General features: G+C 68.6%; 41 protein-coding genes and 6 pseudogenes (1 of these 47 running past the window's edge). 24 read left to right on the top strand and 23 right to left on the bottom strand.

The window, feature by feature from the left end; translation table 11 throughout:
* The coding region (locus ABZ919_RS26905) for a choice-of-anchor D domain-containing protein (RefSeq protein WP_361252585.1) at nucleotides 1-2,976 on the bottom strand (2,976 nt) is incomplete at its 3' end.
* A gap of 572 nt (nucleotides 2,977-3,548) precedes the next feature.
* On the opposite strand from ABZ919_RS26905, the pseudogene ABZ919_RS26900 reads away from it, so the two are divergent.
* From ABZ919_RS26900 to ABZ919_RS26885, 4 genes and pseudogenes are all read left to right on the top strand, one after another.
* A pseudogene (locus ABZ919_RS26900) lies at nucleotides 3,549-3,784 on the top strand (dihydrofolate reductase family protein); the annotation flags it as partial.
* A gap of 54 nt (nucleotides 3,785-3,838) precedes the next feature.
* Nucleotides 3,839-4,060, top strand: coding sequence for a hypothetical protein (locus tag ABZ919_RS26895; RefSeq protein ID WP_361252583.1), 222 nt, complete (start codon nucleotides 3,839-3,841; stop codon nucleotides 4,058-4,060).
* A gap of 670 nt (nucleotides 4,061-4,730) precedes the next feature.
* Nucleotides 4,731-6,647, top strand: a complete 1,917-nt coding sequence (locus tag ABZ919_RS26890; protein ID WP_361252582.1) for a hypothetical protein — start codon at nucleotides 4,731-4,733, stop codon at nucleotides 6,645-6,647.
* 155 nt (nucleotides 6,648-6,802) lie between these two features.
* Complete coding sequence (locus ABZ919_RS26885; protein WP_361252580.1) at nucleotides 6,803-7,306, top strand: YbhB/YbcL family Raf kinase inhibitor-like protein; 504 nt, start codon at nucleotides 6,803-6,805, stop codon at nucleotides 7,304-7,306.
* Between the two features lie 556 nt (nucleotides 7,307-7,862).
* On the opposite strand, the gene ABZ919_RS26880 is transcribed toward ABZ919_RS26885, so the two are convergent.
* On the bottom strand, nucleotides 7,863-8,450 hold the full coding sequence (locus tag ABZ919_RS26880) for a DUF4240 domain-containing protein (protein WP_361252578.1): 588 nt from the start codon (nucleotides 8,448-8,450) through the stop codon (nucleotides 7,863-7,865).
* A gap of 118 nt (nucleotides 8,451-8,568) precedes the next feature.
* Here ABZ919_RS26880 and ABZ919_RS26875 point away from each other — a divergent pair, with 118 nt between their 5' ends.
* A complete protein-coding gene (locus tag ABZ919_RS26875; RefSeq protein ID WP_361252576.1) occupies nucleotides 8,569-9,024 on the top strand; it encodes a hypothetical protein in 456 nt (151 codons plus the stop codon).
* A gap of 289 nt (nucleotides 9,025-9,313) precedes the next feature.
* Nucleotides 9,314-9,465: pseudogene (locus ABZ919_RS26870) on the top strand (sterol-binding protein); the annotation flags it as partial.
* Between the two features lie 61 nt (nucleotides 9,466-9,526).
* Here ABZ919_RS26870 and ABZ919_RS26865 read toward each other — a convergent pair.
* Nucleotides 9,527-10,063 carry a hypothetical protein gene (locus tag ABZ919_RS26865; protein ID WP_020937384.1) on the bottom strand — a complete coding sequence of 179 codons (537 nt, stop codon included), beginning with the start codon at nucleotides 10,061-10,063 and terminating at the stop codon, nucleotides 9,527-9,529.
* Between ABZ919_RS26865 and ABZ919_RS26860 the strand changes: the two genes are divergently transcribed.
* Entirely contained in the window at nucleotides 10,038-10,877 is an 840-nt protein-coding gene (locus tag ABZ919_RS26860; RefSeq protein ID WP_361252574.1) for a hypothetical protein, read from the top strand. The two genes, ABZ919_RS26865 and ABZ919_RS26860, sit on opposite strands and share 26 nt — an antisense overlap.
* A gap of 436 nt (nucleotides 10,878-11,313) precedes the next feature.
* Here ABZ919_RS26860 and fxsT read toward each other — a convergent pair whose 3' ends face one another.
* A complete protein-coding gene (gene fxsT, locus ABZ919_RS26855; protein WP_361252572.1) occupies nucleotides 11,314-14,421 on the bottom strand; it encodes an FxSxx-COOH system tetratricopeptide repeat protein in 3,108 nt (1,035 codons plus the stop codon).
* An 81-nt stretch (nucleotides 14,422-14,502) separates the two neighbouring features.
* On the opposite strand from fxsT, the gene ABZ919_RS26850 reads away from it, so the two are divergent.
* The 4 genes and pseudogenes from ABZ919_RS26850 to ABZ919_RS26835 all read left to right on the top strand — a co-directional run.
* The gene (locus tag ABZ919_RS26850) at nucleotides 14,503-14,703 is read left to right on the top strand and encodes a hypothetical protein (RefSeq protein ID WP_361252570.1); all 201 of its coding nucleotides are present in this window, start codon (nucleotides 14,503-14,505) and stop codon (nucleotides 14,701-14,703) included.
* A 153-nt stretch (nucleotides 14,704-14,856) separates the two neighbouring features.
* Complete coding sequence (locus ABZ919_RS26845) at nucleotides 14,857-15,132, top strand: hypothetical protein (RefSeq protein WP_201843983.1); 276 nt, start codon at nucleotides 14,857-14,859, stop codon at nucleotides 15,130-15,132.
* Nucleotides 15,132-15,530: a hypothetical protein gene (locus ABZ919_RS26840; RefSeq protein ID WP_361252567.1), complete on the top strand. Its 399-nt coding sequence runs from the start codon at nucleotides 15,132-15,134 to the stop codon at nucleotides 15,528-15,530. The genes ABZ919_RS26845 and ABZ919_RS26840 overlap by 1 nt, the downstream gene beginning before the upstream one ends.
* A gap of 41 nt (nucleotides 15,531-15,571) precedes the next feature.
* Nucleotides 15,572-16,170: pseudogene (locus ABZ919_RS26835) on the top strand (ATP/GTP-binding protein); the annotation flags it as partial.
* A 268-nt stretch (nucleotides 16,171-16,438) separates the two neighbouring features.
* Here ABZ919_RS26835 and ABZ919_RS26830 read toward each other — a convergent pair.
* The 6 genes from ABZ919_RS26830 to ABZ919_RS26805 form a co-directional block, all read right to left on the bottom strand.
* A complete protein-coding gene (locus ABZ919_RS26830; protein WP_361252565.1) occupies nucleotides 16,439-16,690 on the bottom strand; it encodes a hypothetical protein in 252 nt (83 codons plus the stop codon).
* Between the two features lie 563 nt (nucleotides 16,691-17,253).
* Nucleotides 17,254-17,862: an alkaline shock response membrane anchor protein AmaP gene (locus ABZ919_RS26825; RefSeq protein ID WP_361252563.1), complete on the bottom strand. Its 609-nt coding sequence runs from the start codon at nucleotides 17,860-17,862 to the stop codon at nucleotides 17,254-17,256.
* A 28-nt stretch (nucleotides 17,863-17,890) separates the two neighbouring features.
* Entirely contained in the window at nucleotides 17,891-18,577 is a 687-nt protein-coding gene (locus tag ABZ919_RS26820) for a DUF6286 domain-containing protein (RefSeq protein ID WP_361252561.1), read from the bottom strand.
* A 52-nt stretch (nucleotides 18,578-18,629) separates the two neighbouring features.
* A complete protein-coding gene (locus ABZ919_RS26815) occupies nucleotides 18,630-19,034 on the bottom strand; it encodes an Asp23/Gls24 family envelope stress response protein (protein ID WP_361252560.1) in 405 nt (134 codons plus the stop codon).
* Nucleotides 19,031-19,201: a hypothetical protein gene (locus ABZ919_RS26810; protein WP_361252619.1), complete on the bottom strand. Its 171-nt coding sequence runs from the start codon at nucleotides 19,199-19,201 to the stop codon at nucleotides 19,031-19,033. The genes ABZ919_RS26815 and ABZ919_RS26810 overlap by 4 nt, the downstream gene beginning before the upstream one ends.
* Nucleotides 19,202-19,274: 73 nt before the next feature.
* Nucleotides 19,275-19,757, bottom strand: a complete 483-nt coding sequence (locus ABZ919_RS26805; protein WP_361252607.1) for an Asp23/Gls24 family envelope stress response protein — start codon at nucleotides 19,755-19,757, stop codon at nucleotides 19,275-19,277.
* A 155-nt stretch (nucleotides 19,758-19,912) separates the two neighbouring features.
* Here ABZ919_RS26805 and ABZ919_RS26800 point away from each other — a divergent pair, with 155 nt between their 5' ends.
* From ABZ919_RS26800 to ABZ919_RS26785, 4 genes are all read left to right on the top strand, one after another.
* On the top strand, nucleotides 19,913-20,503 hold the full coding sequence (locus ABZ919_RS26800) for a sigma-70 family RNA polymerase sigma factor (RefSeq protein WP_361252558.1): 591 nt from the start codon (nucleotides 19,913-19,915) through the stop codon (nucleotides 20,501-20,503).
* A gap of 86 nt (nucleotides 20,504-20,589) precedes the next feature.
* Entirely contained in the window at nucleotides 20,590-21,159 is a 570-nt protein-coding gene (locus tag ABZ919_RS26795) for a hypothetical protein (RefSeq protein WP_361252556.1), read from the top strand.
* Nucleotides 21,156-21,527 (top strand): hypothetical protein, encoded by a 372-nt coding sequence (locus ABZ919_RS26790; RefSeq protein WP_361252554.1) that lies wholly within the window; start codon nucleotides 21,156-21,158, stop codon nucleotides 21,525-21,527. The genes ABZ919_RS26795 and ABZ919_RS26790 overlap by 4 nt, the downstream gene beginning before the upstream one ends.
* Nucleotides 21,528-21,993: 466 nt before the next feature.
* Complete coding sequence (locus ABZ919_RS26785; RefSeq protein WP_361252617.1) at nucleotides 21,994-22,698, top strand: hypothetical protein; 705 nt, start codon at nucleotides 21,994-21,996, stop codon at nucleotides 22,696-22,698.
* Nucleotides 22,699-23,161: 463 nt separating this feature from the next.
* Here the strand turns inward: ABZ919_RS26785 and ABZ919_RS26780 are convergent.
* From ABZ919_RS26780 to ABZ919_RS26765, 4 genes and pseudogenes are all read right to left on the bottom strand, one after another.
* Nucleotides 23,162-23,879 (bottom strand): annotated as a pseudogene (locus tag ABZ919_RS26780) (ATP-dependent DNA helicase); the annotation flags it as partial.
* Nucleotides 23,880-24,060: 181 nt separating this feature from the next.
* Nucleotides 24,061-24,810, bottom strand: coding sequence for a hypothetical protein (locus ABZ919_RS26775; protein WP_361252553.1), 750 nt, complete (start codon nucleotides 24,808-24,810; stop codon nucleotides 24,061-24,063).
* Nucleotides 24,811-25,021: 211 nt separating this feature from the next.
* On the bottom strand, nucleotides 25,022-25,612 hold the full coding sequence (locus ABZ919_RS26770; RefSeq protein WP_361252551.1) for a hypothetical protein: 591 nt from the start codon (nucleotides 25,610-25,612) through the stop codon (nucleotides 25,022-25,024).
* Between the two features lie 997 nt (nucleotides 25,613-26,609).
* Entirely contained in the window at nucleotides 26,610-30,437 is a 3,828-nt protein-coding gene (locus tag ABZ919_RS26765) for a helix-turn-helix domain-containing protein (protein WP_361252549.1), read from the bottom strand.
* Nucleotides 30,438-30,941: 504 nt separating this feature from the next.
* Between ABZ919_RS26765 and ABZ919_RS26760 the strand changes: the two genes are divergently transcribed.
* Nucleotides 30,942-31,454: an SUKH-4 family immunity protein gene (locus ABZ919_RS26760; RefSeq protein WP_361252547.1), complete on the top strand. Its 513-nt coding sequence runs from the start codon at nucleotides 30,942-30,944 to the stop codon at nucleotides 31,452-31,454.
* A 6-nt stretch (nucleotides 31,455-31,460) separates the two neighbouring features.
* Here ABZ919_RS26760 and ABZ919_RS26755 read toward each other — a convergent pair whose 3' ends face one another.
* Nucleotides 31,461-31,988 carry a transposase gene (locus tag ABZ919_RS26755; RefSeq protein ID WP_361252545.1) on the bottom strand — a complete coding sequence of 176 codons (528 nt, stop codon included), beginning with the start codon at nucleotides 31,986-31,988 and terminating at the stop codon, nucleotides 31,461-31,463.
* 131 nt (nucleotides 31,989-32,119) lie between these two features.
* Between ABZ919_RS26755 and ABZ919_RS26750 the strand changes: the two are divergent.
* Nucleotides 32,120-32,839, top strand: a pseudogene (locus ABZ919_RS26750) (ISL3 family transposase); the annotation flags it as partial.
* A 126-nt stretch (nucleotides 32,840-32,965) separates the two neighbouring features.
* On the opposite strand, the gene ABZ919_RS26745 reads toward ABZ919_RS26750, so the two are convergent.
* Nucleotides 32,966-33,511, bottom strand: a complete 546-nt coding sequence (locus tag ABZ919_RS26745) for a winged helix-turn-helix domain-containing protein (RefSeq protein ID WP_361252543.1) — start codon at nucleotides 33,509-33,511, stop codon at nucleotides 32,966-32,968.
* Nucleotides 33,512-34,036: 525 nt separating this feature from the next.
* Here ABZ919_RS26745 and ABZ919_RS26740 point away from each other — a divergent pair.
* The 4 genes from ABZ919_RS26740 to ABZ919_RS26725 are packed head-to-tail and all read left to right on the top strand — an operon-like array spanning nucleotide 34,037 to nucleotide 36,368.
* Nucleotides 34,037-34,630, top strand: coding sequence for a molybdopterin-dependent oxidoreductase (locus ABZ919_RS26740; protein WP_361252540.1), 594 nt, complete (start codon nucleotides 34,037-34,039; stop codon nucleotides 34,628-34,630).
* A gap of 10 nt (nucleotides 34,631-34,640) precedes the next feature.
* The gene (locus ABZ919_RS26735; protein ID WP_361252537.1) at nucleotides 34,641-35,360 is read left to right on the top strand and encodes an FAD-binding oxidoreductase; all 720 of its coding nucleotides are present in this window, start codon (nucleotides 34,641-34,643) and stop codon (nucleotides 35,358-35,360) included.
* A gap of 10 nt (nucleotides 35,361-35,370) precedes the next feature.
* Entirely contained in the window at nucleotides 35,371-35,661 is a 291-nt protein-coding gene (locus ABZ919_RS26730) for a DUF6510 family protein (protein WP_361252534.1), read from the top strand.
* A complete protein-coding gene (locus tag ABZ919_RS26725) occupies nucleotides 35,574-36,368 on the top strand; it encodes an RraA family protein (protein WP_361252531.1) in 795 nt (264 codons plus the stop codon). The genes ABZ919_RS26730 and ABZ919_RS26725 overlap by 88 nt, the downstream gene beginning before the upstream one ends.
* Before the next feature lie 162 nt (nucleotides 36,369-36,530).
* Here the strand turns inward: ABZ919_RS26725 and ABZ919_RS26720 are convergent, their stop codons facing one another.
* The 7 genes and pseudogenes from ABZ919_RS26720 to ABZ919_RS26690 form a co-directional block, all read right to left on the bottom strand.
* A complete protein-coding gene (locus ABZ919_RS26720) occupies nucleotides 36,531-36,683 on the bottom strand; it encodes a hypothetical protein (RefSeq protein ID WP_361252615.1) in 153 nt (50 codons plus the stop codon).
* Between the two features lie 77 nt (nucleotides 36,684-36,760).
* Nucleotides 36,761-36,859 (bottom strand): annotated as a pseudogene (locus tag ABZ919_RS26715) (IS5/IS1182 family transposase); the annotation flags it as partial.
* A gap of 627 nt (nucleotides 36,860-37,486) precedes the next feature.
* Nucleotides 37,487-38,950, bottom strand: coding sequence for an NAD(P)/FAD-dependent oxidoreductase (locus tag ABZ919_RS26710; RefSeq protein WP_361252528.1), 1,464 nt, complete (start codon nucleotides 38,948-38,950; stop codon nucleotides 37,487-37,489).
* Between the two features lie 413 nt (nucleotides 38,951-39,363).
* Nucleotides 39,364-41,346, bottom strand: coding sequence for a SpoIIE family protein phosphatase (locus tag ABZ919_RS26705; RefSeq protein WP_361252525.1), 1,983 nt, complete (start codon nucleotides 41,344-41,346; stop codon nucleotides 39,364-39,366).
* Nucleotides 41,347-41,499: 153 nt separating this feature from the next.
* Nucleotides 41,500-41,658 (bottom strand): hypothetical protein, encoded by a 159-nt coding sequence (locus ABZ919_RS26700; protein WP_361252523.1) that lies wholly within the window; start codon nucleotides 41,656-41,658, stop codon nucleotides 41,500-41,502.
* A complete protein-coding gene (gene nhaA / locus ABZ919_RS26695; RefSeq protein WP_361252520.1) occupies nucleotides 41,655-43,535 on the bottom strand; it encodes a Na+/H+ antiporter NhaA in 1,881 nt (626 codons plus the stop codon). Before nhaA ends, ABZ919_RS26700 begins: the two co-directional genes overlap by 4 nt.
* A gap of 186 nt (nucleotides 43,536-43,721) precedes the next feature.
* Nucleotides 43,722-44,381, bottom strand: a complete 660-nt coding sequence (locus ABZ919_RS26690) for a TetR family transcriptional regulator C-terminal domain-containing protein (RefSeq protein WP_361252517.1) — start codon at nucleotides 44,379-44,381, stop codon at nucleotides 43,722-43,724.
* Nucleotides 44,382-44,568: 187 nt separating this feature from the next.
* On the opposite strand from ABZ919_RS26690, the gene ABZ919_RS26685 reads away from it, so the two are divergent.
* The 3 genes from ABZ919_RS26685 to ABZ919_RS26675 all read left to right on the top strand — a co-directional run.
* Nucleotides 44,569-45,117, top strand: a complete 549-nt coding sequence (locus tag ABZ919_RS26685) for a carboxymuconolactone decarboxylase family protein (RefSeq protein WP_361252515.1) — start codon at nucleotides 44,569-44,571, stop codon at nucleotides 45,115-45,117.
* 111 nt (nucleotides 45,118-45,228) lie between these two features.
* Nucleotides 45,229-46,029: an isocitrate lyase/phosphoenolpyruvate mutase family protein gene (locus ABZ919_RS26680; protein WP_361252513.1), complete on the top strand. Its 801-nt coding sequence runs from the start codon at nucleotides 45,229-45,231 to the stop codon at nucleotides 46,027-46,029.
* 47 nt (nucleotides 46,030-46,076) lie between these two features.
* Nucleotides 46,077-46,570: the 5' portion of a nitroreductase family protein gene (locus tag ABZ919_RS26675; RefSeq protein WP_361252510.1), read on the top strand. It continues 154 nt past the right edge of the window; only the first 494 of its 648 coding nucleotides appear in the window; its start codon is at nucleotides 46,077-46,079; its stop codon lies beyond the right edge, outside the window.

Genomic DNA, 46,570 nt, shown 5'->3' with positions numbered 1-46,570 from the left:
GCGGGTCAGGAAGGGTGCTGAGGCGTTGCCGGTGCCCCGGTACAGCCACAGGCCGCCCTTGCTGTCGCGGGCGACGAGGTCTGCCTTGCCGTCCCCGGTCAGGTCGGCGGTGCCGACGATGGAGTTGTAGGTGTTCCAGCCGTAACCGATGGAGATGCGGGTCAGGAAGGGTGCTGAGGCGTTGCCGGTGCCCCGGTACAGCCACAGGCCGCCCTTGCTGTCGCGGGCGACGAGGTCTGCCTTGCCGTCCCGGGTCACGTCACGGGCGCCGACGATGGAGTTGTAGATGTTCCAGCCGGGGCCGACCTGCTTCCGGGGCGCGAAGGGTGCCTTCGCGTTGCCGGTGCCCTGGTAGAACCACAGCGTGCCCTTGCTGTCACGGCCGACGGCGTTTCCGGTGCCGTCCGCCATCTCACCGCTGACACTCGTGACGATGTTGTAGGTGTTCCAGCCGGTTCCGATGGCGGCCCGGGCGGTCAGTGCCCCGGAGGGCACACCGGTACCGCGGTACTGCCACAGGGTGCCGGAGTTGTCCCGTGCGAGCACGGTGCCCAGATGCGACGCCGGGGGCACACCGATGCCGGTGAGCGGCTCCAGTTGCGCTCCCTGCCCGGCGTCACCGGTGACCTCGTACGTGGCCGACTGGCTGCCGCTCACGGTCGGGGCGAAGGTGACCGTCTGGCGGACACTCTGCTCGGGACCGATGGCCAGGCCCTCGGCAAGCTGGTCGGCGCTGCTGAACGCGCCTGCCGGGGCCTTCGCCTTGGTGACGGTGACCGGGATGTTCCCCGTGTTCGTGATCGTGAAGGTCCGTGTGCTCGACGTGCCGCGGACCACCGCCCCGAACGAGAGAGTCGTCGGATTGAACACCAGGTGACCCTGGCCGCTGATCGCGTCGCCCTCGACCGGGATGGTGAGCGCACCACTGGTGCTGCTCAGCGTGATCGACGAGGAGTTCTGGCCGGTGGCCGTGGGCTCGTACCCCACCTGCAGGACGATCGAGCTCTGGGCCGGTATCACCGTCGGGTTCGCGGGGTGCGCGCTTGGCAGGTCGGCGGCCGTGAACGGTCCGTCGGGCGGGGTGACGGAGGTGATGGTCTCGGGGTCGGTGCCCGTGTTCGTCAGCTGGACGTTCGCGGTGGCCGTGGTCCCCGTGGGCTGGTTGTCGAAGGACACCCTGCCCGGGAACGCCGCCAGACCGGGCTTGGTACCGACGCCGTGCAGGCTCAGTTGGAAACTGCCGGCGTCGGTGGCCACGGTGAGCGTTCCGCTCGCGCCCAGGACCGCGGTCGGTGTGAAGGAGACGGGTATCGCCAGCTGTCCGCCCGCTGGGATTGTCGACGGCAGCGACGAGGTCTCCGCGGTGAACGGACCGTCGACGGTGACGCCCTTGATGCCGAGGGTCCGGGACGGGTTCTGGTTCTCCGTCAGGACGACGTTGGAGCTCGCCGAGCCACCCACCGACACGAGCCCGAACTCGACCGGTCCGCCCTTGAGCGGGCTGCCCACCGGGTTGCCGAAGGCGTAGACCTTGCCGTCCCGGGTGCCGACGAAGACCTGCCCGCCGTCGGTGGTCGGGGTGGCGAACTTCGGTGCGGTGCCGATCGGCGCGGACCAGACCAGCGACAGGACGCCGTTCGCGTCGGGGACCGGGTCGTACGCGCGCAGCTGGGCGTTGGCGCCGCTGGACCCGCCCGACCAGACCACCCACACCAGGGCGCTGCCCGAGCGCGTTCCGTCGGAGGTCACCACGGGCGATCCGCTGGTGTAGGGGAAGGAGTCCTGGCTGGACCCGGCGACGGTCAGCGCGGGGTCGCCCGAGCCCGTCACGCCGCGGTGCAGCGCCACCAGTGAGCCCCCGTTGCCGACGACGTAGACATAACCACCGTCACCGCCCCAGACCCCGGGGTGGCCCCACTGGCCCTTGAGCGGCCCGGTGATCCCCACCACGTCGTCGGTCCCGCCGGTGCCCTGCGAACTCCCGCCGAGGTCGTCGCGGTCCAACAGGAAAACTCGGCCGTCCTTGCCCTGCTGCACCAGCAGATGCGGGTGGGAGGCGGTGCCGAAGCTGTCCGGCAGGCCGACCGGGCCGCCGGAGGCCAGGTCCTTGTCCTGTTGGTCCAGGGTCGGCGCGTTGGACGGGCTGAAGAAGTCGGCGGCCTTCAGGCTCCGGTCGGCCTGCACCTGCAGCCGGACCACGGACTCCGCGAGAGTGCCGGGCGGGGCGCTGCCGGGGCCGGGCGCCGGGCTGACGCCGTTGCCGGTGGCGAGGAAGATCCTGCCGGGACCGTCCGAGACGAGCCCCCCGCCGGACTGCCAAATGCCGGCCCCGCTGTTGCTGGCGCCGGTCTCCGTCGCCCACATCGAGGTCACAGACGGGCTGGTGGTGCTGACGCCGACCACATAGCCGCGATATGGCTTGGCATCGCAGTGTCCGCCGAACGCCGCGTACGCAACCCCGTCGAGCAGCAACAGGCCCGGACGCTGCATCTGGTACGCGGGCAGGAAGGACTGCGTGGGGTCGTTGGAGGGAGTGCCCTGGATCGTCACGGGGAAGCCGGATTTCTCCGCCCCCGTGACCGGATCGAGCGCGTGCATGTACCAGTGCGGGCTCAAGTGGGTGGGACCGTCGTCGACCTTGGTGGTCAGATAGACCGCGCCGCTGGCGGGGTCGTACACCGGGGTGGCGGTGCTGCCGATGGTCGGCACCAGATCGCCGCAGTTGAGGGTGGACGCGGGCCATGCGGGCCCGAAGCTGCGCTGCCACAGCACGGCCCCCGTGGCGCGGTCGAGGCCGTAGGCCTCGTTGTTCTCGGTGACCGCCACCACGGTGCCACCGACGACGATCGGCTGAGCGTATATCTGCCCGTCGAGCTGCGTGGGAGCCTTCCAGAGTTGCCCGAAGGAAGAGGAACGCACGTCGGACGGGCCGAGATCCGGTTCACTCCTGTCCCAGCCGGTTCGGAGGGTGTCCACCGACCCGGTCGTCTCACTCGCCTGCGCCTGAGAGATGCCTAGCCCGACCAGGCCTGCGGTCACCGCGGCGGTCAGGGCGAGCGCCAGGCCGCGCCACCGGGTGTGTCTGCCTCCGCGTGCATGTCTGGTGGCACCCACCACCGCATCGCTTTGTGACATCGCCAAGGAAACCCCCTGAGTCCCCATCCCCGAAGGCCCCCACGCCCTCCCCGCGCGCTACGGCGGCCTCCGCGATCGCGGGAGCCTGCGCCACACGGGCCGCAACCCGCGCATCCAATCACAGACCGGCGTGCGTGCCTACGGTTGTGAATATTTGATGCATGCGGTCCCGTCGCATACTCGCGCACGGTCAACGTGTCACCGCCTGACGAGGCATCGGGCGGTCCCGGGACAACGCCGTTGTTGCATAAGGGATTTCAGGTCCTGGCCAGTGGTCGCGGCGCAGCTGTACGGAGCGGACGGATGCCGACCCCGGAGGATCCAGGCTGCTGGTGAGGCGGAGATACAGGGCCGGTCTTTCGCTTCGCCACCGACGAGGCGAGAGGTCGGCGCAGTCCAGGGCAATGCCCGCCTCCGGCGACTTGGCGGAGGAGATCGAGCGGTTGCGAGCCGAGCCGCGAGATCGCCGCCGAGGCGGCCGCGTCGGGTCTGATCGACGAGTACCGGGTCCGGGTCAACCCGGTACTGGTCGGTGGAGGCTTCCCTTCTTCCCCGGCACGAGCGCCGGGTGGATCTCGAACTCCTCGAGACCCGCACCTTCAGCTCGAGAGTCGTCTACCTCCGCTACCGCGTGACGCGCCAGCCGTAGGACGGCGAGTTCGCCGCCGCCGGGTGCGACCTCACCCGCCGCACGCAGGCGAACTTGGCCACGACGATCCGCAGGAAGGGCGGCTGCACCAAGACGATCAGGCCGCCGGAGGCGATCACGCGGAAGGACGAGGCGGCGAACGCCGCCCACGACTACAAGGGCAGCTTCAAGGATTCCGTGTACGACCACCACCTGTCCCTGCATGGAGACGAAGCTGCACACGGCCGTCTGCTCCGGGAAGGTCTCCCTTGCCGGTGCAGGCTCGGCATCAACTGAGCTTCCTCTGCTCCATGAACAGCAGCTCCGCTGCTGGTGTGGCATCGTGGTGGCTTGCTGGGCCCGCCACTTTCCCCCGTGGCGGCGGGCCCACTTCTCGTCTTGACTCTCCGCCCTCGCTGCGAACGGCACGCCGAACGGCCCACGTCACCCGGAGGGACCGTGGACGCACGCCGCGCGTCCACAGCCTCCGAGCAGACCGCAAGGCCTGGAATCCACCGGCGATCGCGGCACTCCCCGGCCTCCGCCAGCAGGCCTTCGCGCGCGACGGCCTCACCCTGATCCCGCTGTGCGTCCGGAAGCCGGTGCCGGCCCCGACTCATCATCCAGGCAAATTCGCCCTGTGGTTCGATCATCGAGCAACAGTGCCGTACTCTCTGCTCGTCCTATCGTCGGCGTGGCGGAGAGTCACGCCAAGTGGGGGGAATTCAAACCAAAAGTGAGTAGAACTGCCGGGCACCGCGCGAGTCGGCGCGGTGCCCTTCTCGTGGCCGCCGCCGGCGTGATCACCGCGCTGGCCGGAACTCTCTTCGTCTCGGTCGATACGGCAGGCGCCACGAACGCCCCTCCGGCGTACACGTCCGCGATACCGGACACCGGCCCGCGTCTCCCAGCCGCCGCGCCGCACTGGACAGCCTTTGCGGCCAAACGGTTCTGGACCGCGCAGCGCATGGCAGGAGCAAAGCCGCTTCCGGACGCCAAACCGCGGGCCGCGGGCAAGGCCGCCCACCCCACGCTCCAGGGGCTCGTCAAACCGTCGGTGACCGGTGACGTGAACGCCCAGGACCTGCGCGAGGTCCCGATGGACGCCACGCCGACCGACACCGCCGGCCCGACGGACACATCCACCGGCACCTCGACCCCGGATCCCTCCGCCACGGCTACGGACACCCCGACCGCCGCGCCGACGGACACCTCGTCCGCCTCCCCGAGCACCTCCCCCAGCGCGTCGGGCCCGTCGAGCCCCACTGCCTCGCCCAGCCCGGCCCCCACGACCACGGGCGGGACAGGTCCCGTCAGCTCCTCCTTCGGCGGGCTGCCGATGGTCGGCCGGATGTATATGCAGACCAGCAGCGGCTCCTACTTCTGCACCGCGAGCGTCATCAACAGCCCGCACCACAACATCGTGCTCACCGCCGGGCACTGCATGGACGGGCGGGCAGGCGGCGGCTCGCTCGCGTTCGTCCCGCAGTGGACCGCGGCCAATCCCCAGCCGTACGGCATCTTCCCCGTCGCCACCGACTCCGAAGGCCGCAGCCGGGTCTGGATCGATCCCCGCTACTACGACCGCGGACACGTCCAGGGCGCCCCGTGGGACGTGGCGTTCGCCCAGGTCGGCGCGCGCAGCGACGGCAAGCAGGTGCAGGACGTGGTGGGCGGCAACAACCTGGCCACCGGCCACGGCTACGCCTTCCCCAGCATTCGGCTGGTCGGCTACCCCGGCACCGCCACACGGCCCCTGACCTGCGACAACAACACCACGCAGTACACCCCGACCGACGGCACCCCCGGCTCGTACCTCCGGATCGCCTGCAACGGCTACGCATCCGGCACCAGCGGCAGCCCGTTCCTGGAGAACTTCGACCCGGCCATCGGCACCGGCGACGTGGTCGGCAGCATCGGCGGCTGGGACACCGGCGGACCGACCGACGACGTCTCCTACAGCTCCCCGTACGGCTCCGACATCCAGAACCTGTACAAGGCGGCGGTCGCCGGCACCGCCCCCGCACGTCCCAATGTGCTGCCCGGCGCCTCCACACTCACCCATGCCACCCTCGTCACCTCCGGCTCCTTCACGCCCTCGCCCTCGCCCGATCCGGACAAGAGCGACCTGATCGTGCGCTGGTCGGACGGCGAGCTGACGCTGTACCGAGGCGGTGGCAACGGACGGTTCGACAAGGAAATACGGCTCGCCGCGGCCAACACCACCTGGACGAAGGCCGTCTCCATCACGGCCGGCGACTTCACCGGCGCCAACACCTACGACCTGCTGGTGCGCTGGAGCGACGGCAGCCTCACCCTCTTCCCCGACGTCGACGCGCGCGGCCTGCACAGCCAGATCACACTCGTCAAGCCGGGCACCCTGTGGCAGCACGAAGTCTCCATGACCGCGGGCCGCTACACCACCGACGACCACTGGCCCGACGACCTGATCGTGCGCTGGTCCGACGGCGAGACCACTCTCTACAAGAACCTCAACTCCACCGGCCTCCACGCCCAGGTCCGCCTCAACCCTCCCAACTCCACCTGGACGCACGCCACATCCGTCACGTCCGCCGACCTCGCCGGAACCAGCGAGTCAGACCTCGTGGTCCGCTGGTCCGACGGCGAACTGACCCTGTACCCGGACATCAACCAGTACGGCTTCCACGGAGAGGTGCGTCTGCGGGCCCCGAGCACGCTGTGGACCCACGCCACGCTCACCACAGCGGGCAACTTCACCAGCACCGACAACCGGACCAACGACTACCTCGTGCGCTGGTCCGACGGCCAACTGTCCATGTACCAGGACAGCGGCAACAGCCTCGGCACGGAAGCCGTACTCGCGACCGCATCCGGCTCGACACTGCCCTACTCCCGGCGCTGACCACCACGAAGTCTTCTGGGCCTCGGCCCAGAGGACTCCTGGCGGGATTTGGCGGAGACGAAGCTGCACCCTGCCGCCTACTCCGGCAAGGTCATTCTGGCCGCTGCACAGCAGGCCACCGTCACCGGTGGGACCACATCCCTTGAATCGTGGCTGTGATCGGCAAGTTGTTGAAGAACCGGCGAGTGGGGCAGGCCGGCCTCGCCTGGAGCTCGCCGAACTGGACCGTCGAGACCGCGCTCGCCCTTACCGGTCCCGATTTCGCTCACGAGACGGCGATCCCGACGGTCTACGCCGCACGGCGTGTCGACGGCGAGAATCTGTCACCAGCCCCTGAGGTGGGACAAGTCCCAGCTGACGCAGCACAGTTGCTGCTGGTCGTCGAAGATCCCGATGCGCCGATGCCCATGCCGTACAACCATGGCATCGCCCTGCTCGACCCCTCCATGACCGGCCTCGCCCAGGGCGCCCTCGCCGCCGAGAATCCGGCCCTTGGCGTACGCCTCCTGAACTCTGGCTCACGGCGCGGCTACCTCGGGTCCGCACCGATCAAGGGCCACGGCCCGCATCGGTACGTCTTCCAGCTGTTCCCCCTCGCCCAGCCGCTGATCGTAGGGACGAGTAAGGCGGTACGGACTCCGCCAAGCCACGCGAGGTGATCGCCGCCGCCGGAAACGTGCTCGCTCGTGGTCGCCTCGCCGGCTTCTACGAACGCTCCTGACCGGCCCCGCCCGTGCTCGCTCGGGCGCGCGCACTCGAACGAGAAGTTGGCCGCCGGGCGGTCTACGTCGCCGGTGTCGCACACCGGGCACAGCAAGCAACGCCATGGCCAGCCCCCCCCCCTTGCTCTGGACGTGGTCCTCCACCCAAGACCCGCTGATCTGCGCCGTCAACCCCTCCCGGAGCTGTGCCTTTGCCCTGAGGTTGAAGGTTTGATCTCGCGATATCAGGGCGGACGCAGCCGGTGTCACCTTCGCCGTCTGATCTGCTGGTGCAGGTTCGGCATGCCTTGATCCAGGCGGGGTTTCACCTCGTCGGCGAGAGCATTCCCATCCCCCGCGCGCCAAGCACAGAACCTCCCGGTAGCGGGCACGGGCCCGCCAGGAGGGGCCGCCGCGTAACGCGCCCGGCTCACCCCAGGTTTGAGAGCGCTCTCAACAGCTGCTCTCCCTCAGAACGGAGGGAAGTTGACCGGCGGGCGACCCTCCCGCCAGCTCAGGGTTGCATCGTGATCGGGAACCTGGAACTCAGCTGCGGCAGCCTACGCGACGCCTCGACCTCATCTCGCACGTCCCAGCGCTTCCCGAGCGGGTCTCGAAGCACTTCGTCGTCACTCTGGAGAGCGTCCACGGCCTCATAGAAGGTGGCGAACTCATCCGACACCTGGGTCGCCTGTTCGTAGGCCTCGGCCGCGACATAGTCCAGTTCCTCCCACTCCGGCCAGTGATCACCCCACTCACCTCGTGGTCGGTCGGCCAGGCGCCTTACTCCAGGGGCTTCGGCCAGAGTGTCGGGATCCTGGACAGCGCGCTCGAACGTGGCCTGGCCCAGACCGACTGCCCACAGACGGAAGTAGCAGAAGCCGTCATCCGAGCACCAGCCGCCGAAGATCCTTTCGGCGGCAGCCCAAAGATCCCAAGTGAACGCCTGGTCGCACAGACGGTCAAGGCAAGCCTGGAACCCCACGATCTCCTTCACGGGCCTTCGCGCGAGCTCGTCCTTCAACCACGCCAGCCGCTCAGCCCTGACGTGAGCCTTCGACCGGCATTCCTCAATGATCTTCCAGAAGGAGTCGTTGTCCACGGCGGCACTATGGCAGGCGCCTATGACAGACCGAGGGCAGCGGGTGAAAGAGCAGCATGGTCACTGGTCGCAATACCCGTTGCCGGCACTCAGCTCGGCAGGCTGCCACCATTCTGAGATGGCCCACGACATCGTGTTCTTCCTCGCTCCGGACGACGAGAGTGCCGCTGCGACGCGCCGACAGGGACCTGGTCCGGCGTTTGAGTCTGTGACCTGCCGTTTCATAGAGCCGGACAGTGCCATCGCGGAGTGGGACATGTACTTCGAGGAGCCCGCGGCCGAGCTCCCGCCGATCGAGCAGCTCCTTGCATGGCCGTGGCCGGAGTGGGTCACTGCCCCCTTGAACGATGGTGTTGAGGTGTTCGCTCTGCCGCCGCGGCTGATCCGGGCAGTATTGGCCGACGCCACCTCCGTTGAGCTGGAGGAGCTGGCAGATCGCTGGACCGCGAGGCTCAGGTCCGCCGACGGGGACGAAATGACCGACGATGATCTGCTGGCGGTCCTGCAGGCAGTGTCCCGGCTTGCGGCGTCTGCGGTGACCACGGGCAGCGGCCTCTACAGCTGGAGCTTCTGACCGTCCGGTGAACCTCTTCTTGGGCGGCGGCGTCGCCGTTTCTGGCTGGGCGAGCCAGGAAAATGACACGGCGCTGGGAATCCAGCACATGACATGGCGTGGGAAGTCCAAGAACCGTCGAGGTCAGAGGTGCGGCAGATGACACGGGTCGCGGGAACCTACACCTCTTTTCGGCGCTGGCCCACACCGGCCGGGGCGATGAAGCTGCCGCAGGTGCCGCTTGCGTCCGTTGCCGGCTGAGTTGTGGTCCGGCCTGTCGGGGCCTGCCATCGAGTGTGGAGCGGTTACGGACTGCACCATCCTCATCGAGCCGGTCACGTTTCTCCTGATGGCGCTCGGGCGCCGGGGCCAGTGGGGTCCCTCGCTCAGGGCCGCACCCTGGTCGGGGGGCGCAAGCCCTGGCTCGCTCCGCGTTTCCCGGCTCTGTTCAAGGCGCCCTGAGCGCGACGGGCCGCGGCGGCCCGACGGTGGCCGGCTGCCTGTGGTCGTACGGGCTCGGTGGTCACCCGGGTTCGGGGGCGGTGACGGCCGGGGCGGCGCCGAGGAGGCCGAGGAGGGTCTCGCGGTGGAGGTCCGCGATCGGGCCGAGGAAGTCCGGGTGGCGCAGCAGGGGGGCCGCGCGGTGGTCGCGCGGGCTGGGGATGGTCAGCCGGCGCGCGTCGCCCACGCTGTCGGGGCCGTGGTGGGTGGCGGCCAGGCAGGCGGCGGCCAGGGCGGCGAGGTCGGCGTCGGCCAGCAGGCAGGCCGCCCAGCTGACGACGGTCTCGTCGACCTGGGTGCGCCAGGCGTGGGTGGCGTCCGTCAGCGGGGGTGCGTCGGCGCCGGTGACGAAGTCCAGCCGGCCGGAGCCGCCGGGGCCGAGCAGGTCCAGCAGTTCGGCGTCCAGCGCGGTGGGGTAGCGCAGGGCGGCGGCGATGGTGGCCGCATGGCCTGCCTGGGCTTCGGCCAGGGCCTGGTTCAGCGGGCCGGTGGCCGGGGGGAAGGCCGCCAGCAGCCAGCGTGCGGAGGCGGCGATGACGGGCGAGAGCGCGGTGGGCATGGTGGACCGTCCTGTGCGTATGCCCGCCTGTCCTGGGTGTTCCGGTGTGGGTGATCCGGTCGCGGGCACTGCGCGCCCGGGCGGGGAGGTGCGGACAACGGTACGGCGGCCTCCCCCGGGAGCGACAGGAGCTGCGTCACAGCCGGGGATCACCCCCTGGCCTTCGGCACTGGCTCCCCACTCCCTCACCGGGGACGCCCGGGTCAGCCCGGCGCAGGTGACGTCGATCGTCGCCAACACGCTGGCGCGCGAGACGCTCCGAGAGGCACTGGTCGCCACCTACGTGTGGGGAAAGGGAAAGAGCGGCTCCCCCGGCGGCAGCGGACCAGCCACCCTCCACAAGATCCTGGCCGCCGAGGACCTCCTGGACGATGCGGTCACCGTGTTGAGCAGGCACGGCGCAGTAGCGTCCTACGAGGAGCTCCGCGGCCGGATTCCCGGGTTCGGGCCGTCCTTCTTCACCAAGTTCCTCTACTTCGCAGGCAAGACGGTCAAGCCGGCGAACGGCCCCGAGCCGCTCATACTCGACCGTGTCCTGACCCGGCGGCTGCGCTCCCTGGCCCAGGCGGTCGGCCGGGAGAGGGGCCATGACCCCGACGGCTCGGTCGCCGCCTGGGTCTGGAGAGACCAGGACTGGTCGCCCACCGCTACAAGATCTACCTGTCCTTCATGCACGCCACCGCCCACCAGGCGGCAGCGACAGACGGCTGGCCCTCCGATGCCTCCCCCGACCTGCTCGAATACGCACTGTTCAGCGACGCATGGACATAAGCTCACTCCCACCGCGGCCGGGAGCGCCTGCGCAGCGCGGTGAGCAGGCGCGCCGCCGAAGTGGGGGCGAGGGCGGAGAACACCCGCCGGCCGCCTTCGTCGACGCAGGGAGCGGGGACGGGCCGGGGCGGCTGCCGAACAAGTGGCATGGTCTTGCGGTGGCATGACCATGCGATGACGATGGCAGCCGGACACGGAGCATCACGGCCACCTCCCGCACTCCAAGCGACCATCTCGCGTACCTGCCGCGCGCACAAGCCGTCCCCTCATCCGGCGCAGGGGCATGCACCAGCGAGACCTCGGATGTGGGATCAGAGGGCCTGGGCGCGAGCTTCGTAGTGTTCCTGCAGCCGGCCCAGCATGATTGGATCCAAACGATCGTGGCGACTGGCGAGAACGAGGCGGCTCTGCGGCACACCCGCAGGAAGGGATCTTCCGCGATCAGCCGGTCGGCGGTGAGCTGGCCCGGTTCGAGGCGGTCAGGGAGTGCGGGCCTCAGCGAGGTAGCCGGAGACGGTTCGGGTGGTGGGGTGGTCGGGGCCGAGTGCCTCGGTGAGACCGGCGATCGCATCCTCGTACAGGGGGATGGCGTGTTCCAGGTCTCCGTCGGCCTGGTGCAGCCGGGCCAGGCCGCTGAGCGTGATGAGGGTCTCGAAGTGCTTTGCGCCCAGCACCTGGGTGCGCCGGTCCAGTGCGGTGGTGAACAGCTCCCGGGCCCGGTCGAGGTCTCCGGCCTCCCTGCAGGCGGCGGCGAGGTTGTGGAGGTGGCGCAGGGTATCGGGGCTGTCCGGCCCGGAGAGCCGCTGCTGGCGGGTCAGCGCCTCCTCGAGCAGCGGGACGGCCGCCGCGGCGTTGCCCAGTTGGAGGCGGCAGAGCGCCAGGTCGGCCAGGGTCTGCAGGGTCTTGGGGTGCCCGCTCCCGAGGACCTCCCGGCGCTGTCCGAGAGTGGTCTCGTACAGGTCGACTGCCTCCTCCGCCTCCCCGGCAAAAGCGAGGGCCGAGGCCAGCAGGTTCCGGCTCACCAGGGTGTCGACGTGGGTCGGGCCCAGAATCTGCTCCCGTTGGACCAGCGTCCGGCGGCACAGCTGCAGCCCGGTATCGACCTCACCCTTTTTCAGGTGCAGGTAGGCGAGGTTGCTCTGGCTCAGCAGGGTGTCGGGGTGGTCCTCGCCCAGGCTCGTCAGTCGCCGCTCCAGCGCTTCCCGGTAATAGGAGGACGCCTCATCGATCCGACCGGCCGCCTCCAGGGTGTAGCCCAGGTTGCCGAGGCAGTTCACGGTGGTCGGGTGCCCGCGCCCGAGGAGGCGGGTCAGCTCGGAAAGTGCCGCATGGTAGTGCGCGAGCGCCTCCTCGTGCCGGCCGACGCTCCCGTACGCCCCGGCGAGGTTGTTCCGCACCTGGGCCGCGTTCGCTGCCAGGGGCGCCGAGTTGCCCTCCCAGCGGACCAGGAGTTCCTCGTGCCGGAGCAGGTTCTCGTAGATCTCGATCGCCTGCTCGTACCGGCCGCTGTACTCGTACGCCCGGGCCAGGCCGTTGCGCAGGGTCAGGGTCCGGGCGTGCTCCGGGCCCAGGTGCTCGGCGGCGACGGCGGAGGCATCGATGCATTCTTCGACGGCGGCCTCCAATCGGCCGCTGTCTTGGTAGGCGGAGGCAAGGGTGGCCCGGATGTTCAGGGTGGTGAGGTCGCCCGGGCCAAGCGCCCGGATGCTCCGCTCGCGGAGTTCTTCCAAGGCGTCGATCGCGTCGCCGAACTCGCCGGCCGCCATCAGGGCGGAGGCGAGCGCGTCGCAGCCGATCAGGGCGGTTCGGTCGTCGAGGCCGAAACCCGCCACCACCTGCCGCGCGTACGCCCGGCAAACCGATAGGGATCGGACTATCTGGCCCTGCCGGCGCAGGTGCACCATGGCCTCGCCGAAGAGCCGGGCCAGGTCCGGGCGGTAGTCCCCGGGGTCGGTGCCGGAGAGAGCGATCACATGCGGTGCGAGCAGGGCGAGCCGGGCTTCGTCCGGGGCTTCGTCCGGGGCGGCTTCGGCCCCGTCCGGATACACGGCTTCGAGCAGGATGCGCTCGGCCTGAGGTCGGCCGCGTGGCGGCGGAGGGATACTGCCCTCGGCCGTCTCGCGGCTGGCGTGCCGGATCGCCTTGGCGCGCAGCACAGTCTGCACCAGGCGGTGGACGGAGACCGTCTTGTCGGTGAGGGAGACCATGCTGAAGGCGTTCAGCCACCCCAGGGCACTGGCAACGGGGAGCTTGCCGGGGGCGAGCGGGGCCAGCAGGGACCGGGGGCAGTTGTCGGGGTCGAGCCAGGCCAGGACGTGGAGCAGTTCGACGGCCAGCGGGGCGGTCTCGTCCAGCGCGGTGAGGGTGAGCTTCCAGACCCGGGACACCGTCTGCTCCTCGCCGGAGTGGTCCTGGGCAGCTTCGTCCAACTGCTCGGCGAGGCTGTCGCGGTAGCTTTGAATGCTGGTCACTGTCTGGGCCATGAAGGCGGCAGCCTGTTCCAGGGCCAGTGGCAAGTCGCCCAGTTCTTTCGCCAGCTGGCCTGCATGCCACTCCTCGTCAGGGGAGCTGAAGGGCCCCCAGGCGTTGAGCAGCGCGACGGAGTCTTTGCGCGGCAGGACGTCCAGGCCGATCAGCGCCACCCGGCGGTTCCATCCCGTGGCGTGGCGGCTGGTGATCAGATGGTGCCCGCGCCCGAGGCTGCCCAGGTGCTGCCAGAGCAGGTTCGGGTCCTCGACGTTGTCGTAGACCAGCAGCCAGTTGTCGTGCCGCTGGAGCCAGGCCAGGGCCCAAGCGGTGAGCGCGCGCTCGGACGGCACGGTGCCGCCCCAGAACGGACTCAGCCGTACCGCGATCCCGGCGAGCGCGGCGTCGACGGCCCCGGGGGCGGCTGCATCGATCCACCAGGCCAGGTCGTAGGAATGCCGGTAAGTCTGGGCATACTGCCGGGCCAGCTCGGTCTTGCCGACGCCGCCCAGGCCATGCACCACCACAACCGGGATGCCGACGCCGTCGGCGCGTCGGAGCAACTCGGTCCGGATTTCGTCCAGCTCCCCCGCCCGGCCGGTGAAGGTCGCCTTCGGAGGGCGCAGGTCGGACTCGCCGCAGGCCTCGGTTTCGGCAGCCCAACGGATCGCCGTCGGCGGGAGCTGCGTGACATGGGGGATTATCGGGCCGTGGTTGTCCCCGACGCCGGCTACCGCCCCAGTACCGTCGACCGGCCTGCCTAACTCTCGGCCTGGCCCTGAGGTCGTCTCCGGTGCTGGAACAGGCTTGCCGACCGCAGTGCGTCGCAAGTCCAGCAGTTCCTGTGTCTGCTCCTTCGACAACGCCAGCCCGCCCGCGATCGCGGCGACCGTCCTCGCCGTCGGCACGGGAGCGCCGCGCCGAAGTGCCTCGAAGAAGGTACTGCGGCTTACTGCCCCGACCCTGGTCCTCATGCGGCCGACGAGCTGGTCCACGCCCAGCCCGGAGAGAGCCACGGCGTCCTTCAGGCGGGCACGCAACTCGGCCAGTGCCGCTGCCTCACGCCCATCGGCGTCCCTCTCCACATGCCCCCCGAGGCCCGCACGTCCGAAGAAGTCCATCTTTGTCCAGCCGGACCGGGGCGGACACCTGTTCCGTGAATTTGGGGCGGGTCAGCATCCGCCCTCCTCGGGGAGATCGCCGTGAACCACCTCGTCACAGTCCTGCTCAGCATCGGTCTGGTTGTCGTACTCGCACTCCTCGCGGCCACGGCAGCGGCCGTGCTCACCCGCCTGGACGGCGCCACCTATCCCACCGCCTTGATGCGCGCCGCAGCCACCTTCGCCGCCGTCCTCACACTGGCCATCGCCCTCACCGGCGTGCTCGCCCAGGTGCTCTCCTGACAGGCTCCACATCGCGGAAAGTCCCGCCGGAGGAGGAACACCATCACTCGTCCTCCGCTTGCGAGAGGCGGCGGCCCGGTCTCGAAAGGGGAGAGGAGAGGAGACTCCACCGCCCCTCTACTGCCAGTAGAGGGGCGCGGTAGAGTGAGGAACATGGCAGCAGACGAGACGAGCATCAAGGTGAGCACGGCCGCGCGGGACCGGCTCGCCCAGCTGGCCGCCGAGCACGGCACCACCATCCGCAGTCTGGTCGAGGACCTCGCGCAGAGCACGCCCACGCAGGCCGAGTACGCCGAGCGCGCCGAGCTGGCCCGCGCCGAGCTCGCCTCCGCCCTCGGCAGCGCACCGAGCCCCGAGGCGGAGGAGAAGGCCCGGGCGCTGCTGGAGCGCCTGGGCGGCGCCGCGCACGGTCCGCGGGCAGCCGCGTAGTGGCGCCGATCGCGGTCGTCCTGGACCACACGACCGCGGGAGCGCTGTACGACCCGAAGGACCCGTTCAACGAGGCAGTCGCCGCCTTCTACGTCCAGGCCTCCGGCGGGCTCGGTGACCTGTATGCGCCGGTGCTGTCGCTGACGGCCGGAGACGCCGAACGACCTGGACTGCTCGGCTACATCAAGGGGCTGCGGTTCATCCGGATCGAGGCCTTCGACACCGACGCCGCAGTCACCGCCACCGAACTGCTCCGGTTCGGACACTCCTGGGCCGCCGTCCACGCCATCCACGCCGCCCGCCCCTCCCCCGCCCATCCGAGTGGCCGGTACCTGCTCACCCTCACGCCGAAGGCGTATGCCGGCACCGGCGTCCAAGCCGTCCACCCCGACCAGTAGCCGTCGACCGTCGCATTGCGCGGGCCTGGACTGCCCCCACGACCACCCGCATGACCCAGGCCCAGATCACCGACGCCGTCTGCCGCACCTACAACACCGCCGCCGCCCAACTCGTCCTCATCGACGAGATCCACCGCCTCAACCCCTGCACCACCACCGGCGCCCAAGCCGCCGACCTCCTCAAAGACCTCACCGAACGCATCCACGCGACCTTCGTCTACGCCGGCATCGACGTCACCACCACCCCCCTGTTCAGCGGAGTACGCGGCGCCCAACTCGCCGGACGCGCCACCCTCATCACCTGCGGCCCCCTCCCGGCCCGCACGGCCCGGCCCGCCCCTTCACCGACGTCATCACCGACCTCGAAAACGCCCTCGACCTCACCTCACACCGCCCCGGCACCCTCCCCCTACACGCCACCTACCTCCACCAACGCACCGCCGGCCGCATCGGAAGCCTCACCCGACTCATCCGCCAAGCAGCCATCACCGCCATCCACGACGGAACCGAAAAAATCACCAAGCAAACGCTCGACGCAGTACAACTCGACCACCTCGCCGAACAACACCACCGCCCCCGCAGCAACACCACCCGCCGCGACGCTGTTCAGGCCACATCCCTGCCTTCAAGCCAAGCCTGACAAGGGATACCGATGCTGACATCCGCCAGGCAGTACCCGACACCAACCCAAGAGGGAACAGCAGCCAGACCCAGAACCGGACTACGGGGCGCGCAACACCCCCACTGGCCAGGTAAAACACCCCTGACCAGGCAAAACGCCAGCCAAGCCTTTAGACGCAGAAGCCACCCACAACACCCCGGGCGTTCCCACTGAAACCCACACAGACCCCAGGTCAAAAAGACCACAACCACCAAACCCAGTTATCAACCCATCCCCAACACACCAGTCACACCCCACCCCACACACCAGCCACCCCCCACCTCAGCGACACCACACCACCCCTACCGGCGTCGGCACCCCGGCCGGTGACCTCGCGCAACACCTTCCCCTGCACGTCCACGACGAAGAACGCCACATCGTGCAGGCCCACCGGCTCGCCGCTGTCGGCCACCATGCGGGGCAGCTCCTCCAACGCCGCCCCATGGCTCGCCTGCATCAGATCGGTCAGCGCACTGCTCACCTTCACCGGGTCGATCACAAGACGGCTCTCCCTCCAGCGCGTCTACCGGCGGCCTCATTGGCAGAAGGGGGAATACCGACTACCCCGTAGCGGGAACACGGAGCACCGCCAGCACTCCCCCCGGCGCGGTCGCCCCACAGCTGAAGAAGGTTCCGGGGCGCCCATTCAGGCAGACCGGGAGACCCGGAGGACGTTGCATGGTGGTAGCGCGGCGCGCCCTTCAACTCGACAAGTGCCGCGGTGGGCGGCAGGGCCTGCACGATGGGGGACGGCTCTGTCAGCTCAAGCTGCTGCGCTTCGCTCGCCGCGTCGTGGCCCAGCAGACGGCGGCGGCCTCGCCCAGCTCGACCAGTGGGTCGCGGACGAAGAACACCAGGAGCGTCGGCGGATCAGCCCTCGCCGCCTCTCACCTGGCAGAAATGCGGCGACTCGTGGACGCTTTCCTGCCCCACCCACGAGGCGGCCGCGACCGCGTCACCCACGCACTGAAATGGTCGGCTTGTAGGAGACGCCGCCAAGCCATCGCCTGTCGGTGCTCCTCCCGAAAGCGCGGTTCTGGTCAAGGCCGACGATGCGCAGGGTCACTCCACGCGGTGGGGTTTGTGGCGGGCCACCTGAAGGCGGACCTCGGTGGGCATGTCAGACAGGCCGGTGGACCGACGGGCGGTGCTGAGCGGGCCTTCGCAGAGGGCACCGAGAGTGGCGCCGGGCGCGCCCTCGGGGGTGAGGGTGAACCTGACGTGGGTGCGGGGGTGGGCGGGGCGGCCGGTGATGCGTACGGCCGCGTGCTCGACCCCCGGCAGGGCACCGGCTTGGGTCGCGATCGCGTCGCTGAGCGCGCGGTCGCGCAGTTCGACGCCCTCCTGCGGCGGTGTGCCGCCCACGGGTAGTGAGCCGGGGCAGCGTCGGCTCAGTTGCGCGAGCAGCCACCACAGGGCCAGCAGGGCGGCGAGGGCGAGGGCGGCGATGACCGCGGGCCACCACCACCAGCCTTGGCCGCTCCAGCGGGCCCGGTCGGCGGAGCCGAGCAGGACGTCGTCCGGGGTGATCAGGGGCCAGCCCGCGGGCGGGATCAGATCGTGTCGGCGGTAGAGGTCGAGCCCGGCGAAGAGGACGAGCAGTCCGCCGCCGAGCAGGACCAGTCCGGCGAGGGCCAGCAGAGTGCGGTTGAGTGCGGGGCGCGACGTCATGGCGGACTCCCGGTGCTGCGGTTGTCGGTCAGCCGGTGCGTTGCCGCACCCGTACGGCGATGCGTGGAGGACGGGCGAGGGCCAGCCGGTCGCGTTCCTCGTCGAGGACGGCGATGAGGTCCTCCTTCACCTGTCGAGGGTCACGGAAGCGGACGTCCGCGCGTGCTTTGATGCGGTGACGGCGCACCCGAATGCGCGCCGCGCCGACTCCGGGAACCCGCATCGCGGCGTCACGGAGCAGGTCGGCGGCGCCGTCGCGGTCCAGGAAGGACCGCAGCCGCGGGCAGCCGGTGGGGGAACGCTGGGGCAGCCAGTGGCGCAGACCCGGGGTGACGGCCAGGACGATCAGCCAGACGCCGACGGCGGCGGCCACGGCGGCTCCCGTGAGCATCCACACGTCGTCCACGGACCGGGTGGCCAGTTCGTCGGCCAGGTGCCGTCGCCAGGCCGCCGCCGGATGTCCCGCTCGCACAGCGACAACGTCGACCAGCGCTGCCACCGCCGCCACGAGGATCACCGAGGCGACCAGCGCGGCCGGGATGCGGCGCGCCGACCACGCCCGGTGGGACCGGTGCCCTGCGTCGCGCTCACCGGACGTGTGGTCCCGGCCGGACCCGTCGCTTGCGGGTGATGGGAACTCCTTGGTCAGCGGCACCGTGGTAGGCGATGCGGACGGCGTCGCATCACGGCCGGGAGCGCCGGGGTCAGTGGTCATCGCAAAGGCCCTTCCTTCCCGGCGTGCCGGGCGTGCCGGGCCGCGTGGCCGCTCACCGGACCCGCCCCCGGCTCGTGTCGGCGGTCATCAGCCGCCGGACGGTGAGGACGACCTCTCCCACGCGCAGGCCGGTCAGCTGGACCACTTTCTCGGCGACGTCCTGCTGGATCCGTTCGCACACCCGGGGGATGTCGGTGGGGTAGGGCAGATCCATGGTCAGATGCAGGCGCACCGAACCGGTGCGGACGGCGGCGGAGGCGCTTGGTGCCTTTGGGCTGCCCCGGTCGCGTGGTACGGCGGCGCGCCGGGACTGGGCCGTACGTGCGGCCTGGGCGGCAATACGGGCGACCACCCGGTCCGGGATGATGGTGGCGCCCCGCTCGGCCGGGGGCGGCAAGCCGGTGGTCCGCGCCGACGGGTCGCAGCCCTCGCCGGGAGAACCGGCCCGGGTCTTCACCGCTGCCTCCGTGTCCGGACGTCGAGGTCGCCCTGCGCGACGAGGCCGATGATCAGCCCCGCCGCGCCCAGGAAGAGGACCAGCAGAAATGCCCAGAAGCCACCGAAGTAACCGGCGAAGCCGAGGGCCATGCCGGCCAGGAGGCCTGTCGTTCCTGCGTTCATCATGCACTCACCCGTCTCGCGGAGGTACATCGCCGTCCGCGCGATCACTCGCGCCCGTAGGGGACGCGGTGGTGGATCACCTCACGCGGCCCTCGTCCGGTTGGGCCTCTTGCTCCTCGTCGGGGAGATGGACGTCGTCGACGGCGATGTTCACCTCGACGACTTCCAGTCCCGTCATCCGCTCCACGGCGCTGATGACATTGGTGCGTACGCCGCCGGCGACGTCCACGATGGAGACGCCGTACTCGACGACCACGTCCAGGTCCACCGCGGCCTGACGCTCGCCGACCTCGACCTTCACTCCGCGCGTGACGGCTCCACCTGCGCCGGGGACGCGTTCCCGCACGGCGCCGAGGGCGCGGGCCATCCCCGCTCCCAGGCTGAAGATGCCCGGTACCTCACGGGCGGCCATGCCCGCGATCTTGGCCACCACGCCGTCCGCGATGGTGGTCTTCCCCCGAGTCTCGGCCGGAGCCCCGGCCCCGGTGCGGCCCTTGAGCGCGCTCACGTCCGTATCCGGCCGGCTGCCCCCGCCGACGCTGGTGACGTTCTCGGTCATGGCGGTCGCCTCGATCGGTAGGTCGGACACCGGTGTGGCGCCCGTCGAAAAGTTGGACATAGCGGGCGGCTCATTCCTCACGCCCAGCCAATGTGACGTGCATCACAAGTGGCCTCTCGGGTACCCGGCCGGTCCGAGCCTTGCGTGGGGGCGCGATGATCGAGTGTGCGGTATCCCCATCGCCGGATCACGGCCTGCTGGGACGCGACCTGCCGGACCGGCTGCTGGCCGTACGGGCGGCCGAGGGGGACGAGGACTCCTTCGCCGTTCTCGTCCAGCGGCACGGCCGAGCCCTCCTTGTCCTCGCCCGCTGCATGCTGGACAACGCTCAGGACGCCGAGGAGGCCGTCCAGGACGCCTTCATCAGCGCCTGGCGGCGCCTGCCTGAATACCGCCACAGCGCGCAGTTCCGTACCTGGATGTACCGGATCACCGTCAACCGCTGCCTGACCATGCGTCGGCGCAGACCGCCGCCCCTGCCCCTGGACAGCGTCGTCGAGCCCGCGGCGACAGACGCCTGGAGCCAGCCCGCGCGGTGCGCCGAGCAGGAGGCGGCGGCCACCGCCCTGTCCCACGCGCTCGCCGAACTGGACGCCGGCCAGCGGCTGTGCTGGATCTTGAGGGAAGTGCAGGGCCTGCCCTACAAGGAGATCGCCGACGTGACGCGAACCAGCGAACAAACGGTGCGCGGCAGACTGTTCAGGGCACGCCGATCCCTGCAGGAGGCGATGGGCCCATGGCGCTAGACGACCCGCAAGCGCGGCCACCCGAACCACCCGGAGCCGGAGCCGACAAGCCCCGTACCAGCCCAGCCGGCGCCGACGTTCCGCCCTTGGCAGATGATGAGATGCTGCCATGCGGCCGACTTCTCAGCCGGGTCTGGGAGCAGGCCCGGGACGCGCCGTCGACCGCAGACCCGCACACCCTCTGCTGTCCGCACTGCCGCGAGGCCCTCCAGAAACTGGCCACGGTGGACGCAGCCACCCGGGCACTGCGTGCCGATACTCCCCGCCTGCGTGCACTCGCCGACCGAGTCATGGACATCGTCACAGCAGAGGTCCGGCTCGGGCGGCTTCTGCCCCTGGCCGACCCGGACCGGGACCTGCGGATCTCCGAGAGCGCCGCGGCGAAGGTACTGCGGCAGGCCGCGGACACGGTCCCTGGTGCCACAGCCGCCACCTGCCGGCTCGCACCCGAGGGGCAAGGCATCGGGGTGCGGGTGACCATGACCCTGGCCGCCGCTCTCTACAGCCCGCTACCCGACCGGGTCCACCAGGTGCGCCGATCGGTCCTCCACTCGGCCGTGCAGGACCTGGGTCTTGCCGTGACGGCCGTGGACATCACCGTGGTCGACCTCCTGGAACCGGAGCCGCTCCTCCCGCCCCGCAGTGGTCCACCATGACCATCACCCACACGATTCTCGGCGTCGCGGCCGAGGCAGCCCTAGAAGTTCCCGGCATAACGCGCCTGGAACCCCGCCTCCCCCACCGCCTCGCGGCAACCGCCGCACCCACCCGAACGGACACCAGGACTCACCACACACCGCCCCAAGCAGGCATCCGCGCCAACCGGGCGCCAGACGGCTCGGGATGGCACATCCAGGTGCACTGCGCCCTCACCGAAGGCCGCCGGGCGCTCGACGTCGCCCAGAACCTCCACGACCGAGTAGCGGCCGCCGTCACCTCCCACCTCGCCGCCCTCAACACCGTGGAGCAGGTCACCGTCCAAGTCACCGTGACCCGTATCACCACCCGGCACGACGCGCCGTGAGCCCCACTGCACATTCCCCGCACGCCGACAGCGGTAATGACGACACCAACCGGCACCACGAACGCCCCACGGCGATGAACGACACAGCCCAAGCCGCCCACCAAACCGGGAGCACAGCAGACGAAACGACTCGCTGGCCCCGGAACGGCATGGACGCAACAGACACTGCCCCAGTCTTCACACTGAGGACTACCAGCCGCACAGAGAACCGCCGCAACCACGGTCAGCACGCCACCAGAATGCGGGAGCGGTCGTGCGGGAGGACCCCCTACGGACGGCGGGGGTGCCGGCCCCTGTCGGCTGGCCCCTTGGAAAGGCGGACGGGGGACAGATCGATGAGGGACTGGAGCGTGCGTTGCGCACGCGGCCCGTTCCCACAAGCACCAGGGCCAGTCGGGCCCTCCGTCTTCAGGCGTATGCCTGCGGAGGGACGTCCCGCAATGGGGCTGCTGGCTGCGATCACCGCATGGAGCGAGACCTGCCGCCTGCGCCGTGGCTGAGGCGGTTGCCGTCGGGTGTCTGGACGGTAGTGACCTGGTGCGCCGCCGGGCTCCTTGCGCTGCTGCTGTTCGCCTCGACGACGTATCGGATGGCATCGCCCTTCGGGCTCCAGCCCCCCGCCTTCGCGCCGGCGCTCGGGCTGCGGGCGGCCCTGGCCGTGGTTCTGGCGCTGGCTGTCGGCTGGGCCCGGCGGTGGTCGGAGCGGGTGTTCGGCGTGCTGCTGGCCGAGTCGGTCGCGGTGGTCCTGCTCGGGGAGCGGGCATGGCCGCTCTTCCTGGCGATGGGCGTCCTCGTCGGCTATTTCGCGGCCGTCCGTCCCCGCTGGATCTCCGTCCTCGCGGGCGTCACTGAACTTGCGGTCGGGATCTCCTGGATCTCGGAGTCGCGCATCATCGACAGCCCTGCCACGAAGCAGTACACGGCGCCTTGCAGGGCCCGTAGTTCTTCGCCGAGGTCGCGGTCGGTCAGCTGGGGGCGCCACGGACCTTCGGTGCCGTCGACTCGTTGCACGACGGTGAAATGCGGCGTGGGGTGGGACAGGTCGGCAGCGCGGGCCTGTCCCGCCAGGATCTGGTACTGGCCCGCGCCAACGGCCACCTGGGCGATCGCGTGGCGTCGGCGGGAGGCCGCCGAACTCGGGGAGATGGTGCGCGGTCCGCCGGGGCCGTAGACGAGGGCGACCAGCGAGGGGTGCGGACGACCCGGTCTCCTCCTTGGGCGGTGGTGTGAATCGTCTCCTGGACGGGGACGAGATGGCCGGGATCGGCGAGCCAGGTCTCCAGGGTGGCATCGAGGTCGGCCTGTGAGCGCTGGGGCATCCGGGTGGACGTGACGTTGGGTTGGCGGGTGACACCGAGCATCTGCTCGGCCTGGCCGGGCGTGAGGGCGACGGTACGTCCCCGGGCGGCTTCGGCCAGCACGCGGCGACGGCGCGCGGCGGCGGACGGGCGCGAGGCGCCCAGAGAGTGCTCGTTTGGGTGGGGTTGAGCAGGGCGAAAGCGACCTCCCTGGCCCGCAGGTTCCATGCCGCGTCGAAGGTAGGGAAGATGAGCCGCCAGTTGCCCGGGATGACGTTGCTCGGTCGGCGCAGGCAGGCGCCGCTCCAGCGTTCCCCTTCGCCGAACAGAGGCACTGTCGGCGCAGGTGCGCAGGAGTTCTTGGGAGTCGTAGAGGCTCCGGAGGGCCTCCCTGGCGCCCGGCGACTGCCAGACGCGTTCGATCAGGCGCTCGACTTGGCGGTTGCGTTCCAGGTCGCGGCGGATCGTGTCGCCGTCTGCGCCGCGGGGCGACTGCGACGAGTTCCTGCAGCAGGCGGTCGACGAGCAGGCTACGGAAGCGGTCCCGGCGTTCACGGTAGGCGCCGTTGCCTTCGCGTACCTCTTCAAGTAGGGCGAGAACCTCGGAGCGCGGGATGCGGAGGGTGGAGCTGCCGGCGGTGACGGTGAGTTCTGGTGCGGCGTCCTTGTAAGAGGGGGTGGTGGTGAACTCGTCGATCGCCTCGGGCTGGCACTCCTACTCAACGCGCCGACGCAGGACGGCCGCCATGCGTTCGTCGGACTTGACGAGTCGCGCCTGCGGTGTGTCGATACCCAGGACCTCTCCGTCCCACAGGCGGGTCATCTGCACTGCGTTGACGTTTCGGGTACCGAGAGTGGGCAGGACTTGACTTACGTAGTCAAGGAAGCGCTGGTGGGGGCCGACGACGAGGATGTCCTGTGCTGTGAAGTGCTCGTTGTTGACGAGCCATGTCACGCGGTGCAAGCCGACCGCGGACTTGCCGGTACCCGGCCCTCCCTGCACGACGAGGATGTCGGCGGGAGACCCGGTGACCAGGGCCATCTGGTCGCGGCGATGTCGGCCGCGAGGGTGGAGTGCCGGGGCTCTGATCCGCTCCGGCAGCACGGACACCGCAACATCGCCGCCGGCCTCCGCCACGTCTCCTATGACCCCCTCGACCGGTCATCGGACCTGCTGAACATCCCCTGACCAGCCGGTCTACGTGATCACCGCGGCTTTGAAACGCCCCTGAGGATCACTCACCGCCGGTTTTCAAGATGCGGGTGGCGTTCTTCAACTCCAAGGCATTGAAGAGCTTTATGGCCGCGAGCTGTCGCCGGTTCTCCGAAATCAACTGGTTCTCGTAGTGCCGTTCGAGCGCTGCACGCAGCCGCGTGTAACCTGTCTCCTTCCGGCACCGAGCATCCGAAACAGCGGTTGCAATTTCCGCGCTCGAGACCTTCCCGCTGCCCTGGTCATGCTCCAGCCAGAAGGCTTGGGCGGTTTCCGGGCTGACTTCTTTATGCCCCTTGCCGGTCATGCAGGCGTTCCATTCCTTTTCTGCATGATGGAGGCGGCTGTCAGACTCGACTGCCCGGTAGGCTTTTTCCCAAAGAGGTGATAAGTCGACGGCCGATGTACCCGGGACAACCGACCGCTCTGCTTCTTGCCTGCATCCCCCAGAGGGCACCGGATCACCGTGAAACCGGGATACTTTACCCATGAGAACGTCTTGAACTGCGCCGGGCAGATTGTCGACACGGTGCGGTTGGGTGTCCTGCGGCGAAGGGTAGGGGGCAGGTCGATAGCCGTAGGATCGCGCCGTCTTCTCGTTCAGTTCGCCAATGCGCGTGGCTGCAAAGTATGGCGGATCGGGAGGCGCACCGAGATAGGATACCTTCCAGTCGAGACTGAATCTGTGCATGCAGTCACGCACGCTTTTCGCCTTTGCTTTACCAATGGTGAGCTGTTGCTCATTTGTTGGTGCGTAGGCACTGAGTGGCAAGGACCTACGGTACGCTGTATCGGTGTTCCCGTGACTGGCCGAGGTGCACCCGAAAGCGCACAGTGCAAGAGCGAGACACGCCGGCACGTAGCGACTGTTCATTTCTTGACATCTTTCCTCTGTCGGGACCTTTCACCTGAGGGCTCACGATGCGGGGAACCGGCACTGAAGTGTCGTCCGGTTCCCCGTGAAGTCCCTTCTCGCTCAGCTCTCAGTCGAGGTAGTAGCCGGCGCACCCCTGCTGGGCGATATAAGGAACTCCGTTGCTGTCGTAGTCCCAATATGCCGCGCAGGCAGCCACTTTCCGTCCGCTCACCCAGTCGACCGCTTGCGAATGGGCCTGGAAAGGCGGATCCCCCTCGGACTGAGCCAGATTCTGATCCAGCATCACCCTATGCCAGGGGCTTCCGCACGCGTGGTAAGTGCTGCCCCCGTCGTCGGTCCAGTCCATCCAAGTCTGAGATCCGGGGTTCACACCGCTCCATCCCGTGGTGATCCGGGACCAGGCGAACCAGCGGCCCTTGGCGCTGGAATACGCTTGGCGCACCTCAACGCTTACCGGGCCCACGGACCGCGGGCTGTGGTCGGTCGTCGCACCGCTGAGCTGGGTGGGATCGTAGCCGTTGCCGTTGTTGTAGCCACACGAGAATCCCTCAAACCCACTGGCCGGTTTCGAGGCACTCGTCGGATCCGCTTGCGCTGAATGGGAGGTCGGGGCGGCCGAGGCATCGGGGCCCGCTGCCATCCCGCCGACGCAGGCGATGGCAGTTGCGGCCAGCGCCAAGCGTTTACGAATGGGCATATCTCATTTCCTTTCCGGGGACATGTCCGTGTCGGTCTTTTGCCTGTGCTTCGAGATCTCTCCTCGTCCTTTCTCGCGTGATGCCCTACTTCGGACAGAGCACAGTGGTCCAGTCGCTTTCACCTTGCGCGCGGCAAGGGGATGAAGGCAGTGCGAACGCCAGTGGGGCTGGTGCCGTCACACTTTTGGCATGCGACCTGGCGCCGGCCTTGCGTCCAGATTCGTGGGCAGACCGTTGTTGCGCAGGCCCCTGCCGCCACATGAAACAAAACAGAGGTGTGGCCGGCCGTTGGTGAGGGCCAGCTGAAACGTGCTGGTCACAGGTGCAGTCTGGGCGAGACGGTGCCAAGGCAGTTCCCTCACTTCTCGTGCTGGCCTTGGGGGATGGGGATGGGGATGGGGATGGGCATGGGGTGTGGTGAGGGGTCGCTGGATCCGGCTGCCGGTCCGGTGCAGCGGTTCGCCTTCGAGTTGCGCGAGCTGTGCCAGGAAGCGGAGGCTTGACTTTTCGGGCCATCGCACAACGCACGTCGTATTCGGCGGCTACCTTGTCTTGAGCAGCCGCGGGTGAACAGTTGCCGTCAGGTGAGGTTGCGCTGGCATATGTGTAGGCGTGCGGGGCGGACGTGGCGAAGTGGGAACAGCGCTGGCGCCGTAGCTCAGGAAGTGGCCGCCGAGCCGGAGCGCAATGATGATGCGCGGCGCCCTACCAGTGTTTGGCCCGGTTTGAGCCTGGTGACCGGCAATTGCGCTTCGGCCGGGAAGAGCTCGTGGCTCAGCTCGTCGAGTGGGTGTGGGGCCCCCGGTGGCTCTCGTGGGTGCCTGCGGCAGTGGGTATTCGTCCCTTTGCGCGCAGGGTCGATCCATGCCCTGCAAAACGATGAGTCGTCGGGCCATCGGCTGGCGGCCACCCGAATCCTCGCTCCTGGGTCCCGCCCGATGGCCGTCGGCCAACTCCCCGATGCGTTTGCGGACTCGGGGCTGCGTCGGACAGTGGTCAGCAAATCGCGCGATAGGGGATGCCAGGAAAGTATGCTCGCCAGCTGGTTCGGGACAGCGAGCCTGTGCGTTGGCATACGCGCTCTGTGATCTGGCGGGCGTCGAGAGAGTAGGCCCAGGTGCGGGTGTTGCTGCCTGCGGCATACAGAGTGAGGTCATCGCTGCTGAACGCCAGAGATGAGATGGTGTCCCCAGGTGTGGGCAGCACCGCCATAAGTTGGCGAGAGGAGGTGTCCCATAGCTGGAGCATGCCTTGCTGGCCGGCGACGGAAAGAGTACGGCCGTCATGGGAGAACGCCATTATGACGAAGGTATCTTGAGAGTCTCCGCGTGGCAGCGGGCCAGGGAGTACGCCAAGCTGGACGGTGCCCGAGGCGTCCCACAGAGTGATCCACCCTGCCAGGTCGCCTACAGCGATGTAGCGGCCGTCGGGGCTGGCGGACAGGGACCAGTCGGCGCCCTGCCCCAGTCGTTTCCGCTCCGTAGTACCTGATTCCGTGTCGATGGTGTCGACCAATTGACCCGAGCTGACTGAGGTGAGGGGACGCACATCGCTGTGAACTCCCGCATAGAGGAGTGTTCCGTCATGATTGAATACGAGGGGAGTTTGGTAATCACCGCGCACAGTGATGGGGTGTCTACAGTCGGGTAGACGGCAGATCCTGATTTTTGTATGCGCCGCGCGGGTAAGAATGGCCAGCCGCTTCCCGTCGGGGCTGAGTGTGAGCGCGGCAATACCCGAGTTCGCCGAATCGCGGACAGTAGCTATGACGTGGCGGCGGATGGTGTCCCAGACGCGCACGCGGTCAGCCAGTGCGCGCGTTCCTCCGGGCGCGACGGCGTAGGCGAGCAGCGTACCTCTTGCATCGAAGGACATGAGCGGGTAGGTATGGCTGACCTCAGGATCGGTCATGTACGGAAGGCCGGTTATTTCGCTCCTGACGGTGCCCCACTTCGGATCATGCACGTCAATTTCGGCTGTGCGACTTCCTTTCGGGAGTACAGCGGAAGCCCTGCCATCGAGACTGAGCGCCCCTTCTGCATTCTCCGGCTGGTGCCATGCTCCGGTGCTGAGGTAGTTCAAGTCGAGGGTACGTACCGTCGGCCCTGAAGGACTGCCGTTGTCAAGGTAGCGAAAGCTGTCTTCCGTGGTGTCGAAAGCCGGGAAACCACTGACATCACTGTTGAGTGGGTAGGTCCAGATCGGTTTCCCGGGGCGACCGACTCGCCACAGTACGATCGCATCTTTACTCATTCCAGCAAAGAACGTCCCTCCCCGGTCGAATCTTATCTCCCTTAGAGGCGTGGGCTCGACCTCGGCAGGCCTGTTGCCGATGATCGGAGGATCGTCACGGAGAAAGTTGCTCGGACGCCCGGAAGAGGTATCCCACTGGTCGGCACCGGTACCGTCGATTCCGCCAAGGTAGCGGCTGTTCGGGCTGAACTGGAGAACACCGTCGGGAGTCACGAGTACGCGTGCGGGAGCAGTGAGCGGGTTTGGATCACCTTGCCGACACGGGGCAGTAAGCCTGGTCGACGGGCTGTGAAGCATGACCTCGTGGTGGTGTGGGACGTCGTACAGATGGACCGGTCCCCCGCCTTGGCACCAGGCAACGAAACGGTCGTCAGGGCTTACTGCCACCGGCGGATGGTCGTTGCGCTGGACGGGCCTGAGGAGAGAATGCGCAAAGAGGAGGCGTTGGTGAACGGTGTCCCACAACCTCACGCCGACGCCGTCAGCGGCGATGGTCACCAGGGTGCGCCCGCTCGCACCGAAGACTACGGTTTCGAGTGCGCCAAACGCAGCCGCGCGGGTCCCCGTGGAAAGCAGATGTCCGCGCGTCCGCTGCGCAGCGATGTCCCAGAGGAACATGCTCCCGTCGCGCTGACGAACCGCCAACATGTTCCCGTCACCGCTGGCCGCAAGCACCGTCGCACCGGTGCCACCCGGGGCCTTACGTCGCGGCAGTTCACGGTGAGTGGTGACGTTCCACCGCCGGATCTGATGCGCCCCTGCGCTGATCACCGTACGTCCGTCATCACTGAGAAGGACGGCCGTTCCGGCAGTTGGGACTTGGAATTTGTCCTGCTCCTTTTGCCCGAACGCGCTGAGCAACGCAGAGCGCGTTTCGAGAGTGTCTGCGATCTTGTATGCGGCGACGCTGAGCTGAAGGGCTCGTTGCGGATCGGAAAGCCGCATACTGCCGGCCAGGTCTGCAGTTCTCCGCGCGGTGGCCGCGAGGGCCTGGCGTTCGTTCGTTCGGTTCAGCTGCCACGCGCTCATGCCGGCGACCAGCGCCAGCGCTACTAGCACCGACACCGACACCGTGAGGGTGTGCAGCCGCAGCCGTGCCCGAGTCACTGCTTGTTGCTCCCGCTGCCGGGCGACCGAACTGGCACCCAGGTATTCCCGTTCCAGTGAGGTCAAATCCTCAGATCTCGCAGCGAAGGCTTCCTCGGCGGCCGCTAGACGAGCACCTCGAAGCAAGGCTCCTGGATCGCGGTCGAGGGTCTGCCACACTTGCGCGGCATCGGTGAGCCGGCGGTGTAACCGCAGCCGCTCACGGGCGTTGTCGATCCAGTTCCGCAACCTGGGCCACGCTGCGATAAGAGCTTCGTGCGCCAGGTGCACCGTCCTGCCGTCGACCGTCACCAGCCGCGCCTTCACCAGACGTTCCAGTACCTCGCTGACACCGGGAGAATTGCCGTCCAGTTCCTCACGATCGGCTGGGCGCTGTGTGTCCGGCGCACCTTGGCCGGGGGTGATAAGGCGCAGCAGGATCCTTTGGGCGCAGTGGGCTTGGTCGGTGGACAACCGGGTGTAGAGGTCTTCGGCGGTTACGGCAATGGCCCCGTCGACACCGCCGACCGCCCGGTAGGCGGCGAGTGTCAGAGCACGGCCCTTTCTGCGGCGCCAGGTCTCAAGCAGGGCGTGGGACATCAACGGTAACCCTCCGGGCCTCTCGCTGACATCCGCGATCATCTTGGTGGTCAGTTCGCGCTCCACGATCAAACCCGCACCAACCGCAGGCTTGACGATGGCCTGCCGCAGTTCTGCAGGGCTCATGGGGCCGACGAGCAGAGTGGCGTCGCGCAGCGCTGCGGCCAGACCATGGTGTTCTGCGCAACGGGCGAAGAAGTCCGCCCGCACCGCTATCACCACCCGCAACTTGCTCTCCGGTTCTACCGCGGTCAGTAGCAGGTCGAGGAAGGCCGCACGCTCACTGGGGTCAGCGCACAGGGTGAAGAGCTCCTCCAACTGGTCGACCACGACGACCGTGTCCCCCGGTCCAGGGTCTGCCGTCACCACCGCCCTGTGACTGGACATCGGGCAGCGCCCAGGAGCGAGGATGCGGACAGTCGCCGGTCTACGGCCTGGGGACCGTTCGTTCTGAAGAAGGGGGATCAGCCCTGCGCGCAGCAGTGAGGACTTGCCGCTGCCCGAGGCCCCGACCACCACGACCAGACGGTGGGCATGCACCCGCTCCGCGAGCTGAGCCACGAGTGCGTCCCGGCCGAAGAACACACCCGCGTCGGCAGGTTCGAAACGAGCAAGACCGCGGTATGGCCCCTGTGCTTCGTCACCCGGCTCCGGCGCAACTGCAGCCTCCTCGGACGCCGCACGCCATCGCCGCTCCCACTCCGCCACGTCGGCGCCGCAGGCCTGAGCATAGGCCAGTGCCACCTCAAGAGACGGCAGTTGCTCCCCCGCAGCCGCTCGCGACAGCGTCGCCACCGAATAGCCCGCGCGCTGCGCCATCATCCGGTAGGTCAGGCCGCCCGCTTCCTGACGGAGCTTGCGCAACTCGTACGCGAAACGCTGCACCGGACCGGCCGCCGGGTCCAATAACCCCTCTCGACGCCCCATTCCCGCCCCCAGCAGTCAGCGCGATCCGCGATCACTGAAGGGCAACCTTTGCATCACCGTGCGCCGACCGCACCTATGACCAGCAATTTTCAGCCGACCAACCACCGACCAGCCATACCGCTCTTTGTTTCACGTTGCGACAGGGGGCCTCGCAACTACCAGTCGACCCGGAAGCTCGTCTCAAGCACTGCGGACGCCTGAGAGGACATCGGCGGCGGTTGCTTCCTGAAAAGTGGTGTACGGGCTCCCACCTGATCCGGGCGATTGCCCCGGCGTCGGAGTGAGCGCCCGGATGCAAGAACGGCCGCCAGCTGATCTGCGAGATGTCGAGTCACGAAGGAGATCAGCACGATGACCGCACCCGATACTGAACTTGATTGAGTGATGTCGGGGCCCGGCGCAGGGTGGCAGGGGCAAGCTCGCGCCTTCCCCGTGTGGCCGGAGCACGAGGATGATGCTCGCGTGATCCGAGACTTCCCGCCGTTGCCGTTGCCCCAGTACGCCGTGGTCCGTATCGGCTGCTCACCAGGGGTGCCTGCCGAGATCGCCGCCGATCTGCGGGAAGTCGGCGTCCCAGCAGGGCTGATCGGTTATGAGTACCAACCGCTGACTGAGGCGACGCTCCTGGACGGGATCGGTGAGAGCGGGTTGGTCGTTTTTGGGTCCAGCGGCCTGTTCGGTCGGCTCGGCGTCGACGTGGCTTCGCGTCGTGTCGTGCAGATCCCCAAGATCGGTTCCGCGACCGCCTGGCATGTGAACAGGGACCTCGGGGCCTTCCACCAGTGCGTCGCGGGCATCATCGCCCGGTTCCCGTTCTACGAGGAAGACGAGGAGGACAGGTTCCAGGAGGTGGCGGACGAGCTTCGTCGGCTCCTCGCTGCTCTCGATGCCACCGCACTCGCAGACAACGGGTTGTGGGAGACCTTGTGTGATGACGTGGCGATGGGCGACTACGCGAACTGGGAGGAGGAATGAGTCACGTCAGTCCTCCAGGGTCAGGCCGGTGGTTGCGAGGCAGCCGTCGACGAGTTCTGGACGGTACTGGATCCTCTTGAGCCGACGTTTCACGGCTCGAGTGATCTGGGTGAGGTCCGCGGCGGCGAGGTTGCCGATCTCGCGTTTGACCAGTGACCAGATGCCCTCCTGTGGGTTGAGGTCCGGGGCGTAGGTGGGCAGGTGGAACACGGTGAGCCACTCGGCGTTCGTCTCGATGAACGTACGCATGCCGGCGGTCAGGTGCAGGCGGAGGTTGTCCCAGACCAGGACGATCGGGCCGCCGAGCTGGAGGCGGGCGCGGACGATCAGGTCGCGGAAGTCGCGCCAGCCGAAGCCCTTCGGTTCGTCCTTGCGGCCGCGATACTCGCGGATCGCGTAGATCAGCCGGGACCGCTCGCCCGGCTTATAGCAGGTCATGCCCGCCATCGACACCCGCCCGGAGTCGCGGCCCCTCACCCTCACGACCGGGGTCTGGCCGATCCGGCCCCAGGTTCTGGCGCGCGGCGGAGTCATCGACTGGCTCAGTCAAGATTTTCGTGAAGCGGTGACGGAACGTCATGCTCGGCTGGCGTGCACGGTCTGTGCTGTGCTGCGCTGGTGACGCGCCGGGGGGAGGCAGCAGGACGCTGTGACCGTGTGAGGGGATGCTGCAGCAGTTCCTCCCGCATCTGGCTGCGGTGCTGGTGCAGCGGGTGCGAGTGGAGGAAGAAAAGGTACTGGTCGTCGCTCGGACCCGGGACGGCACGGGCGTGCCCTGTCCCGACTGCGGTGCGCCAGCTCGGCGGGTTCACAGCCGCTACCGGCGGCACCTGGCCGATGCCGCCCTGGGCGGCCGCCCGGTCGTCATCGACCTGTGCGTCCGACGCTTGTTCTGCGATAGTGCTAGCTGCGTTCGTCGGACCTTCGCCGAGCAAGTAGCAGGGTTGACCGTGAGATACGGCCGCCGCACGGCCGCCCTCGCCGAGATCGTGAAAGCGATCGCTCTGGCACTGGCGGGACGGGCTGGGGCCCGGCTTGCGGCCGTCCTACGCATCCCGATCAGCCGGACCACCTTGCTCAACGTGGTGATGGCGATGCCGGATCCGCCCCGTCCCGCACTACGCGTCCTCGGCGTCGACGATTTCGCGACCCGCCGGGGCCGACGCTATGGGACCGTGCTCGTCGACCTGGACTCCCATCGCGTCGTGGATCTGCTGCCCGGCCGCGAGAAAGCACCACTGGTCTCCTGGCTGGCCGATCACCCCGGTATCGAGACGGTCTGCCGGGACCGAGCGGGCGCCTACGCGGAGGCAGCGAACGCCGGAGCACCCCAGGCCCGACAGGTCGCCGACGCGTGGCACCTGTGGGACAACCTGGCCCACACGGTCGAACGCACCGTGATCACCACCGGTCCTGCCTGGCACCACCGCCGCCCGAGCAGTCCGAGCCCACGTCGGCAAAAGCGCCCGACCCCGGCCTCAACCCGGACACCGGCGCCGAGAAATGGCTGGTCACCCGCACCCGGGACCCGGCCTCGTCTTCGAAGACGATCCAGGCCCCGCGCTCCGCCGCGATACTCTTACCCGCGGCCAGGTCTCCTTCTTACATACCTCGACCGCGTCGTCATCGCGCTCGATCGCCCGTCGAGTGGGCTGCTGCCAGCTCCAGCCGTGCCGCTTCAGCAGCCGCCAGGTGCCCTCGACCGTGTAGGAGACGTGGAACAGCCGGCCGATGAGCGTCTTGATCCGTGCCAGCGTCCACCGCTGGTCCGTCCAGCCGTGAGCCAGCGGACCACGCTCCAACTCCCGCTCCAGCCTCGCGAACTGGACTTCGTTGAGCCGAGGTCTTCCCGGCGACCCCTTCGACAGAACCCCGGCCTCACCGCCCTCGCGCCAGGCCCGACGCCACCGCTCAACCGACCGCACACTGATCCGCAGGGCAGCGGCAACCTCCGCGTTCTTCTGCCCGCTCTCGAAACGCTCCACGGCCTGGAGCCGCAACCGCTCCCGCGTAGTTCTCTCGGCGTCGGTCAGTCCGCCGCCCTGCGCGTACCTCACGCCCCAGGGCTACCGATGCTGACACCCAACTGTCAGGCGGACGGCACCGACATCACCCAATCAAGTTCAGTAGCTCGGACCTGCTGCACGCGTGTGCCGACCGTATGATGGAGCGTTCATTTTGCGTACCAATTGCGTACGGATGGCAGTGGGGGCAGCGGGCGCCCACTTTTCCCGCCCGCCTACTGGCTCATGGCTCCCAGGGTTACCGCAGCCGGGCCGGGACCCTGCCCCTCTACCGCTCGGCGATCTATTACGTGGATGCAGAGGAAAATTGAACCCATCGGTCCCTTCTGAGAGGCCGAGCCCGAGCACCGAAATTATTGGAGCGCTACCCCAACGGATTACACCTGCCACTTCGTCCGCCCGGGACGGCGGCTTCCCACGATGATGTTGGTGCGACCGTCAAGGTGGCCGATTCCACCGTGCACGCCACGGCCGGCGGCTTCCGAGCTGCTGATCGTGAGAGAGGCGACAACGTGCACGGTTGGTTACACTCTCGATACGATGGGTGGTGAGCGATACATGGTTACGCGCGGATTCACGGGACGCCCTCGACGCACGGAAGGCGCGGTCCCGCCAGGGCAGTTCGTCACCCGTGACTTCCCGGTCCTCACAGCGGGCCCGACCCAGCACGTACCGACCCGCGCGTGGGAGCTGGTGGTCACCGACGGGACCACGGAGAAGACCTACGCGTGGGCATCGCTGCACGATCTGGGCGTGGTGGACCTGACCACCGACATTCACTGCGTCACCCACTGGTCCAAGCTGGGGACGACCTGGCAGGGCGTTCCGGTGGCGGCCGTGCTGGAGGACGCCGGGGTGGCCGACGAGCCCTACGCGCTGGTGTCCTCGTACGGCGGCTACACCACGAACGTCCCGGTGGAGGACCTGGTGGACCGCGACGCGATGGTCGCGGTGGGCTACGAGGGCGGTCCGATCCCGGCCGAGCACGGCGGGCCGGTCCGGCTGCTGGTGCCGCACCTGTATCTGTGGAAGTCTGCCAAGTGGTTGCGCGGGATCCGGGTGATGCCCGAGGACGAGCTGGGGTTCTGGGAGAACGCTGGCTACCACCACCGCGGTGACCCGTTCCTCGAACAGCGCTACTACGGTGACTGACCGTTCAGCCATGCCACCGCGCGTCCGCCCCGTTCACGGCTGGCGAGCCGCCACTGTCGCCGGTACGACGCGTGAGAGCGCCTCGGCGCGCAGCATCCGGCTCGCCATCGCCGGCTGGCCGGGGCATGTCGCCGGGCAGCACATCGACGTCCGGCTCACTGCCGAGGACGGATACCAGGCCACCCGCAGCTTCTCGCTGTCCTCCGCGCCCGGTGAGGCGCCGCAGATCACCGTGGAACGCGTGGACGACGGCGAAGTGTCTCCGTACCTGGTCGACGTCGCCACCGACGGTGATGCCCTGGAGGTCATGGGACCGGTGGGGGGCTATTTCGTGTGGCAGCCCGGCGACGACGTACCGCTGCTCCTGGTCGCCGGCGGCTCCGGCATCGCGCCGATGCGCGCCATCTGGCGGGCCGCCCGCGCTCACGGCACTCCGGTGCGACTGGTGTACTCCGCGCGCACCGCGGGCCGGGTCATCTTCGCCGACGAGCTGCGCAGTCCCAACGGGCCGGAGACCACCGTCCACCTGACCCGGGAACGCACGGCGGGGTTCGAGCACGGTCGGCTGAGAGCCGAGCAGCTGAACGCGCTGCTTCGTCCGGGTGGTGTTCGCGAACCGCGGCTGCGGGCTTACGTGTCCGGCCCGACCGCCTTTGTCGAGGAAGCCGCCCGCGGACTGATCGGCGCCGGCTTGGACGCCGACTCGTTGAGGACCGAGAGGTTCGGATAGGAGGCCCGCAGTGAACGCAGAGGAAGACCTCCTCTCCGTGCCCCCGGAGGACGGCTGTGTGGATGGCAACGCCGTCGCCGGGGCGATGTCCCTGGCTCTGGGCCGGGACGCAACCATGATCGTCCTGGAGTGTGCCGAGTGCGGGGATCGGCACCGCGTCGCCGAGACCAGGGTCTATCTGCGCTGTCCCGGCATGGTGGTGCGCTGTCCGGCGTGCTCGTCGTGCGAGGTGCTGCTCGTCGACCGACCACGCCAGCTCCAGCTCACCCTGATGTCGATCCGTACCTTGGAGCTGCCGTGACCCCCGCCCCGCCGGGCGACGACCGAGAGGCGGTGGCCGAGCGGCGTGCTCGGGCGGCCCGATCGCTGGCATGCGCGGACATCGTCGACGCCCTCGGACGAATCCATCGGCACCACGCACACATTCACGACCTCGTCACTCCGACACCAGGCCGGGTCCTGTTCGGCCCAGCGGTCACGATCTCCTTCTTCCCCTCCTGTTCGGTGATGGCGGACCCCGAGACCCACACCTTCGGCGCTCTGTTCCAGCAGGCGGTGGGCGTCAAATCCGACGATGCCCGCGGCAAGGTGCTGGTACTGGCGAGCAACGGCCACCGCGACGTCTCCATCGGCGGCGCCACCAAGCTTTCCCTGCTGGCGCGCTACGGCCTGGCCGGTGTGCTCACCGACGCACGGCTGCGAGACTTCGCCCAGCTGAAGTCCTACCCCTTCGCGGCCTACTGTTCCGCGGAGGCCGTGCGATGGGGCGGCGATGTGATCACGCCATACCAGGCGAACGTGCCGATCGTGGTCGCGGGGGTGGGCGTGCACCCGGGGCAGTACGTCTTCGCCGACGACTCCGGCGCGGTGGTGATCCCCGAACCCGACATCGACGCCGTGCTCGACGGAGCCGTGACGGTGGGCAAGGAGGAGGCCGCGTTCCGTGCCCGGGTCGAACAGGAGCGCACGACCGGCCGAGCCGGCACCGAAGGACAGCAGGAACGCTGACACACCAGGGCAACGAGGGACATCACTCCGGCCGAAGCGGGCTCTGTGGGTCAAGCTCGCTCGGGGCACCATGACCTCACGTCGCCGACATGGTCGGATCGCGCGGTTCCCGGCGTTCCTGCCCGACCCGGCCGGCAGCAACGGGAATGTGGCAGTCGGCCGTCAGATGTGCCTGCAGCGGGCCCGGCGAATATTGGGGCCCGCTGTTGCGCTGGTCAGGATGGGAGATGTCAGCAGCCTGTTGAGGACCGAGGACAGGGCGCTCTTCCCGGTGGAGTCGACTGACATGCCGTAGTAGTCCTTCACCTGAACCAAGGCGCGAGCGTAGGTGCAGAGGTAGGCGGTGCGGGAGCGCCAGCAGGTGACAGGCTCAGGCCCCTGAGTGCGGTGGCCAATCGGCGGTAGCTGATGAGGGCTGTGGCGAAGGCGAGGAAGTGTTCGGCCTTGCGCTCGTAGTGGCAGTGCAGGTGTCGGCAGCCGGCAAGCGTAGACCGGCCCCGACGGTGGACCGTGAAGGAAGACACCCTCACCGCCGACGCCGGGCACAGGGTGCGCGGGGCACGGAACCGGCAGAGGCTGCACCAGGGCATTCTGTCAGCCGGTCAGATCTCCGCGCACACGCCTCGCGATGGCGGGTCAGGTTGAGGGATCAGCAGATGGCTGCGGCGCGTGGTAGTGACGGCGAGCAGGCGTCGCCTGCGTGTCTCGCGCGCCCTGTGACACGCTCTTGGATCGCCGGGCGGGCACGGGTGGAGGCTCTGCGATAACGGTCACCGGCGGAGACCCCTGGACAGCCGCGCCGACGGTGCGTATCCGGCCGCCGCCCTCGACGCCCAGTGCGGCGGTGGCACGAAGGCCGACATCCCGGCGGCTGTGTTCAGCAGCTCCTACGGCCCCACGCCGGCGGCCTCGACCTCGATGAGTACCTGGCCGGTGCTGGACACCGGGGCTCGGAAAGGTTGAGGAGGATGACCTCCCTCGGCCCCGGGCGCGGAGACTCCGCTTGCTTCCCATACTCGTCCTTTCGTCAGGTCGGGTTGCCGGGTCGCCGCCAGTCCTGTGTGCTGCCGCGTCGAGGGCCCCGGACCGGGGAGGCGTGGGTGTCAGGTGGCGGTGGTCTACAGCATCTCCTGATCGTGCTGGTAGGCAGCGAGGAGAAAGATCCAGATCTCGCTGACAGTGGGGAAGGGGGCGACCGCGTGCCTGAGCCGTTTCAGCGGGATCTCGCCAGCGACCGCGATGGTCGCCGAGTGCAGGAGTTCGCTGACACCGGGGCCGACGAAGGTCACTCCGAGCAGGACCTCCCGGTCGAGGTCGACGACCAGCCGGGCGTGGCCCTGATAGCCGTCGGCGTAGAGGTGGGCGCCCTGAGCGGCGTTGAAGTCCAGGTCGACGGTCTTGACGCGGTACCCGGCGCGCTCCGCCTGTTCGGCGCTCAGGCCCACTGCGGCCGCCTCGGGGTCGCTGAAGAAGACCTGGGCTACGGCGTGCTGGTCGGCGGTGGTGGCGTGGTCGCCCCACGGCGTGTCGTCCAGCGGGCGACCGGCGGCGCGGGCGCCGATGGCGTCGCCTGCGGTCCGGGCTTGGTATTTGCCCTGGTGGGTGAGCAGGGCACGATGGTTGACGTCGCCGAGGGCGTACAGCCACTCGCCGTCGACCCCCTGCACCAGGCAGGTGGTGTCCACATCGAGCCAGGAGCGGGGGGTGAGGCCGACCGTGTCCAGGCCGATATCTTCGGTGGCGGGGGTCCGGCCGGTGGCGCACAAGACCTCGTCGGCCTCCAGCTCGCTGCCGTCGTCGAGGGTGAGGGTGACCGGCCCCTGCGGGTCCGGGCGGCGCACGACGGTCACCTGCACGCCGATCCGCACATCCGCGCCCGCCTCGCTCAATCCCTGAGCGACCAGTTCGCCGGCGAAGGGTTCCATGCGGGGGATCAGGCGGCGCCGGGCGAGCAGGGTGACCTGGGAGCCGAGGCCCTGCCAGAGGGTGGCCATCTCGATGCCGACTCCGCCGCCGCCGATGATGGCGAGGCGAGTGGGCACGGTGCTGGATTCGGTGCCCTGCCGGCTCGTCCAGGGACGCGCCTCGGCGATGCCCGGGATGTCGGGCAACGCCGGTCGGCTGCCCGTGGCGATGGCCACCGCGTGCCGAGCCGTGAGGGTCTGCCGGGCGCCGTCGTCACGGGTGACGCTGACGCGTCGCGGCCCGTCGAGACGGCCGTGGCCACGGAAGAGGTCGGCTCCGATGGACTCGAGGAACAGAGCCTGTCTGGTGTCGTCCCAGTGGGAGACAGAGCGGTTGCGACGGGTGAAGACGCCATCGGCGTCGACCCGACCGGTGACAGCCTGCCGGGCACCGTCCACGCGCCGCGCGTCGGCGAGCGCGATGACCGGCCGCAGCAGCGCCTTACTGGGCACGCACGCCCAGTACGCGCAGTCACCGCCGACCAGTCCCCGTTCCACGACCGCTACGGAGAGGCCGGCGGCACGGGCGCGGTCGGCGACGTTCGCACCGGCCGGGCCTGCGCCCAGCACAACCACGTCGTAAGGCACTCCTGTCTGGGCTTCGTGCGATTCGCTCATGTTCTTCCTCGCATTCCTGGGAGTGCCTGACGACGGTCGAGGCGGTGGTGATGCTGCCCGTCGGGGCTGGTGGGTCGGGCCTGGGCGGGGCTCCCCGACCAGGCCGGCCCGTCGGTCAGCCGTGGGCATGCGGTGTGACGACTGGCCATTCGTTGTCGGTGTCGGCGAGGACATCGAAGGAGTTCGTGAGGATGTTCAACGCCAGATTGCCCACGCCCCAGCGATCTCGGCGTCGACGCGCACGGCCGGGGCAGCCCTGAGCAGCGTCTCACCGATGTGGCCGCGGGAATGGCGTGGGACAGATCAGGAACTGCGGCGGCGTGCGGGTCGACGGACTCCGCGTGGCGGGCACGCTCCAGTCCCCCGACGCCGACCTTGGCGACGCGCGCGCCTCTAGGGACACGCATCGAGTCTCATGCGCGTCGGATGACCAGCACGGCCACGTCGTCGAGGTGATCCGTCTCGGCCACCGCGTCGAGTACTCGGTCTGCGGTCGCCTCGACGCCGAGCCCGTCCTGGAGGGCTCGACCGGCCAGCGCTCCCGCTCGCTCTAGTCCGGCGTCCAGGGGCAGGGCCGGCCCTTCGACCACACCATCGGTGACCATGACCAGCGCGGTGCCCTCTTCCAAAGTGAAGGTCTCCTCGGGGTACTCGGTGCCAGGCACGATTCCCAAGACCGGCCCGGCCGGAAGTGGGCGGATGGTGTGGCTGCCGTCGTCGCGCGCCTGAAGCAGTGGCACATGGCCAGCGCTGGTGCCGATGACCTGTCCGTCATGCGGATCGAGGTGCAGCATGGTGCAGCTTGCGAAGCGTGGCGCGTCCATCGCGACGAGCAACTCGTTGGTACGCGTCAGCACCGTTCCTGGGTCAGGTTCGTCGGCGGCGATCGCGCGCATGGACGAGCGCACCTGGCCCATGAAAGCCGCGGCATCCGCGTCGTGCCCTTGAGCGTCGCCGATTTCCAGTGCGACCGCACCGTCGGGTAGGGAGAATGCGTCATACCAATCTCCGCCGATATCCAGCCCGTCCCGGCTGGGCTGATACCGGGCGGCGATCTCCAGGCCTGGGAGGTGTTCCGGCAGTGTCGGGAGCATGCTCTGTTGAATCGCCGTGGACAGCTCGACGTGGGCTTGTTGCAGCCTGATGCGCTTTAGTGCCTGGCCTGCCAATTCGGCCAGAGCCGTCATGAAGGCGCGCTTCTCAGAGGAGGGGGGGTGCTCACTCTCGTAGGTCACCACCCAGGCCCCGAGCGGCCGGTCGCCCGCCGGGCTGAGGGGGGTGATCGACAAGGCGGTGCCGGGGACGGGGTGCGGCAGGGGCAGACCGTCATCATGCAGCCAGCGGCGAACCAGCTCCTCGTGGTTGGGGAAGAATCGGGCCTGGCCGGTACGGATCACGCAGGGCAACGGCCGGTCCTCATCCAGTGACAGGCCGTGCAGAGCATCAGCCACCCACGTGGGAATCCCGGCGTCCGAGGAGACGCGCAAGCGCCCGTCGTCGACGACGGCGAAGAGCGCGCCAAGACCGCCGACGGCCGCAGCGAGCCGGGCCAGGACAACCTGCTGCAGTTCCTGCTCGGTGGCGGCGGTGAACAGGGCGGAGGAGAACGCGGTGATCCCATCGGCGCGCTCGCGCTCCGCGCTCACCTCGGCCAGCATCTGTTGGCGGTGCGTCTCCGACTGGGTATCGTCGCGCATCACCGCGAAGACCCGTTCGGGGCCGCCGTATCCCAACTGGATCCGGCGGGTCTGGCCTGCGAGAACACGCCAGCCATCGTGCTCGGTGAGGAACCGCGACCTGATCCACGGGGACTGGGCGGCGGACGAGCGCACAAGCCGCTGCACGTTCCTCCGGTCGTCAGGGTGTACTCGCCTGATCATCTCGGACAGGGGCACCGACGCCTGCGGGAAGAGCGCGGCCAGAGCGGGTGCGCCGCCCAGTGACTCCACCTGATGCTCATCGGGGGAACACATCCACAGGCCGAGGCCGGCATCCTTTGCCGCAAGCTGGAACGGGATCAGCAGACCACCGAGGTCGTGTCTCGCGTCCAACGAATGCAGCCATACAAGCCGCTCGCCGCTCGAGGGATCAGTCACCGGTCGCGCCTCGACGAGGCAGACCACAGATGCGGTGCTCGTGCCGGGAAATTCCAGCACGTGCATCGCAAGCCTATTCGTCGTGGCCCCGTGCGCCAGCAGGCTTTCAGCCGGGATGCGCTGATCCTCGGAGAGTAGATCAACGAAGCCATGACCCACGCACTGTTCCCAGGGCTTGCCCAGTGCCGTGGCCATCGCGGCGTTGAGGGAGCGGATGACACCGTGCAGAGTCAAAAGAGCCGACGGTGTGGCCCTCTGAAGAAGTTCGTCCGCGGCGTCCACTTGCCGCTCCCTGAGCATCGTCGAACGATGTGATCTCTTCGTCCTGCAACAAGAGTATCTGCCGTAGCGGTGGAAATCCCGGGCAAGGGCCAGCACCGCGGTCCTCTTTGCCCAGCCCCGGAAGAGCGTCCCACCGCGACACACTCCGCTGACCCGTACGCCTGGAAGCGGCTACTGAGCTTGGCGTACGGCGAGGGCGGGAGACGTGGCGAAGGTCTGCAGGTGGTCGATGGCTGCCTGCAACGCGTCTTTCAGCGGAGCGATGTCCCGCGCGACCTGGGCGAGGAGCATGCCGCCCTGGAAGGCAGCAAGGAGCAGATTGGCCGTCACGTGGCAACGGCGGCACGTTCGCGGGCTGTGCGGACGGCGGCGGTGAGGCTGGTGAGGTCGTAGGCGCCGTGGTGTCTGCGGCCGTTGATGAAGAAGGTGGGGGTGCCGGCCACGCTGCTGAGGTCGGCTGACTCGACGTGCTCGGCGATGCGGGCTGCGCCGGTGTGAGTGCGCATGTCTCGTTCGAAGCGCTCGGTGTTCAGGCCGATAGCGGCCGCGTGGGCGTGCAGGTCTTCGATGCGGAGGGCTTGTTGGTGGCTGAGCAGCAGGTCGTGCATGTCCCAGAAGCGGCCCTGGCGTGCGGCGGCTTCGGAGGCTTCGGCGGCGAGTTGGGCGTGGATGTGCACGTCGTTGAGGGGGAGGTGGCGCCATACGTAGCGCAGGTCTCCGAAGTCGGCGAGGAGTTCTCGGACGACGGGCTCGGCCTGCCCGCAGTAGGGGCATTCGTAGTCGCCGTACTCCACGACGGTGACAGCGGCGTGGTGTGGCCCTCGGATGTGATCGTGGTCGAAGTCCACGGGCACGGCCAGGTCGACGATCGTCTCCGCCTTCCCGAGCAGGGCCCTAAGGCGCAGCGCAGGCGGCAGAAGGCCGATCGCTGCGGTGACGAGCCGGGCTGTCAGGAAGGAGCAGACGAGTGTGGCGAGGATGCCGAGCTTGGCCTCGTTGAGGCGTGCGCCGTGGAAGGCGAGGGTTGCGATGAGCAGGGAAACGGTGAACCCGACTCCGCACAGCGCGCCCCCGGTGGTGGCGGCGCCCCAGCCGACCGGGAGGCGCAGCCGGCTGCGGGAGGCGAGCGTGGTGAGCGCACAGGCCCCGACGATGCCCAGCGGCTTGCCCAGGACGTAGGCGATGAGGATGCCCAGGGTGACGGGTGAGGTGAAGGCTCGTGCCAGTTGGCCGCCGCTGATTTCGATGCCGGCGTTGGCGAGGGCGAACAGCGGGACCACCGCGTAGCTGGTCCAGGGGTGGTAGATGCGTTGCAGGCGGTCGTTGGGGGAGATTGCCGAGGCGATTCCGGTGCGGACGGACCGTTCCAGTTCCGGGGTGGGCTGCTCGCGGAACAGCCGGAATAGGCCGCTGGCGTGTTCCAGGTGGGCGCGCGAGGCGGGGTAGGCGTAGGTGAGCAGCCCCAGGGCGAGACCGATCACGACCGGGTCCACACCCGACTCGAGCAGGGCGACCCAGGCGACGACGCCCAGCAGCGCGTACACGCCGCCGTGGCGTACGCCGAATCGCCGGGTGAGCAGGACGAGTGCGAGGGTTGCGATGGCCACGACGAGTGCGGGCACGGTGATGCGGTCGCTGTAGGCGAAGGCGATGACGCCGAGGGAGAGGAAGTCATCGACCACGCTCAGCAGGAGAATGAAGACCCGCAGTCCGGGCGGCATGCCGCGGCCGGCGACGGCCAGGACGCCCAGGGCGAACGCGGTGTCGGTAGACATCGCCGCGCCCCAGCCCTGCTCGCTGCCCTGGCCCGCGTTGATGGCGAGGTAGAGGGCGATGGGCACGATCATGCCGCTGAGTCCCGCGACGAGCGGCAGGGTGAGCCGCTTGCGCTCGCGCAGTTCTCCCATGTCGAACTCGCGGCGTGCCTCTAGACCGACGACGAAGAAGAAGAGCGTCATCAGGCCGCTGTTGACCCACTCCCGCAGGGCGAGCGAGATCCCGTACGTGCCGAAGCGGAAAGACAGGCGAGTGTCCCAGAACGACGTGTAGGCCGAAGGTGCCGCGTTGGCCCAGATGAGTGCGGCGAGCGCGGCGACGACCAGGACGGCGGCACCACCGGTCTCCGTACGCAAGAAGGCACGCAGCGGGGAAGGCGATCCGCTGCCGCACAGCGTCTGACCGGTATAGGCCTCTGGTTCACGGGACATGGGTCAGATTCTCGTTCGAGACGTGGCTGACCGGCCTACGAAGGGGCGGAGAGCGGTGTGTCGGCGTGGGGCGCTTCGCAGTCAGGCGGGCTCGTGGGCCATGGCAGAGGGGCACGGGCCAGGTTCGTGCGAGCCCCGTCGGCTGAGTCCAGGCGCTGGAGCACGCGGCCTCGCATGCGCCGTGCGTCATGCTCCTCGAGCTTGGCGTACGCCGGCGTCGGGAGACGTGGCGAAGGTCTGCAGGTGGTCGATGGCTGACTGCAGCGCGTCTTTCAGCGGAGTGATGTCCCGCGCGACCTGGGCGAGGAGCATGCCGCCCTGGAAGGCGGCAAGGAGCAGATTGGCCAGTTGCGTGGGATCTGCCTCAGCGCTGATGCGGCCGAGTTGCTGCATGCGCTCGATTCCCTCGCGGAAGATCCCCCTCCACTGGTCGAAGGCGCTGGCGAGCTCGTCGTGGACGTCGAGGTCCGTCTTGATGATCTCGCTGGCCAGGGAGCCGAGGGTGCAGCCCTCCTGGTAGGCGCGCTCGTAGCCGACGTAGAAATCCGCCCACGCCCGGAGCGCGTCGAGGGTGTCGAAGCCGGCGAATCGCTCGTCGCGGTGGAAGGTGAGGACGCGTTCGGCCTGCCATGCGATCACGGCCAGGACGAGGCTCTCCTTGGTCGGGAAGTAGTGGTTGATCTGCGATCCGCTGACGCCGGCGGCGCGGCGGAGCTGATCGTTGTTCGTCCCGTGGACTCCCTTTGTGTAGATGAGCTCCGCAGCATGCTCCAGGATGCGGGCCCGCGTGGCCTGCCCCTTTGACGTGAGCTTGTGAGGCGCCTCAGCTGCCGTAGTGGTGGTCATGTCTCAACGATACCTCGGATTGGGCTTGACAGCCCAAAACGAGAGGTGTTCACTCTGAGAAGTGGGCTGCGCAGCCCAAAAAATTGCCCGGGGTTTCGCAGTCTCAACTGGACCGGATCTCTGAAGCAGCAAGAACCGACCTGGGCTCGACCCTGACCCCTCACACAACACCGGAGGTTGATTCGTCATGTCACGACTGAACGCGCCCTCTCCTGACGAGGTCCTCGACGGGGCGAAGGGCATCCTCGGCAACATCGGCGCGCAGTTCGGGTTCGTCCCGAACATGTTCGGCGCTCTGGCGTCGAACCCGACCGTCCTCGACGTCGTCATGACGCTGCAGGACAGCTTGAGCCGGGTTCTGGACGCGAAGACGCGGCACACCATCGCGCTCGCCGTCTCGCAGGCCAACGGCTGCGACTACTGCCTGGCAATCCACACCTACGTGTCATCCAAGCTCGGCGGCATGTCGAGCGACGAAATCGACCTGGCCCGGGCCGGGAGCTCGATCGATCCCAAGCGCGCCGCGGTCGCTCGTTTCGCTCAGCAGGTGGTGAACAGCCGCGGTCAGGTGAGCGACACCGACCTCGCGGCCGTGCGAGGCGCCGGGTACACCGACCCGCAGATCCTGGCGATCATCACGGTGGCGGTCCAGGTCCTGCTGACCAACTTCATCAACAACGTCAACCAGACCGACGTCGACATCCCCGCCGTCAGCTCGGCCGGCACGCCCGGCTGACCGCCGGGACCCCCGTCGAGGCCGCGCACACGGCCGGCAAACCCTCACCGCACCAGAAACGATCACTTGGGAAGGTTCGCTATGCCGGGCTCCGACCTCTATGAGAAGTTCATGGCACTGCACACCCGCGACGGCGGCCTCGTCATGCCGAACGCATGGGACGGCCTCTCGGCGCTGATGCTGGCCGATGCCGGCTTCGAGGCGATCGCGACGTCGTCGGCGGCACTCGCCGCCACACTCGGCCGGGGCGACGGGCGTCACCAAGTAACCCGTGGCGAGCACCTCGCGCATGCGCGGCTGCTCGGCCGGCTCACCGGGCTGCCCGTCACCGGAGACTTCGAGGACGGCTACGGTGATACGCCCGAAGACGTCGCGGCGACCGTGGAAGCCGCCGTCGCCTCCGGCCTGGCCGGTATCGGGATCGAAGACACCTCGGGCAATCCCGATCAACCGATCCGCGACTTCGACGATGCCATCAACCGTGTGCGTAGTGCTGTCAACGCAGCCAAGCGACGCATCGTCGTCACCGGCCGCACCGACAACTTCCTCCAGGGCCGGCCCGATCTCGACGACACCATCCGGCGTCTGACGGCCTTCGCCGAGGCCGGCGCGGATGTGCTCTACGCCCCCTACCCACCCGACCTCGACGCACTCGTCGCGATCGTCACCGCCGTCGCACCGACACCGGTCAACGTCCTCATCTCGCCGGCAGACAAGGTGCTGACCGTCGCTGAACTGCAGAAGGCCGGGGTCAAGCGCATCAGCTTGGGCCCAGCGCTCTACACCCACGCCATGGAGGCACTCCAGCAGGCCACCAAGGCGCTCGTCGCCGGCGACCTCACCACCGCAACGACAGGAATCAGCTTCGAGCGCATCAACGACCTGCTCACCCGGGGCGCGAACCAGCCCTAACCCGCACCGCTGCTCACCCATTCATCGCAAGAAGAAGGCAGATCGACATGAACCTCGACCAGCTCATGAACAAGCACCTCACCAGGTACTTCGACCCCAGCAAGACCATTCCGGAGGAAACCCTTCAGCAGCTGCTGAAGTTCCTGCGCTCCACGCCGTCATCGGTGAACGTCCAGCCCAACCACTTCTACGTTCTCGCCACACCCGAAGGCAAGGAGCGGCTCGCCAACAACCTGGGCGAACGATTCCGGGACAACGCCGAGAAGATCCTCAACGCGTCGCACACCATCATCCTCACCACCCGGGCAGATCTGCCCGACACCCACCTGGAGGCGGTGTTCGACAAGGAGAGGGCCGACGGCCGGTTCCCCGACCCGGCCAAGCAGGAGCTGTGGGAATCCATGACCCGGGACTTCCTCAGCCTGCGCACCTACGGCTACAAGGACCTGAACCACTGGATGGAGAAGCAGACCTACATGGCGGTGGGTCTGACCATGATGGCGGCCGCCGAGCTCGGCGTCGAGGCCACCCCGCTGGAGGG

Source organism: Streptomyces sp. NPDC046759, assembly GCF_040645475.1.
Taxonomy (GTDB): Bacteria; Actinomycetota; Actinomycetes; order Streptomycetales; family Streptomycetaceae; genus Streptomyces.
Note: the sequence above shows the minus strand (reverse complement) of the source record. Positions and strands in the feature narration are given on the sequence as shown.

Coding starts and splice junctions, on each gene's coding strand:
- ABZ919_RS26685 (WP_361252515.1), top strand. CDS start 44,569: ATGTCACGACTGAACGCGCCCTCTCCTGACGAGGTCCTCGACGGGGCG.
- ABZ919_RS26790 (WP_361252554.1), top strand. CDS start 21,156: ATGACCATCACCCACACGATTCTCGGCGTCGCGGCCGAGGCAGCCCTA.
- ABZ919_RS26770 (WP_361252551.1), bottom strand. CDS start 25,612: ATGCCCATTCGTAAACGCTTGGCGCTGGCCGCAACTGCCATCGCCTGC.
- ABZ919_RS26865 (WP_020937384.1), bottom strand. CDS start 10,063: ATGCCCACCGCGCTCTCGCCCGTCATCGCCGCCTCCGCACGCTGGCTG.
- nhaA (WP_361252520.1), bottom strand. CDS start 43,535: ATGTCCCGTGAACCAGAGGCCTATACCGGTCAGACGCTGTGCGGCAGC.
- ABZ919_RS26800 (WP_361252558.1), top strand. CDS start 19,913: ATGATCGAGTGTGCGGTATCCCCATCGCCGGATCACGGCCTGCTGGGA.
- ABZ919_RS26735 (WP_361252537.1), top strand. CDS start 34,641: ATGCCACCGCGCGTCCGCCCCGTTCACGGCTGGCGAGCCGCCACTGTC.
- ABZ919_RS26875 (WP_361252576.1), top strand. CDS start 8,569: ATGGCCCACGACATCGTGTTCTTCCTCGCTCCGGACGACGAGAGTGCC.
- ABZ919_RS26705 (WP_361252525.1), bottom strand. CDS start 41,346: ATGCTCAGGGAGCGGCAAGTGGACGCCGCGGACGAACTTCTTCAGAGG.
- ABZ919_RS26805 (WP_361252607.1), bottom strand. CDS start 19,757: ATGACCGAGAACGTCACCAGCGTCGGCGGGGGCAGCCGGCCGGATACG.
- ABZ919_RS26690 (WP_361252517.1), bottom strand. CDS start 44,381: ATGACCACCACTACGGCAGCTGAGGCGCCTCACAAGCTCACGTCAAAG.
- ABZ919_RS26825 (WP_361252563.1), bottom strand. CDS start 17,862: ATGACGTCGCGCCCCGCACTCAACCGCACTCTGCTGGCCCTCGCCGGA.
- ABZ919_RS26860 (WP_361252574.1), top strand. CDS start 10,038: ATGACGGGCGAGAGCGCGGTGGGCATGGTGGACCGTCCTGTGCGTATG.
- ABZ919_RS26845 (WP_201843983.1), top strand. CDS start 14,857: ATGGCAGCAGACGAGACGAGCATCAAGGTGAGCACGGCCGCGCGGGAC.
- ABZ919_RS26890 (WP_361252582.1), top strand. CDS start 4,731: ATGGCAGGAGCAAAGCCGCTTCCGGACGCCAAACCGCGGGCCGCGGGC.
- ABZ919_RS26710 (WP_361252528.1), bottom strand. CDS start 38,950: ATGAGCGAATCGCACGAAGCCCAGACAGGAGTGCCTTACGACGTGGTT.
- ABZ919_RS26755 (WP_361252545.1), bottom strand. CDS start 31,988: ATGACTCCGCCGCGCGCCAGAACCTGGGGCCGGATCGGCCAGACCCCG.
- ABZ919_RS26680 (WP_361252513.1), top strand. CDS start 45,229: ATGGCACTGCACACCCGCGACGGCGGCCTCGTCATGCCGAACGCATGG.
- ABZ919_RS26820 (WP_361252561.1), bottom strand. CDS start 18,577: ATGACCACTGACCCCGGCGCTCCCGGCCGTGATGCGACGCCGTCCGCA.
- ABZ919_RS26785 (WP_361252617.1), top strand. CDS start 21,994: ATGGAGCGAGACCTGCCGCCTGCGCCGTGGCTGAGGCGGTTGCCGTCG.
- ABZ919_RS26810 (WP_361252619.1), bottom strand. CDS start 19,201: ATGATGAACGCAGGAACGACAGGCCTCCTGGCCGGCATGGCCCTCGGC.
- fxsT (WP_361252572.1), bottom strand. CDS start 14,421: ATGGACTTCTTCGGACGTGCGGGCCTCGGGGGGCATGTGGAGAGGGAC.
- ABZ919_RS26740 (WP_361252540.1), top strand. CDS start 34,037: ATGGTTACGCGCGGATTCACGGGACGCCCTCGACGCACGGAAGGCGCG.